The organism is Streptomyces sp. MH60 (genome assembly GCF_002939385.1).
In the GTDB taxonomy this organism is placed as follows: domain Bacteria; phylum Actinomycetota; class Actinomycetes; order Streptomycetales; family Streptomycetaceae; genus Streptomyces.
The window spans coordinates 1-49,937 of record NZ_MULI01000052.1 but is presented as its reverse complement, the minus strand read 5'-3'; the positions used below and the strand labels follow the sequence as shown (position 1 = coordinate 49,937).

The following is a 49,937-nucleotide window of genomic DNA, read 5'->3' as shown; positions in this document are numbered from 1 at the left end:
GGACCGGGCTCTGCTTCCTCCCGGCGTTCCCCCGGACGGCCCCGCCCACGCGCCGCCGGGGCCGCGGACGACCAGCATGGTTCGGGTCCCGTCTCCCCGCGGAGCAGGAGCCCATGAACCGGCCGACCCACGCCGACGGCGTCACCCGTGGACGGCGCGCTGTACGGGGCGGTGGCCGCCACGTCCACGCCCGCGCTCGACCGGGCGCTGCGGCGCCTGTCCCACGCCGCGGACCATTCGAAGATCTCGCTCGGCATCGCCGCCGCGCTCGCGCTGAGCGGTGCGCGGGCGCGGCGGGCGGCCCTCGTCGGCGTGGCGGCGGTCGCCGTGGCGTCGGCCGCGACGAACCTGCTGGGCAAGCGTCTGGTGCACCGGGCGCGTCCGGACCGGGAGGCGGCGCGGGTGACGGTGGACCGGTATGTGCCGATGCCCGCGTCGGCGTCGTTCCCGTCGGGGCACACGGCCGCGGCGGTCGCGTTCGCCACGGCCGTCGGCGTCGTCCTGCCCGAGGCCGCCGTGCCGCTCGGCGCGCTGGCGAGCGCCGTCGGCTACTCCCGGGTCCACACCGGCGTGCACTATCCCGGTGACGTCGCCGCGGGCGCCGTCCTGGGCATCGCCAGTGCGGCGGCCGCGCTGGCGGCGGCGTCGGCTCCGGTGCCCGGCCGGGCTCGTCAGCCGAGCACCTTCACCGCCTGGTAGTACGTCCAGGCCGTGCTGGTGCAGGCGGTCTTGGTGGCGCCGCCGTAACCGGCGCAGACGCGCTTGAGGTCCTCGTAGAAGGCGCTGTCGAGACGGGACTTGTTGGCGCTGAAGGTGCCCGCGTCCTTGTAGTTGCGGTAGCCGAAGTCGTGCCGTGCGCAGGACGTGCTGAAGGGGAAGCCGAACGGGTTGTCGGGCGAGGAGGAGCAGTAGTCGGTGGTCCAGTCGAAACCGTAGGCGGACCAGGCGGACTTGTTGGCCCGTGCGGCGGTCCAGGCGTTGTGGCTGGACGCGCTGGTCTGCGTCCAGCTCGCGAGTACCTGTGCCTTGTCGGCGGGAGCGGCGTCGGCGGCCGCGGCGGTGGCGGCGACGGTGGTCACGGCCAGGGCCGCGGCGGTGAGTCCGGTGGCGAGTCTGCGGTGCATTCCCACACCTCCATGAGGACGCGGCCCACCCGTCGGGCCGCAGGTTCATGTCAAGATGATGCGCATGTCCACCGCCCGTTCACACCTCGCGCGGCCCAACTCGCTGTGAACATCCCGGTGCTGAGGCCGCGTCACGGCCGCTCTTCGGGAGCCCAGCCGGGGCGGCCGCCGTGCATCGCGCCGTGGAAGGGGTCGCCGGCGGCGATCTCGCCCGCGTTCACCGGACGTCCGGTGAACGCCGCCTTGTACAGGGCCGCGGCGAACTCCAGCGTGGCGCGGGCCTGCGGACCGCTGCCGGGCGGGCGGACACCGGCGTCCCAGGCGTCCAGTACGGCGCCGAGCTGCGCCGTGTGCGAGCTGGGCACGTCGGCGGCAGGGGTGCGCCAGGCGGCGGCGCGTGCGGGCGCGACGTGCCGGGCCGGGGTGTAGGTCCAGTCGTCGTTGCGGTGCCCGTACAGGTGCGTCAACTCGACGGTCGCGTCGGCACAGTCGACGCGGATCCGGCTCACCTCGTCCGGGGACAGCACGCTGTTGACGACGGTGGCGAGGGCGCCGCTCTCGAAGCGCACCAGGGCCGTGGAGACGTCCTCGCTCTCGGTGTCGTGCACCAGGCGGGAGGCCATGGCCCGTATCTCCGCCCAGGGGCCGAGCAGATGCAGCAGCAGGTCGTACTGGTGGATGCCGTGGCCCATGGTCGGCCCGCCGCCCTCGGTGGACCAGCGTCCGCGCCACGGCACCGCGTAGTAGGCGGCGTCGCGGTGCCAGGTCGTCTGGCAGTGCGCCACCAGCGGGGCGCCCAGTTCACCGCTCGCGATCAGCTCACGGGCGTGCGCGGCACCGGAGCCGTACCGGTGCTGGAAGATCACGGACGCGTACGCCCCGGACGCCTTCTCGGCCGCCGCGATGTCGTCGTACTCGGCGAGGGAGAGGCACAGCGGCTTCTCGCACAGCACCCAGGCCCCCGCCTCGAGCGCGGCCACCGTCTGCTCCCGGTGCAGGGACGGCGGCGTACCGACCAGGACCAGGTCGGGCCGTACGGCGTCCAGCATGGCGCCCGTCGACGTGTACCCGGCGACCTCGCCGGGCACCTGCGCGCGGAAGGCGTCGAGCCGCGCGGGGTCCACGTCGACGGCGGCGACCAGTTCGGCTCGGTCGGCGTGGGCGGCGAGGGCGGGCAGGTGGCCGCCGGTGACGATGGCACCCGTACCGACCACGGCGACCCGGCGGCGGGCGGGACGTGGAGTCATGCGGTCCTCCTCGGACGGCGACGCCACGACGTGCGCACGCCGGTCAGAAAGCGCTTTCAAACAGGGCCGACCCTAAGCGGGGAGCAATGGCCCGGACAACCCCCACCGTTTGCGGGCCGGGCGTGCGGCTGGTCGACTGTCGCGGGGGGACCGGGGCCGGCCGTAGCGCGCCGGCCCACCCTTCAGTCCTCTCCGGAAGGAGTCAAGGCGTGAGTTCCCCGAAGCCGAAGCCCTCGTCGACCGCGGAGCACCGGTCGGACGGCAGCCAGCCCTGGCTGCACCAGAAGGGCCGGACCATTCAGGAGTTCGGCACCGTCAAGCAGTTCCCCGTGGCACTGACCATGGAGACCCGGCTCTACTCCTGCCAGCGGCTCAACAAGGTCCTGGCGGACACGCGGATCCTCCACGATCTGTACAAGAAGTACCACTGGCTGATGCGCGGGGCGACGTTCTACCAACTGCACCTGCTGCTGGACAAGCACGCGGGCGAACAGCTGGAGCTGATCGACACCGTCGCCGAACGCGTCCAGACGCTCGGCGGCGTCGCGGTCGGCGACCCCCGGCACGTCGCCGAGATCACCACCGTGCCGCGCCCGCCGGACGGGGTGGAGGAGGTGCCGTCGATGCTCTCGCGGCTGCTGGAGGCGCACGAGCTGATCCTGACCGAGTGCCACGACGCGGCGGCCCGCACCCAGGAGTACGGGGACGACGGCACCAACGACCTGCTGGTCTCCGAGGTCCTGCGGACCAACGAACTCCAGGCGTGGTTCGTGGCGGAACACCTCGTGGACACGCCGCTGGTCCACGCCTGACCCCGCCGGACATGGCGCACATGTCGCAGGACGCCGACGGCAGCCCGCCGGTGCGCGGGCGGTGGTCCGCGTTCCGGCAATCGCCGTTCTGGCCCGCCACCGTGCTGGTGCTGATCCTCGCGGCCGCGGCGGGCTTCTTCGCGGGCTCGTACACCTACTCGATGGCGAACCCGACGCCGCGCCTGATCCCCACGGCCGTGGTCGGCTCCTACGAGAAGGCGGGCGGCCGGGCGTTCCTCTACGGCCTGGAGAAGGCGCTGGACACCTCGGTGCGGGTGCATCCCTACGAGACCCGCGCCGCGGCCCGCGAGGCGATCGAGCAGCAGGAGGTCTTCGCGGTCTTCGAGCTGCGCGCAGACGGGCGGGACGCCGTCCTCGACGTGTCCGGCGCGTCCGGCGCGTCGGTCGCCGAACTGCTGGAGCAGACGGCACCGGCCGTCGGGAAGAAGGTCGGCGTCCACGTCACCGTCCGGGACGTCAACCCCCTTCAGCAGGGCGACCCGCGCGGGCTCGCGATCTTCTACATCTCCCTGGCCGCCGTGATCATCGGCTTCGTCGGGGCGATCCAGCTGAGCGTGCACGCGCGGGCGCTCACCCCGCTGGAGCGCATCCTGTTCACGGTGGCCTACGCGCTGCTCGGCGGGTTCGTCATCGCGGCGACGGTGGACTGGCTGCTGGGCGCGGTGGACCTGCCGTTCGCCGAGTCGTGGCTGATCCTGGCGCTCACGATGTTCGTGTCCGGCATGGTCTTCACCATGTTCAACACCCTGTTCGGCCGGTGGGCGATGCTGCCGACCTGGGGCCTGATGGTGATCATCGGCAATCCCTCCTCGGGCGGCGCGGTGTCCTGGCCGCTGCTGCCGTCGCCGCTGGGGGTGATCGGCCGGTGGCTGCCGCCCGGTGCCTCGGTCAACGCCCAGCACACCGCGGTGTACTTCCAGGGCCACCAGCACGCGTTCCCGTTCCTGGTGCTGGCCGGGTGGGCACTGCTGTCCTGCGCGGTCTTCTGGGTCTGGCGGCACCGGCATCCCGGCGGACGGGACAAGGAGCCGCCGGAGGCCGAACCGGAGGCCGCCGCGTCCTGACCGCCCGCCGGGGCCCAGGGGAGGCAGGGCACGGCAGGCCATCGCGGGTGCGTGCTCAGGGCCGCTCAGCGGGGCCGGGAACGTGCCGCCGGTGCTGCGACGCGGCCTGGTCCGACGCTACGCGCTGACGGGACGGGCCGGCCCGATCCGGGGCGTCGCCGTTCCCGTCCTCCCCCTGGACACCGGCGCCCGGCGACCGGTTCCCTCGGCCGGATGGTCGACGCGCCCACCGAGCGGGCCCGGGCCCCGGTGGCGGCGCGGGGAGGCGGACGGGCTCGTGCTCGGCCGCACCGGGCTGCCGGGCGTGGCCGCCGCCCTCCCCGAACGCCTTGCCGCCGTGGGCCCCTTCGACCCCCTGTCGTCGACCCCACGGGGACTGCGATCATGTGGCCGGAGTCGCAGACGCGGCTCGGGGTGCGGCCCGGCCGTACCGCCTGTCTGCCGCCGCGGCCGAAGGACCGCATCGCCTGACGTCCTCCCGTCCGGACCCACGACCCTGGAGTTGCACCATGGCCCTCGACGTCGCCGCGATCCGCGCGCACGTGCCCGCCCTGAAGTCCGGTACCGCGCGGTTCGACGCGCCGGGCGGTACGCAGACCCCGCAGCCGGTGATCGACGCGATCGCGGGGGCGCTGACCGCCCCGCTCGCCAACCGGGGGCGCACCACCGAGGGCGAGCGCAACGCGGACCGGATCGTCGACGGAGCCCGGTCCGCCCTCGCCGACCTCCTCGGCACCACCCCGGGGACGGTCGTCTTCGGACGCAGCGCCACCCAGCTGACCTACGACCTGTCCCGGACCCTGGCCAAGGGCTGGGGACCGGGCGACGAGGTGGTGGTCACCCGGCTCGACCACGACTCGAACATCCGGCCGTGGGTGCAGGCGGCACAGGCGGCCGGGGCACGCGTGCGCTGGGCGGACTTCGACCCGGCCACGGGCGAGCTGCGGCCCGAGCACGTCGCGGCGGTGCTGGGCCCGCGCACCAGGCTGGTCGCGGTCACCGCCGCGTCGAACCTGATCGGGACCATGCCGGACCTGCCGGCGCTGGCGTCCCTCGCCCACGCCGACGGGGCGCACTTCCACGTCGACGCGGTGCACTACGCCTCGCACGCCGTGGTGGACCTGGCGGCGACGGGCGCGGACACCCTGGTGTGCTCGCCGTACAAGTTCCTCGGCCCGCACCTGGGCGTGCTGACCGGCCGGGCCGAGCTGCTGGAGTCGCTGCGCCCGGACAAGCTGCTGCCGTCCGCCGACACCGTGCCCGAGCGGTTCGAACTGGGCACTCTGCCCTACGAGTTGCTGGCCGGGGCGAGCGCGGCGGTGGACTTCCTGGCGGGGCTCGACCCGGAGGCCGGGGGCGCTCGCCGGGACCGGCTGGTCGCCTCCTTCGCGGCGCTGGAGGCGCACGAGGACGCGCTGCGCGAGCGGATCGAGCGAGGGCTCGCGGACCTCGGCGGGATCACCGTGTACTCGCGGGCCGCGCGGCGCACTCCGACGCTGCTGTTCACCGTGGCGGGTCTGCGTCCGGCCGACGTCTACCGGCAGCTCGCCGAGCGGGCGGTCGACGCGCCGGCCGGTTCCTTCTACGCCGTGGAGGCCGCGCGCCACCTGGGCCTCGGCGACGAGGGCGGCGTACGCGTCGGTCTCGCGCCGTACAGCAGCGCGGAGGACGCGGACCGGCTGCTGACCGCGCTCGACGCCCTGGAGCGCTGAGGCACACCCCGCGGAACACCCGACGGAGCGAAGCGGCACGCCCCCCACCGTGCGTGCCGCTTCGCCGTGTGGTCCACACCCGCCGCGCCAGGGTCAGGCCAGGGGCAGAGTGACCTCCCCGGCGCCCTCCGCGCTCGCGCCGCCCGCGACCCGGACGGTGAAGGGGCGGTCGGTGCCGCTCGCGGCGACCCGCAGGGCGTCCCCGTCGCGCCGGACGCGGAACGTCGCGGCCGGTGTGCCCAGCAGGTCGGGCACGGTGACCTCGGCCGCGTAGTTGGCGTCGGCGGACGGGTGGACCAGCAGGGTCGGCGCGTCCAGCCAGTCGCCGTCGGGCCGCCGGTCGTCCGAGGCCAGCGGCAGGACGGCGCCCTCACGGACGTACAGGGGCAGGCTGTCGTAGCCGTGCCGTTCGGTGCGCCAGGCCGGGCCGGTGACGCGCTCGCCGGTCAGGAGGTGGGTCCAGGTGCCCTCGGGGAGGTAGACCTCGACCTCTCCGTCCTCGGTGAAGACCGGGGCGACCAGGACGTCGGAGCCGAGCATGTACTGGCGGTCCAGCGGGCGGCACGCCGGGTCGTGCGGGAACTCCAGGACCATCGGCCGCATCATCGGCACGCCGGTGCGGTGCGCCTCGGCGGCGACGCCGTACAGGTAGGGCATCAGGCGGTGCTTGAGGAGGGTGAAGCGGCGGGCGACGTCGACGGCCTCCTCGCCGAACTCCCACGGCACCCGGTACGACGAGGAGCCGTGCAGCCGGCTGTGCGAGGAGAGCAGGCCGAAGGCGAGCCAGCGCTTGAAGACCGCCGGGTCGGGTGTGCCCTCGAAGCCGCCGATGTCATGGCTCCAGAAGCCGAAGCCGCTCAGGGACAGGGACAGGCCGCCCCGCAGCGACTCGGCCATCGCCTCGAAGGACGACCAGCAGTCGCCGCCCCAGTGGACGGGGTACTGCTGGCCGCCCGCGGTCGCCGAGCGGGCGAAGAGGACGGCCTCGCCCTGGCCGCGCTCCTTCTCCAGGAGTTCGAAGACGGTGCGGTTGAACAGGTGCGTGTAGTAGTTGTGCATGCGCTCCGGGTCGGAGCCGTCGTGCCAGACCACGTCGGTGGGGATGCGCTCGCCGAAGTCGGTCTTGAAGCAGTCCACGCCCTGGTCGAGCAGCGGCTTGAGCTTCCCGGCGTACCAGTCGCGGGCGGCGGGGCTGGTGAAGTCGACCAGGCCCATGCCGGCCTGCCACAGGTCCCACTGCCAGATGTCGCCGTCCGGCCTGCGCACCAGGTGCCCGAGGGCGGCGGCCTCGTCGAAGAGCGGGGACTTCTGGGCGATGTAGGGGTTGATCCAGGCGCTGACCCGCAGCCCCTTGGCCTTGAGCCGGGCGAGCATGCCGTCCGGGTCCGGGAAGACGTCCGGGTCCCATTCGAAGTCGCACCACTGGTACTCGCGCATCCAGAAGCAGTCGAAGTGGAAGACGGAGAGCGGGATGCCGCGCTCGGCCATGCCGTCCACGAAGGACGTCACCGTCCGCTCGTCGTACGACGTGGTGAAGGAGGTGGTGAGCCACAGGCCGAAGGACCAGGCCGGCGGCAGGGCGGGGCGGCCGGTGAGGGCGGTGTAGCGGGTGAGGACGTCCTTGGGGGTGGGTCCGGCGACGACGTAGTACTCCAGCGTCTGGTCCTCGACGCTGAACTGGACCTGGCCGACGGACTCGGAGCCGACCTCGAAGGAGACCGCGCCGGGGTGGTTGACGAAGACGCCGTAGCCGCGCGAGGAGAGGTAGAACGGGATGTTCTTGTAGGCCTGCTCGCTGCTGGTGCCGCCGTCGGCCTGCCACATGTCGACGACCTGGCCGTTCTTGACGAACGGGGTGAAGCGCTCGCCGAGGCCGTAGATCTGCTCGCCGACGCCGAGGGCGAGGCGGCTGAGCATGTGGTGGGCGCCGTCGCCGGTGGTGGCGAAGGCGGTGCCCTTGGCGTCGGCGCGGGTCAGCTCACGCCCGTCCGCGCCGTGGAAGGTGAGGCCCCAGGGGCCCTCGCGGTCCAGGCGGAGGGCGAGCGGGCCGCTGGTCAGCTCGGTGACGGTGCCGTCCTGACGTACCTCGCCGGCGCCGTCCGCCGTCCCGGAGAGGGTGAAGTCGGGGCCCGGCCGGCGCTTGCCGGCGTGGTGGGTGACGCGGACGCCGATGACGCCCTCGGCGGGAGAGAAGCACTCGACCGTGAGCAGCGGCGCGTTGAGCGTGTCCCCCCTCCGCGTCACCTTCTTCACGGCGGCATGGGCGGTGAAGCGCTTCGATTCGGGGCGTACATCGCGTACCTCGGTGGCGTACGAGAGATGCACGCCCTCGCGGATGAGCCAGAAGCCGTCGGTGAACTTCATGATCTTCCTTGGGTGGGGCGGGAGCTGTCGGGTGGGAGCACGGGGGCCGTCTCACAGCGTTTTGATCGTACACAAAACAAATCCCGGCGCCGAGGTGTTTGCTGCGTCTCCAGCCCGTTGAGCTGGCACTATTACGCATGAGAACAACCTCCTCACCCGGCGCAGCAGAGAGAGGGGGGCCACTTTCCTCTAGCGCGGAAGCGGGTTGGTGACGTATTAGTCATCTCATCAAACAAAACAGTCCGGCGAGGAAGCCGGACGGTACGACAGCAAGGGCCGCACCATGTCGAAGCGCTTCACCTCGCTCGCCTTGACAGCACACCCCCCGGCTGCCGCGCGCCGCGGGCGAGGACGCTCACGCCGAGTCGTCGCCCCGTTCACCGCGGTGTCCGTGCTGGTCGCCGGGGCGGCACTGGCCGGCTGCGGACAGCAGCGCGACGCCGGCACGTACACCGTGATGAACTCCTCGACCGACGAGTCGTACCACCGCTGGGACGCGGAGGCGATGGCCCGCTGCGGCAAGGAGCTGGGCGTCACCATCGAGCAGCAGAGCGTCCCGGCGGCGCAGGTGATGACGAAGGCGCTGCGCATGGCCTCGTCCAAGTCGCTGCCCGACATCGTGCAGTTCGACGCCTCCGAGATGCCGACCTTCGCCGACGCGGGCGGCCTGGCCGACCTCAGGAGCCTCGGGCTGAGCACCGACGACATCCCCGACGGCATCGTCGACTTCGGCTCGTACAAGGGCACGTACTACGGCGCGGCCCGCTCCGTGAACACCCTCGCCCTCTTCTACAACAAGGACGTCCTCGCCAAGGCGGGCGTGAAGGTGCCCACCACCTGGGCCGAGCTGCGCCAGACGGCGAAGAAGCTCACGCGGGGCAAGCAGTACGGCCTGGCGCTCAGCGCGGGCGGCGCGGAGGACGGCGTCTTCCAGTTCACGCCGTTCATGTGGTCCAACGGAGGAGACGAGACCGACCTGGACGGCCCGAAGGTCGTCGAGGCCCTGGACTACTGGAAGGGCCTGCTGAAGGACCGTTCGCTCTCCAAGTCGACGGTCAACTGGACCCAGGCGGACGTCAACGACCAGTTCATGGCCGGGAACGCGGCGATGATGATCAACGGTCCATGGCAGGTGGAGACCCTCAACAGCGACAAGTCGCTGCACTGGGGCATCGCGCCGATCCCGGTGCCCGAGGCCGGCGACGACTCGGTGGGCCCGCTCGGCGGTGCCGTCCTCACCGTGCCCAACACCGGTGACGAGGCCCGGGAGAAGACGGCCGGAAAGATCGTCGCGTGTCTGGCGAGCGAGAAAGAGCAGCTGACCTACGCGCTCAACAGCTGGATGGTCCCGGCCAACGCCAAGGCGGCCGCCGTCTGGCGCGAGAAGGTGCCCGAGCTGGACTCCCTCGCCGACCAGGTGGCCGTCGCCCGGTCCCGGACGGCGAAGCTCGGCGCCGGCTGGTCGAGTGTGTCGCTCGCGCTGCAGAGCGCCTTCCAGTCGGCCCTGACCGGCCAGTCCAGTGAGACCGCCCTGAAGCGCGCCCAGCAGCGGGCCACGAGCGGGAACTGAGGTACGCCCCCATGACCACGCCCATGCCCACGTCCACCGTCACCACGCGGACTCCCGCCGAGGCGTCCGGGTCCGCCGCCGCGCCCGACCCCGGCCGGATCGCGCGCCGCCGCAGGCTCACCCAGTGGGGGTTCGTCGCCCCCGCCGTCGTCTTCATGCTGCTGTTCTTCGGCTACCCGCTCGTGCGCAACGTCGTGATGAGCTTCCAGGACTACACGCCGAAGACCTTCTTCACCGGTGAGGCGCCCTTCAACGGCGCCGACAACTGGTCCAACGTGTTCCAGGACGCCCTGTTCGGCAAGGCCCTGTGGCACACGCTCGTCTTCACGGCGGGCTCGCTGCTCGGCCAGTTCTGCATCGGTCTGGCCCTCGCGGTGTTCTTCAGCCGCCGCTTCCCGCTGAACGGGGTGCTGCGCTCGCTGATCCTGCTGCCCTGGCTGGTGCCCATGGTGGTGTCCGGCATCGTCTGGCGGCGCATCCTCGACCAGGACACGGGCGTGCTCAACTCGTTCCTGGACACCCTCGGGATCGGCGGTCACACCCCCTGGCTGACCAGCCCCGAGATGGCCCTGGTGTCGGTCATCCTGGTCAACATCTGGATCGGCATCCCGTTCAACATGGTCATCCTGTACGGCGGTCTCCAGGAGATCCCGAAGGAGCTGCACGAGGCGGCCGCGCTGGACGGTGCCTCGGCCTGGCGGACCTTCCGCTCGGTGACCCTGCCGATGCTCAAGCCCGTCGTCACGGTCGTCCTCGTGCTGGGCTTCATGTCGACGGTGAAGATCCTCGACCTGATCCTCGCCCTGACCGACGGCGGACCGGCCGACGCCACCCAGACGCTCGGCACCCTGACCTACCAGAACTCCTTCGTCCAGCTGGACTTCGGCGCGGGCGCCGTGGTCGGCAACGTACTCATCCTGATCTCCGCCGTGTTCGCGGTGTTCTACCTGCGGGCCAACCGCACCGAGGGGAAGTGACGTCCATGGCCTCCCACCCGCCCACCGCCTCCCGGCGCCGCTGGGGCTCCACCGTCGCCGGCGTGCTCATCCTGTGCGTGATGCTGTTCCCGCTGTACTGGATGCTCAACACCGCCCTCCAGCCCGACTCGGGGCTGCTCCAGGTCGACCCGGTGCCGGGCAGCCTGGACCTGTCCGGCTTCTCCAAGGCGATCAGCGACCAGGGCGGGCACCTGCTGACCTCGCTGGCGGTCTCGCTCGGCGCGGTCGCCATCTGCCTGGCCGTCTCGGCGCCCGCCGCGTACGGACTCGCCCGGTTCGGGCTGCGCGGCTCGCGCACCATCGTGTTCGGCACGCTGATCACCCAGATGGTGCCGGGCATCGTCATCGCCAACGCGCTCTACAACTCCTACGTCGACCTGGGCCTGGTCAACTCCTACTTCGGCCTGATGCTGGCGGACGCCTCGCTGGGCATCCCGTTCTCCATCGTGCTGATGCGCTCCTTCATGGTGTCGATCCCGGGCGAGGTGATCGAGGCGGCGCAGATCGACGGCGCAGGGCCGGTGCGGACGTTCGTACGGGTCGTGCTGCCGATGAGCCGCAACTCCCTGATCACCTCGGGCCTGTTCGCGTTCCTGTTCTCGTGGAGCGACTTCATGTTCGCGCTCACCCTGAACACGACCGACGACGTCAAGCCCATCACCCTGGGCATCTACCAGTACATCGGCGCGCACGTCGGCGACTGGGGTTCGGTGATGGCGGCCTCCGTGCTGTCGGCGGTGCCGGCGGCGATCCTCCTCGTCCTCGCCCAGAAGTACATCGCCGCCGGGATCTCCGGCGGCTCCGTCAAGTGAACCTCGCACCACCCCGTACGCAGGGAGATGAGCAGCACAGCATGAGTGAGTACCCCAGTTTCCCGCCCGGCTTCGTCCTCGGCGCCGCGACCGCCTCGTACCAGATCGAGGGCGCGGCCCGGGAGGACGGCCGCGGTCCGTCGATCTGGGACACCTACAGCCACACCCCCGGTCTGGTGGCGAACGGCGACACGGGGGACGTGGCCTGCGACCACTACCACCGCTACCCCGAGGACGTGGCCCTGCTGCGCGACCTCGGTGTGGACTCGTACCGCTTCTCGATCGCCTGGCCGCGCATCGTGCCGGACGGCTCGGGCGCGGTGAACGCCAAGGGCCTCGACTTCTACTCCCGCCTGGTGGACGAACTGCTGGCGGCGGGCATCGAACCGGCCGCCACCCTCTACCACTGGGACCTGCCGCAGGCGCTGGAGACTCCGTCCGACAGCGGCTCCGCCGCCGGGGGCGGCTGGCGGGTGCGGGAGACGGCGGAGCGGTTCGCCGAGTACGCGGCGGTCGTCGCGGAGCACCTCGGCGACCGGGTGCCGCGCTGGATCACCCTCAACGAGCCGTGGTGCAGCTCCTTCCTCGGCTACTCCATCGGCCGGCACGCGCCCGGCGCCAAGGAGGGCCGGGGCGCGCTGGCCGCCGCCCACCACCTGCTGGTCGGCCACGGACTGGCCGTGAAGGCGCTGCGCGCGGCCGGGGTGCGCGAGGTCGGCATCACGCTCAACCTGGACCGCAACCTGCCGGCCACCGACTCCCCGGCCGACCTGGCGGCGGTGGTGCGCGCGGACACCCAGCACAACCTGGTGTGGACCGAGCCGATCCTCGCGGGCCGCTACCCGGCCACCGAGGAGGAGACCTGGGGCGAGCTGATCACCGGGGCGGACTTCCGGCGCGACGGCGACCTGGAGCTGATCTCCCAGCCCCTGGACTTCCTCGGCGTCAACTACTACCGGCCGATCGTGGTCGCCGACGCCCCCTACCGCGAGAGCGATCCGGCGCGGCGCGTGGCGACGGACAACCGCTACGAGGAGGTACGGCACCCCGGGGTGCGGCACACGGCGATGGACTGGCCGGTCGTGCCGGACAGCTTCACCGACCTGCTGGTCGCCCTGAAGCAGCAGTACGGCGACGCGCTCCCGCCGGTGCACATCACGGAGAACGGCTCGGCGGAGGACGACGCGCCCGCCGCCGACGGCACGGTGCACGACACCGACCGGGTCGCCTACCTGCGCGACCACCTCACCGCGCTGCGGGCGGCGATCGACGCGGGCGTGGACGTGCGCGGGTACTACGTGTGGTCGCTGCTGGACAACTTCGAGTGGGCGTACGGCTACGACAAGCGCTTCGGCATCGTACGGGTCGACTACGACACCCAGGAGCGCACGCCGAAGGACAGCTACCGCTGGTACCGGGAGATGATCGCCGCGAACCGCGGGTGACCGGGGCGGGCTGACGCGGAGGGCCGACGGACGGCCGCCCTCCGCGTCAGCCCGCGTCCCGCTCCGCGTACGCCGCCGGGTCGGCCAGCACCTCGCGGACGATCACGCCGGCCGCGCCCCGGGCCGCGTCGCCGAGTGACGACGCGGCCCGCAGCCGTTTCCCGTCCTCGCTCCACAGCCCGGACACCACGCGCAGGGCGAGTTCGCGGTCGACGGCGGGGGCGAGCCACTCCATCAGCTCGCGGTAGACACCGCCGAGCATCACCGCCTCGGGGTCGAAGAGGTTCACCGCCCCCGAGACCACGACGCCCAGTTGCCGCCCGGCGCGTTCGATCGCCGACAGCGCGGACAGGTCGCCCCGCCGGGCACGGCGTCCGAGTTCGGCGACGCCCTGGGCACCACCCGTGTCCGCGTCGATGCCCGCGGCGCCGAGCAGCGCGGCCTGTCCGGCGTACTGCTCCAGGCAGCCGTGGGCGCCGCACCGGCACAGCGGGCCCTCCGGGTCGACGACCATGTGCCCGATCTCCCCGGCGAAGCCGTGCGCGCCGCGCAGCAGCTCGCCGCCCAGCACGAGGGCGCCTCCGATGCCGATCTCGCCGGTCAGGTACAGGAAGCTGCGCACGCCCTCGGTACCGGCGCCGAACCACAGCTCGGCGAGGGCGGCGGCGTTGGCCTCGTTGTCGGAGCTGACCGGCAGGGGCCGGTGTGCGGGGCGCAGGGCGAGGAGCGCCTGCGCGAACAGTCCCTCGACGGCGACCCGCTGCCAGCCCAGGTTGGGTGCCTGGCGCACGGTGCCGCCGGTCACCAGGCCCGGCAGGGCGACATGGGCGCCGGCCGGTACGAGGTCCTGTTCCGCCGCCGAGCCGATGGCGCGCGCCGCCAGCCGGGCCGCGCGCGCCAGGACCTCGGAGGGCTGGACGCCGCGGTTGTCGACGTGCTCCACGAGCCGCACCCGGTCGGTACCGGCGAGGTCGACCACGCACACCGCGATGTAGTCGATGTTAATCTCGACGCCGAGGCCCGCCGGACCCGAGCGGGACACCTTCAGGACGGTGCCGGGCCGTCCCGCCTGGCCGCTGCTGGTCTTGCCCCACTCGGCGACGAAGCCGTACTCCAGCAACTGCTCGACCAGGGACGACACCGCCGCGCGGGTCAGTCCGACATGCGCGGCGACCCCGGCCCGTGTCGCCTCCCCCACATCGTGCACGGCCCTCAGGACCAGGCTGAGGTTGTGCCGTCTGACCGTGGCCTTGTCGGCCTTCGGCGCCAAGGGGGTGAGGTTGTTCATCATGGTGCCGTCGAGCGTATGCGACACCCGGGGCCGTCGGCCCCGGGTGCTCCCGCGGCTAGACCGGCAGGTTCCACTTCTGGGTGCCGAGACCGTTGCAGTCGTAGATCTGCAGCCTGGTGCCGTTGGCGGTGCCGCCGGAGGAGATGTCCAGGCAGCGGCCGGACTGGGGGTTGAACAGCGAGCCGTCGCTCCGGTGGCGCCACTGCTGGCCGCCGACGCCCGGGGCGCAGTCCCACACCTGGACCTTGGTGAAGTTGGCCGTGCCGTTGCCGTCGATGTCCAGGCACTTGCCGAACGCGCGCACCGTGCCGTCCGGGGCCACCGACCAGCGCTGGCCGGTGGCGGTGCTGCAGTCCCACAGCTGGGCGGCGTTGCCGTTGCGGCTGGTGTTGGTGTCGACGTCGAGGCACTTGCCCGCGACCCACGGCGTGGTGACCTGGCCGACCGGTCCGCCGAGGCCGCCGGTGCCGAAGCGGACCTGGCACTGGTTGCCGGTGCCGAGCCAGGTGGCGGTCAGGTACAGGAAGGAGGTGCCGTCGGCGCGCGGCACGATCGGTGAGCTGTAGCCCGGGCAGGAAGGCTCGCCGGGGTTGTAGCCGCCGGTGGGATCGGTCAGCACCGGGGCCTCGATCTCGGTCCACTCCCCCGCGCCGAGGCGGGTGTTGGCGAACACCACGGTGCCGGACTCCGACAGGACGGTCTTGTTCCCGGTGGGTCCGCTCACCACGCGCTGGCCGGACATCAGCAGGGTGCCATCGGGGCCGCCGCCCGGTACCCAGGCGAGATACGGGGTGTGCAGCAGCTCCCTGCCGTCGGCGGTGCGCACCAGGGTCCCGGGGTTGTCGGCGGGCGCCCAGTTCAGGCCGTCGGGGCTGGTCTTGGTGTACACCTCGCAGGCGTGGTCGGCGTCGGTGGCGTCCCGGCACATCTCGTACGCCATCATGAACCGCCCGTCGGGCAGCGGGACGACGATCGACATCCCGGGGCGGGCCAGGTTGTCCGCGGGGAAGGCGACGTCCTGGGTGAGCGTGCCGCTCCAGGTGCGGCCGCCGTCGGTCGAGGTGTAGTGGCCGATGACCTGGTTGTTGGTGGGGCTGTTCGCGGGCCGCTCGTCGGAGATGAAGCAGGCCAGAGTGTTGTCGGGGGCCAGCAGGAACCAGGGTTCCCAGATGCCGTGCCCGATGGTGTCGGGCAGGCCGCTGGTGCGGGTGCAGTCGGAGAGGTACTGCCAGCTCCCGCCGTGGTCGGTGCTCTTGAAGACCTCGACGCGCTGCGTGGTGTAGTCACCAGCCTGCCAGGCGGTGCCGGCGGCGAGGAGGTCGCCCTGGTTCAGGCCGTTCGCGGTGCGCGGCACCTCGTAGAGGACGGGTGCCTCGATGTCCCAGCCCGGGGTGTGCGAGGTGAGGGTGGAGATCGGGGCGGTGCTCCAGGTGCGGCCGCCGTCGGTGCTGCGGTGGACGGGCAGCGTGTTGGTGGCGCCCTGTTCGCGCTTGGCGTAGGTGGCCAGCATGGTCTGGCCGGCCGAGCCGTCGTGGTCGAGGCGGACGGCGCGGGGGTAGCTGTTGTCGCCCTGCGGGTGGGCCGCGAGGTCGGGTGACGCCAGGACCTGCCCGGCGGGCGCCGCCGACGCGGGCTGCGACCACAGGGACAGCAGGGCCGTGAGCAGGGCGAGGACGCCGAGCAGGGCCGGTGATCTTCTGTGCGTGAGTGATGGGTTGCGCACGGGTCGACTCCTTGGTGGTGGGGATGTCGGGTGGTGCGGGATCGGTGGGTGGGGTGGGCCGGCGGTCAGGCGGTGGGGCGGGCCAGTGGGTCGTCGCCGATGTACGGGTCGGTCCGCGTGTCCACGTCCAGCGCGGTCCGGGCGGCCACGGTGCCGTCCACGACCAGCGCCAGGTGCAGCCGGCCGCTGGTCCAGCCCTCGGGCAGCGCGGCGGGCACGGTGACGGGGGCGCCGAGGACGTGCGGCTTGGCCTCCGCGCGGCAGCCGGGGACGGCGTCGCCGGGCGCGTCGGGCGTCCTGGCGTACACCGGGGTCCAGGTGGTGTGCAGGGTGCCCGCGACCGGATCGGCGCCGTGGTGGGAGACGTGCACGTCGACCGTGAAGTCTCTGTCGGAGGTGAGCAGGTCGCGGCCCGGTGCCACCGGCGTCACGTCCAGGACCAGGGTCGTCGGCGCGTTGGCGTGGGCCGGGTCGACGCCCGCGAGGTCCTTCGTGCCGCGCCCGAAGTCCAGCAGTCCCGCGCTCTCGTGCTCGATGTCGTACAGCTCGGTGTACACATACCCGGCGAGCCGGTCGTGACGGCGCAGCTCCTGGGTCTGCCAGCGCAGGTGCCAGGCGCGGTCCAGGCCGGTGAAGCCGCCGCCGTACTCGCTGTTGAGGTTGGGCAGGCCGCGCAGCGGCTGACCGGGGACGGCGAGCTTCTTGTGGACGACGAAGTCGGGGCCGAGCTTGACGGGGAAGTCGTCGCGTTCGCCGGAGAGCAGGTCGGCGACGGTGGTGGCCCAGGAGGCGGCGCTCTCGTCGTAGTAGTGCCAGTCGAGCAGGTCGGTCCTGACGTGGGTCCAGCCGGAGTTGTCGACGACCGGACGGGTGGCGTCGAGGACCTTGAGGCGGTCGTAGGCGTCGGCGGTGGCGCGCTGCTTGGCCGGGTCGCCGGGGATGTCCCAGTCCAGGCCCCATTCCTCGTTGTACAGGCCCCAGATGACGATGGCGGGGCTGTTGCCGTCGCGTTCGACCATCGGCTCGATCTGCTCGGCGAAGGCGGTGACGGAGGCGGGCGAGAAGTGGCCGGGCGAGGCGGGTTCGGCCCACAGCAGCATGCCGAGGGTGTCGGCGTGGTGGACGAAGCGGGGGTCCTCCAGCTTGAGGTGTTTGCGGACGAGGTTGTAGCCGGCCTCGGCGGCGAGTTCGAGGTCGCGGCGCAGGGCGGTGTCGTCGGGGGCGGTTATGCCGGTCCCGGGCCAGTAGCCCTGGTCGAGCACGCCGCGTACGAACAGCCGCCGCCCGTTGAGGTAAAGGGCTTCGCCGTCGGCGGTGATGGTGCGCAGCCCGGTGTAGGCGGCGACCCGGTCGGTGCCGTCGGCGGAGGTGAGTTCGGCGTCCACGTGGTAGAGGTGCGGGTCCTCGGGGGACCACAACCGGGGCGCGACGAGCGGGAGTTCGGTGCTGATCCGTCCGTCGGCGTCCACGGTCGCCGTGACGGCGGTGTCCTCGTCGCGCACCCGCAGCCGGAGTTCGGCGCGGTCCGCCGCGGGGCCGTGCACGACGGCTTCGACGGTGATGCCGGTCAGGTCGTCGTTGGGGCGCAGCCGGAGCGCGGCGAGGTGGGTGGCGGGGCGGGCTTCCAGCCAGACGCTCTGCCAGATGCCGGAGGACGGGGTGAAGCAGACGCCGTCGTAGTCGTCGCGGGGCATGCTGCGCTGCTTGCCGTGGGCGATGTCCCGCTTGTCCGCCGGGGCGTGGACCCGCACCGTGAGCAGGTGATCGCCGTCGCCGAGCGCGTCGGTGACGTCGGCGGCGAAGGGGGTGTAGCCGCCCTCGTGGTGGGCGACCTCGGTGCCGTTCACCCAGACCGTGGCGGCGTGGTGCACGGCGCCGAAGTGCAGCACGACGCGCTGTCCGGCCCAGTCGGCGGGCACGGTGAACCTGCGCCGGTACCAGGCGGTCTGCAGCCAGTGCTCGGCGATGCCCGAGGCGGGCGTCTCCCAGGCGAAGGGCACGGTGATGGCGCGGTCGTAGCCGTCGGACGCGTCGGCGGAGTACCGCTCGGCGGGATCGGCGCGGAAGTCCCAGGTGCCGTTGAGGCTGAGCCAGGAGTGGGACCGGTCGAAGTGCGGGCGGGGGTATTCCGGACGGGGGGTGGTCATGGGCGTGTGTGCTCCGATTCGGTGCGGCTGTGGGGCGGTCGGCGGTGTACGGGGGGAGGTCAGCCCTTGACGCTGCCCGCGAGGATCCCGTTGATGAAGTGGCGTTGCAGCAGGACGAACAGGGCGAGCACGGGCAGCATCGCGATGCTTCCGGCGGCGAGCAGTTCGCCCCACACGGTGGCGAAGTCGGCGCCGACCCGGTTGCCGGTGACGTTCTGTGCGAGGGTGGAGAGCACGACCTGGAGCGTCTGGTGGCTCTCGTCGTTGACGGCGACGACCGGCCAGACGAAGTCGTTGTAGATGTTCATGGCGGTCAGGACGCCGAGCGCGGCGATGCCCGGCCGGATGACCGGCACCACGATCCTGGCGAAGATGCCGAACTCGCTCGCCCCGTCCACCCGCCCGGCGTCAAGGAGTTCGTCGGGTACGGCGGCGATGGTCTGCCGCATCCAGAAGATGCTGAAGGCGTCGATGCTGCCGGGCAGGATCAGCGCCTCGTACGTGTTGACCCAGCCCAGTTCGCTCATCTCCAGGAGCAGCGGGATGACCAGCACGAGGGTCGGCAGCATCAGGGTGAGCATCAGCACGCCGAAGAGCAGGTTCTTGCCGGGGAAGCGGTACTTGGCGAAGGCGTAGCCGGCCAGCGGGCAGAAGAACATGGTCATCGCGCCCTTGACGGCCACGACGAGCACGGTGTTGACGAACCCGGTCCCGATCGGCACGTCGTCGAACATGGCCCGGTAGTTGTCGAGCGTGGCCGAGCCGAGCGAGAAGGACAGGGGGTCGCGGACGATGTCGGCCGGCGGCTTCAGCGAGGAGCTGACGGCCCACCAGATGGGATAGACGAACACGAGGGCGAGGAGGCCGAGCACGAGGTACTGGAGCGGCCCCGGCCGGGGCTGGGACAGACTCCTGCTCGTCTTCTTGGTCTGGCTGGTCATGGTCACTCGTCTCGGGAGCGGAGCAGGCGCACGGACAGCAGGGACAGGGCGAACACCAGCAGCACGAGCAGGAAGGAGTTCGCGGCGCCGGTCCCGAGGTCGGACGCCAGGATGTGGTTGTAGAGGTAGAGCCCGCCGGTGGTGGTCGAGCCGTACGGGCCGCCCTGGGTGACGACGAACGGCTCGGCGAACATCTGGAACACCGCGAGGGTCTGCACCACGACGAGGAAGGCGATGCTGCGCCGGACCAGTGGCAGGGTCAGCGACCAGAACTGCCGCTTGCGGGAGGCGCCGTCGAGGGCGGCGGCCTCGTACACGTCGGCGGGCACCGCTTGGAGCCCGGCGAGCAGGATGATGATCGCGAACCCGGTGGTCTTCCACAGGAACAGCAGCGCGAGCGTGGGTTTGGCCCAGGCGGTCGACTGGAGCCAGTCCACGTCGGGCAGGCCGACGAGGTCGAACAGGTGGTTGACCAGTCCGTAGTCGGTGTCGAAGGCGACGATCCACACCTGGGCCATCGCCACCAGCGGGGTGACGAAGGGTGCGATGAAGGCGACCCGGAACATGCCGCGCAGCCGCAGCCGGGCGTTGGCCAGCAGCACCGCCGCGGCCAGGCCGCCGACGATCTGGAGGGGCACGATCAGCAGCCACATCACCGCGCTGTTGCCCAGCGAGGACCAGAACTCCTCGCTGGTGAGCAGGTAGGTGTAGTTCTCCAGGCCGATGAAGTTCGCCTCGCCGGCGCCCTTCCAGTCGGTGAAGCTCAACTGGAGCGCGAAGACGAGGGGGTAGACGCCGAAGGCCGCGAAGACCACGTAGAACGGCGCGACGAAGAGGTAGGGCGCGAGGAAGGGCTTGCGCCGGGAGCGGCGGGCGGGGCGCGGCGAGGCCGGTGCCGACCGTTCCTTGCGCGGCGGGGTGAGGGTGCCGGAGGTCATGCGCGGTCCACCAGGTTGCGCTGGATCTTCTTGGTGGAGTCGTCGATGACGTCGTCGGGTGCCATCTTCCCCTCGATGAGGCGCTGGAGGTTGTTGCCGAGGTAGTCGACGGACTTGGCCCACCAGGCCGGGATCGGCGCGGCGGACGGGATGGTGTCGGCGGCGTCCACGGCGACCTTCCACAGGTCCTGTCCGCCGAGCGCGGCCACCGGTTCGAACAGCGGCTTGTCGGGGCGGCGGGCGGGTCCGTAGCTCGGCACCGAGGTGGTCAGACCGTCCGGGTAGACCTCGCTGGGGCCGTAGACGGCGCTGTAGCCTGGCTCCTTGAAGCACAAGAACTCGTACAGCAGCCAGGCGAGTTCGGGGTTCTTCGCCTTCGCCGGGATGATGAAGCTGCTGCCGCCCATGGCGCCGCTGCGCGCTCCGCCCGGGGTCCAGGCCGGCAGGGGTGCGGCCCGCCACGCGCCCTTGCCCTTCTTGAGCAGCTGCTGGGGTGCGAAGGACCACCACACCGCCCACGGGACCAGGGCCTGCTGACCGTTCTCCAGGGCGGCGAGGTCGGCCTGCTTGAGGTATTCGGCGTGGGTGACCAGGTCGTCGTCGACGGCGTCCCGGACCCAGTTGAGGATGTTGCGGTACTCCTTGGAGTCCAGCCGCACCCGGCCTTCGGCGTCGGCGAGGCTGGTGCCCTGCTGGCCGGCGAGCATCTCCAGCCAGAGCTGGCCGAGGAAGGGGTCCTTCTCCATGTGGAGGGGGCGGGCCTTCGGGTTCTTCTCGCGCAGCGACCGGGCCGCCGCCAGCAGGTCGTCGTAGGTCTTCAGCCCGGCCGGGTCGACTCCGGCGTCCTCCAGCAGGTCCTCGCGGTACCAGAGCAGCCCGGGGTCGAGGTCCCAGGGCACGCCGTAGATCCGGCCGTCGACGGTGTTGACCGACAGCTTGTACGCCGAGGTCTTGTCGCGGTAGGGCGCTATCAGGTCGGTGAGGTCGTACAGGTGCTCCGCCTGGCCGCCGATCTTGGCGTCGTCCCAGAAGCTGCCGTCGGGCAGGTCGGTGCCGCTGATCAGGGTGTTGGCGAGCTTGGCGTCGATGTCGACGGCCTGGTGGTTGACCTTGATGCCCGGGTATGCCTTGCGGAAGGCGTCGATGGCCGCGTCGAAGACCTTGAACAGGTCGCCGGAGCGGTTCCAGATGGTGATCTCGCCCTTGGCCGACGCACTCGGCGTCCCGGTGAGCTTGCGCGGCTCGGACCCGGAGGATCCGGGGGCGCACGCGGCGAGGGGACCGGCGGCCGCGGCGAGCGCGCCGGCGCCGAGCGCGCCGCGCAGAACGCTGCGCCGGGGGACGAATGATCTGGACATGAGCACGGCTCCTCGGTCGGAATGCGGGCTGGGATGCGTGGGACGGGGTGGCTGGGCAGGAAGGGACGTGGACGCGCGCAGGCGTCGTCGGCGGCGCGGCGGCACGGACGTGGCCCGTGCCGCCGCCCGTGCTTTGCAACGATGCAGAGATGATGCTGCGCCTTTTGCAACGATGCAATAGCTGAGTAACATCAACCTGCGTCAGCGCCGGTCCGCACCGGCGCGAACGCGAGATGCTGCCGACCGAAGCCCCGCGGGGGCCGTGAGGGGGAACTGGATGGCCGGCTCCACACTCCGCGACGTCGCCCGACGCGCCGGAGTCTCGATCCGCACCGTGTCCAACGTGGTCAACGGTTCGGTGCCCGTCTCCGACGAGTTGCGGGTCCGGGTGCAGGCCGCGCTCGACGAACTCGACTACCGGCCGAACCTGGTGGCCCGCAATCTCCGCCGGGGCCGCAGCGGCATGATCGCCCTGGTCGTCCCCGAGCTGGACGTGCCGTACTTCGCCGAACTGGCCCGCGAGGTGATCACCGCGGCCCGCACCCACGGGTACGTCGTCATGCTCGACCAGACCGACGGCGACGGCGACCGCGAGCGGGAGCTGCTGGGCCGCGAGTCCCGCGCCACGATGTTCGACGGCCTGCTCCTGAGCCCGCTGTCCATCTCCGCGGACGAGCTGCGCCGGCGCACCAACAGGGTGCCGGTCGTGCTGCTCGGCGAGCACATCTTCAACGGCAGCTTCCACCACGTGGCGATCGACAACATCGTCGCGGCCCGGGAGGCGACGGAGCATCTGCTCGGCCTCGGCCGCCGGCGCATCGCGGCCATCGGCGACCAGCCCTACAGCACCGGCGAGACCGCCCAGTTGCGTACGACGGGATACCGCCAGGCACTGGAACGGGCCGGTCTCACCGTCGACGAGGAGCTGATCGTCCCCACCCCGCGTTTCCACCGCCACCTCGGCGCCGAGGCCATGGAACGCCTGCTCGCCCTGCCCGAGCCGCCCGACGCGGTCTTCTGCTACAACGACCTGCTGGCCATCGGCGCCATGCACACCCTGGCCCGGGCCGGCGTACGGGTGCCCGACGACATCGCCGTCGTGGGGGTCGACGGCATCCAGGAGGGCCGGTACAGCTCGCCGTCGCTGACCACCGTCGCCCCGGACAAGGCCGCGATCGCGCGCACGGCGGTGAGCACCCTGCTCGGCGTGATCGACGGTTCGGCGCCCGCGCCGACGGAGGCCAAGGCGCCGCACCGGCTGCTGGTGCGGCAGAGCACGGTGGGGGCGCCGGTCGACTGACGGCCGCCCGGCACCCCCGGCGTCCTGGCCCTTCCGGCACCGGACGCCGCCGGGCACCCTTGCCGCGTCCCCGCCCGGCACCTAGCCTGACTTTGTGCCGCAAATAAACAAAGCCCGATCGCACAGCGCCGTGCCGGGCACCCGCGCCGACCTCACCCGTCTCCGAGCCGCCCTGACCGCCTTCTTCGCCCTCGACGGCTTCGTCTTCGCCGGGTGGGTGGTCCGGATCCCTGCCATCAAGGAGCAGACCGGCGCCTCCGCCAGCGCCCTGGGACTCGCCCTGCTCGGTGTCTCGGCGGGCGCCGTCGTCACCATGACCCTCACCGGACGGCTCGTCCGCCGCTACGGCAGCCACCCCGTCACCGTCGCCTGCGCGGTCCTGCTCTGCCTCAGCATCGCCCTGCCCCCGCTCACCCACTCGGCGCTCGCCCTCGGCGCCGTACTGCTGCTCTTCGGCAGCGCGTACGGCGGGATCAACGTCGCCTTCAACAGCGCCGCGGTCGACCTGGTGGCCGTACTGGGGCGCCCGATCATGCCCAGCTTCCACGCGGCGTTCAGCCTCGGCGGCATGGTCGGCGCGGGGCTCGGCGGGCTGGTCGCCGGGGCGCTGTCGCCGACGCGGCACCTGCTCGCCCTCACCGTGACCGGCCTGCTGGTCACCCTGTTCGCCGGCCGTGCCCTGCTGCGCTGCGAGCCCGCCGCGCCGCCGGAGCGCAGGCCCGAGCAGGACGGCACCCCGCGCCGCCGGGACCGCCGTACCCGTCGCCTGGTCCTCACCTTCGGGCTGATCGCCCTGTGCACGGCGTACGGCGAGGGCGCGATGGCCGACTGGGGCGCCCTGCACCTGGCGCAGGACCTCGACGCCTCCCCGGGCCTGGCGGCGGCGGGCTACGCGTGTTTCGCGCTCGCCATGACCGTCGGCCGATTGACCGGGACGACGCTGCTGGAACGCCTGGGCCGGACGGCCACGGTGGTGGCGGGCGGCACCACCGCGGTGGCCGGGATGCTGCTCGGCTCGCTCGCCCCCTCCGTGGGGGCGGCGCTGTTCGGCTTCGCGATCACCGGCCTCGGGCTCGCCAACATCTTCCCGGTCGCCATCGAGCGGGCCGGCGCGCTCGGCGGCCCCAGCGGTGTCGCGACCGCCTCCACCCTGGGCTACGGCGGCATGCTGCTCGGTCCGCCCGCGATCGGTTTCATGGCCGACTGGCTGTCCCTGTCCGCCGCCCTCACCAGCGTGGCCGCCCTCGCGGCGGTGGCCGTGCTGGTCGCGGTCGCGACGCGGCGCGCGGCGGCTACCGGCTGAGCCCTGCCGCCGCCCCTCGGGAACGTGCCGGGGGCCTGCCTCCAAGTCCGCCCCATGCGGCACACTCCCTGCCATGAAGACCGCCGCGTACGTCGAGATCCTGGACCGTGAAGGTGCGTTGCTGGCCGCGGCCGCCGAGGCGGCGGGCAGTGACGCCGAGGTGCCGACCTGCCCCGGCTGGCGGGTGCGGGACCTGCTGCGGCACACGGGGACGGTGCACCGCTGGGCGACGGCGTTCGTCGCCGAGGGGCACCCCGGCCCCCGGCCCGCCGCCGACCCACCCGGCCTCGACGGTGCCCCGCTCCTGACCTGGTTCCGGGAGGGGCACCGGCGGCTCGTCGACACCCTCGCGGGCGCCGCGCCCGACGTGCGGTGCTGGCACTTCCTGCCCGCGCCGTCACCGCTCGCCTTCTGGGCCCGGCGGCAGGCCCACGAGACGACCGTGCACCGGATCGACGCCGAGTCGGCCCGCGGCGGTGAACCCACCGGTGTCGGCGTGGACTTCGCGGTGGACGGCATCGACGAGCTGCTGTGCGCCTTCCACGCCCGTCCGAAGAGCGCCGTACGCACCGAGGAGCCCCGCACGCTGCGGGTGCGGGCGACGGACGCGCCGGACGCCGTGTGGACCGTACGGCTGTCCGCGCAGCCGCCGGTGACCGTGCGGGAGGACGCCGGGGACGCCGACTGCGAGCTGTCCGGCCCGGCCGCACTGCTCTACCCGGCGCTGTGGAACCGCCGGCCGTTCCCGGAGGTGACCGGCGACGGCGCGCTCGCCGCGTTGTGGCGCGAGCGGTCGGGCGTCACCTGGAAGTGAGCCGGACGGCGAAGCGGGTCAGCCGGACAGCAGCCGGTGCAGCACCGCCCGCTGCACCGGAAGCGCCTCGCCGTGCCGGGCGCGCCCCTGCGGGGTGAGCGCCACCCGCACGCCCCGCCGGTCCTCGGGGCACATGGCGCGTGCGACGAGGCCGTCCCTCTCCAGCCGGGCGACCAGCCGCGACAACGCGCTCTGACTGAGGTGGACCCGCTCGGAGATCTGCTGGAGGCGGTATCCGCGGGAGCCGCGACCGTCCTCGTCCGGTGACCCGGCCAGGACGTCGAGAACCTCGAAGTCGCTGCCGCACAGCCCGTGTCCGTGCAGCGCACGGTCGAGTTCGCACTGGACGCGGGCGTGGAGGACCAGGATCGAGCGCCACCGGCTCACGAGCGCCTGTTCGGCCTTCTTCGCCGCCATCCGCGCACCGTAGCAGAGCCCGTCGCGGCGGTCACCGCACTGCCCGACCCCCGCTCGCCCTGGGAGACTTGGCGCCATGGACACCTATGGGGGACGGCGTACGCAGGCCGAGCGCGACGCCGTCACGGTCGAGATCGGTTACGCGCTGTGCAGTGCGGCGTTCGCGGCGGCCGTGCTGTTCGGGGCGGTGGCGGGGCCCGCGCTTCTCTTCGGCCTGACGGGCGGGGTGCGCGCCGCGCCGGTCGGGGCGGGTGCGGTGTCGGCCGTGGTGGTGTTCTCCGTCCGGGTGGTGAGCGTGCTGGTCCGGTTCCCGCGCGGTGGTCAGCCGAGCCAGCCCGGCCGCACCAGGCCCGACTCGTAGGCCAGCACGACCAGTTGCGCCCGGTCTCGGGCGCCCAGCTTCACCATGGTGCGGCTGACGTGGGTCTTGGCGGTCAGCGGGCTGACGACCAGCCGGCGGGCGATCTCCTCGTTGGACAGTCCGATGCCGACCAGGGCCATCACCTCGCGCTCCCGCTCGGTCAGCCGGGCCATCTCCCCGGCCGCCGCGGGCTCCTTGGAACGGGCCGCGAACTCGGCGATCAGCCGGCGCGTCACCCCCGGCGACAGCAGCGCGTCACCGTCCACCACCGCCCGCACGGCGCGCAGGAGTTCCTCGGGTTCGGTGTCCTTGACCAGGAAGCCGGAGGCTCCGGAGCGGATCGCCTCGAAGACGTACTCATCGAGTTCGAAGGTGGTGAGCATGACCACCTTCACGTCATGCAGCCCCGGATCGCCGGTGACGCGGCGGGTGGCGGCGAGGCCGTCGAGCAGGGGCATGCGGATGTCCATGAGGACGACGTCGGGACGCAGTTCACGGATCGCGCGCACCGCCTCCTCGCCGTCGGCGGCCTCGGCGACCACCTCGATGTCCGACTGCGCGTCCAGCAGTGCCCGGAAACCGGCCCGGACCAGTGACTGGTCGTCGGCGAGCAGCACACGGATCACCGGTCGTCCTCCTTCGACTGCGCCGTACGTGTCACGTGGCCGCCTTCTTCACGTCGATCGGCAGGGTCGCCAGCACCCGGAAGCCGCCGTCCGGACGCGGGCCCGCCTCGATGGTGCCACCCAGTGCCGCCGCGCGCTCCCGCATCCCGGCCAGCCCGTTGCCGCTGCCGCCCGCGTCGGCGCCCGTCGCGGGGCCGTCGTCGTCGACGCGCAGCAGCAGCGTGCCCCCGTCCCGGTCGAGGCGGACGCGCGCGTGCCGGGAACCCGAGTGCCGTACGACGTTGGTGAGCGCCTCCTGCACGATGCGGAACGCGGCCAGGTCGGTGCCGGGCGACAGGCGCGGCGGCTTCCCCGCCACCTCGACGGTGAGGCCCGCGCTCGCCGCCTGCTCGACCAGTTCGGGGAGCCGGTCGAGGCCGGGGGCCGGAGCGCGCGGCGCGTCCCCGGGGGTGCGCAGGGTGTCGAGTACCTGCCGCACCTCGCCGAGCGCTTCCTTGCTCTGGTCCTTGATGGTGCCGAGCGCGGCGCGAGCCTGTTCCGGGTCGGTGTCCAGGAGGGCCAGGCCGACGCCGGCCTGCACGTTGATGACGGAGATGCTGTGCGCGAGGACGTCGTGCAACTCGCGGGCGATCCGCAGCCGCTCCTCGTCCGCGCGCCGCCGCGCCGCCTGGGCCCGCTCGGCCCGCTCCCGCGCCCACTGCTCGCGGCGGGCCCTGGCCAGCTCCGACAGGGCCGCGACGGCCACGACCCAGGTGGCGACCACGAGCTCCTGCCCCCAGGACGCGGCCGAGTCCCCGGACGGCGGCAGCCACCGGTAGAGCCAGTGCGCCACCAGGGCGTGCCCGGCCCACAGGGTCCCCATCGCCGCCCACGCGGCCCTGCGGTGCCCGGCGACGACGGCACTGAAGCAGGCCACCGCGACGGCCACGAACACCGGGCCGTACGGGTATCCGGCGCCCAGGTAGACCAGGGTGGTGACCGCCGTGCCGAACACGACCGGCACCGGGTGGCGCTGCCGCCACAGCAGGGCGGCCCCCGTCACGAACAGCAGCGCGCGGGCGAAGGGGTCCAGACCGGCCCGCTCGCCCTCCTGGGCGTGCGCGGCGAAGTTCGAGCCGAACAGCACGAACGCCGTGACGAGCACGGTGGAGCGCCAGGGCCACCGCGGGCGGTGCTCCTCCTCGCCCCGCAGGTTCCACCACGGGGGGCCGTGCCGCCACCACTGCGGCGCCCGGCCCTCGCGCTCGCGCTGTCCGTCCATGTCCGCCACGCTAGACGCCGGGCCCCGCGGGCGGCGTCACCCGAGCGTGGTGATCACACGTACTCCCGGCGAAGTACGCCCGCCGGCGCTCAGGCGCCGGTCTCCTCGCCCGTTGACGGCGCGGACGGCTCGGACGGTTCGGGCCGCCGGTCCATCGCCCCCAGCGCCCGCTGCGCCAGCGGATGGCCGCGGACCAGCTCGCCCAGCGAGGTGGAGCCCTGCGTGATGTCCTTGAACGCCTTCCAGGCCGGGCGGAAGCCGGTCAGGGCCGCGTGGAAGAGGCCCGGTCGGCGCTCGAACACCGTCAGCATCCGCTTGCCGACGCTCATCTCCACGCCCAGACCGGCCTTGACGGCGAACGCGTAGTTCAGGGCCTGCTTGCGCGCGTCCACCGCGTCGTGCGCCTCGGAGACGCGCACCGCCCACTCCCCCGCGAGCCGGCCCGAGCGCAGCGCGAAGGAGATGCCCTCGCGGGTCCACGGCTCCAGGAGCCCGGCCGCGTCCCCGCAGACCAGGACCCGGCCGCGCGACAGCGGCGAGTCGTCCGCGCGGCAGCGCGTCAGATGGCCGGAGGAGATGCTTGGTTCGAATCCGGCCAGCCCCAGCCGGGCGACGAAGTCCTCCAGGTACCGCTTGGTCGCCGCGCCCTCACCGCGCGCCGAGATGACCCCGACCGTCAGCGTGTCGCCCTTGGGGAAGACCCAGCCGTAGCTGCCGGGGATCGGGCCCCAGTCGATGAGCACCCGGCCCTTCCAGTCCTCGGCGACCGTCTCGGGCACCGGGATCTCCGCCTCCAGGCCGAGGTCGACCTGGTCGAGCTTCACCCCGACGTGCGCCCCTATCCGGCTGGCGCTGCCGTCCGCACCGACCACGGCCCGGGCCAGCACCGTCTCGCCGCCCTGGAGGACGACGGCGACCGTTCGCCGGTCCGGCACCGCCGAGCCGTGCTGCTCCACCCGGGTCACGGTCGCCCCGGTGCGCAGCTCGGCGCCCGCCTTCTGGGCGTGCTCGACGAGCTGCAGGTCGAACTCGGGCCGGTTGATCAGCCCGAACAGCATCTGCCGGGAGCGCCGGGTCCGGGTGAAGCGCCCGTTGTTCGAGAAGGTCACCGCGTGCACACGGTCCTGCAGGGGCAGCTCGAAGCCGGGTGGGAGGGAGTCTCGCGAGGGACCGATGATGCCGCCGCCACATGTCTTGTAGCGGGGCAGCTCCGCCTTCTCCAGCACCAGGACGCGCCGCCCCGCGACCGCCGCCGCGTAGGCGGCCGAGGCCCCCGCCGGTCCCGCGCCCACCACGACCACGTCCCAGACCTGACGCGCGTCGTCCGCCGAAGAGTTCTCGCTGCTCACGATGGTCTACTGCTCCGATCAAACCGCATGCCGCACCTGACCCCCGCATCCTACGGTGGGCATCGCCGCAGGCCACTGTGGGAGGATCGGCCCGTCATTCCAAGTACTCCTTGGTACAACGTCGCACCCACAAGGAGCGTGCCCATGTCGTCGAATCCGGTCGCCGAGACCGTCGCTTCGCTGATGCCCCGCGCGAAAGAGGAACTCGCCGCGCTGGTGGCCTTCCAATCGGTGGCCGACTTCGACCAGTTCCCGCGCAGCGAGAGCGTGGGTGCCGCCAACTGGATAGCGGCGGCCCTGCGCGCCGAGGGCTTCCAGGACGTCGAGCTGCTGGACACGCCCGACGGCACCCAGTCGGTGTACGGGTACCTGCCGGGGCCCGAGGGCGCGAAGACGGTGCTGCTCTACGCCCACTACGACGTGCAGCCGCCGCTGGACGAGGCCGGCTGGGCCACTCCGCCGTTCGAGCTGACCGAGCGCGACGGCCGCTGGTACGGGCGGGGCGCCGCGGACTGCAAGGGCGGCGTGCTCATGCACCTGCTGGCGCTGCGCGCGCTGAAGGCGAACGGGGGCGTGCCGGTGCACGTCAAGGTGATCGCCGAGGGTTCCGAGGAGCAGGGCACGGGCGGTCTGGAGCGGTACGCCGAGGCGCACCCCGAGCTGCTGGCCGCCGACACCATCGTCATCGGGGACGCGGGCAACTTCCGGGTCGGTCTGCCGACGGTCACCTCCACGCTGCGCGGCATGACGATGCTGCGCGTGACGGTCGACACGCTCGAAGGCAACCTGCACTCCGGCCAGTTCGGCGGTGCGGCGCCCGACGCGCTGGGCGCCCTGATCCGCGTACTGGACTCGCTGCGGGCCGAGGACGGCTCGACGACCGTCGACGGTCTGGCGGCGGACGGCACGTGGCAGGGCCTGGCCTACGACGAGGAGCAGTTCCGCCGGGACGCGCGGGTGCTGGACGGCGTGGAGCTGATCGGGTCCGGCTCGGTCGCCGACCGGATCTGGGCGCGGCCGGCCGTCACGGTGCTCGGCATCGACTGCCCGCCGGTCGTCGGCGCCACCCCGTCGGTGCAGGCGGGCGCACGGGCGCTGGTGAGCCTGCGGGTGCCGCCGGGCGTGGACGCCGCCGAGGCCACCAAGCTGCTCCGGGCCCACCTGGAGGCGCGTACGCCGTGGGGCGCGCGGGTCGCCGTCGAGCAGATCGGCCAGGGCCAGCCGTTCCGCGCCGACACCACGAGCCCGGCCTACCAGGCCATGGCGGACGCGATGGCGGTGGCGTACCCGGGCGAGGAGATGCAGTACGCCGGTCAGGGCGGCTCCATCCCGCTGTGCAACACCCTGGCCGCCCTCTACCCGGAGGCCGAGATCCTGCTGATCGGCCTGAGCGAGCCGGAGGCCCAGATCCACGCCGTGAACGAGAGCGTGTCCCCCGAGGAACTGGAGCGGCTGTCGGTGGCGGAGGCGCACTTCCTGCGCAACTACGCGGCGGGCTGAGCCCGGTCCCGTTCCCGGGTTCTGCCGTCGGCAGAGGGGCCTCGCCGGCGGGCGGGGTCCCGCCTACGGTCGTTCCATGGACGTCGTCGAACTCCTCCCGTGCCTGAGTCTGCTGCGCTTCCCGGTCGGTCAGGCGTACCTCTGGCGTGACGGGGACGAGGTGACGCTGATCGACGCCGGACCGGCCGGGTACGGCGCGCGTGTCGCCGAGGCCGCGCGGGGTGCCGGCCGCGTACGGCGTGTCGTGCTCACCCACTTCCACGAGGACCACGCGGGCGGGGCGCAGGAGGCCGCCGCGCTCACCGGGGCCGAGGTGGTGGCGCACTCCCTGGAGGCGCCCGTCGTGCGGGGCGAGGTGCCCGGTCCGCCGCCCGTGCTCGCGGACTGGGAGCGTCCGCTGCACGAGAACGCCGTGCGCCGGCTCCCCCGAGGTGACTTCGCCCGCCCGGCCCGGGTGGCCGAGGTGGTGGACGGTGACGTCCTGGACTTCGGCGGCGGGGCCCGGGTCGTGCACGCGCCGGGTCACACGGACGGGAGCATCGCGCTGCACCTCCCGGCCCACGGCGTGCTGTTCACGGGGGACGCGGTCGCCGCCTCGCCGGTCGACGGCGGTGTGCTGCTCGGCGTGTTCAACCTCGACCGGGACCGGGCCGTCGGCTCCTTCGGGCGGCTGGCGGCGCTCGACACGGAGCTGGCCTGTTTCGGTCACGGGGATCCGGTGACGGCACGGGCCGGGGAGGTGCTGAGGGCATCGGCACGGACGTACGGGGCGGCGGTCTGACGTCAGCCGACCGGCGTGCCCGCCTCCAGGTAGTGGGCGGCGCCGCGCTCCCGGGCCCGCAGCGCCCAGCGCAGCCGCTCGTAACGGACCGGCGGCAGCAGGGCGGCGGCCTCGTCCTCGGTGGCGAAGCGCCAGTCGCGCAGCTCGGGTCCCGGCAGCAGCACGCGGCCGGCGTCCGCCCTGTCGAGCCGGCCGCCGTCGAAGAGCAGCCGCAGACCGCCGTAGGCGGGGGGTGCCGGCGGCTCCCAGTCGACGACCAGCAGGGACGGTACGTCGTCGAGGCTGAGCCCGGTCTCCTCGGTGACCTCGCGCATGCCGGCGCGGGCCGGTGCCTCGCCGGGTTCGACGACACCGCCGGGGAACTCCCAGCCGGGTTTGTAGGTGGGGTCGACGAGCAGGACCCGGTCCCGCTCGTCGAAGAGCAGGACACCGGCGGCGACGGTCTCGCCGGTGGGTTCCGGGGTCTGCACGATCTCGCAGGCCGGTACGGCGCCCGTGCCGACGGCCTCGGCGACCCGGACGGCGGCCTCGTACGGGGTGAGGGCGCCGGTGTCGACGGGGTGGGCGTCGGCGGTGAGCCAGGAGGCGAGGGCGGCGCGGTAGGGCTCGATGTGGTCGTAGGACCACTGCCGCACCCGCGTCTCTGCGTCCGGCAGGTCCTCCGGGGTCTCGCGGCTCGCTATTCGCTCCCGCAGGATCGTTTCGGCCGGGGCGAGCAGGACGTGCCGGACCTCGATCCGGCGGGCGGCGAGACCGCCGAAGATCTCGTCGCGGTACTCCTGACGCAGCAGGGTCATCGGGACGACGAGCGTCCCGCCGAGGTCGGCGAGCAGCGCGGCCGCCGTGTCGATCACCAGCCGGCGCCAGATCGGCAGGTCCTGGAAGTCCCCCACCTCGGCCAGGCGTTTGGGCGGCAGCAGGTGCGCGAGCGCCCCGCCGATGACCTCGGGGTCGAAGAGCGTGCTGTTCGGGATCAGTTCGATCAGTTCCCGTGCGGTGGTGGTCTTCCCCGCACCGAACGCGCCGTTGATCCAGACGACGGTCACAGGTCCCCCTCTTCTGTTGGCCCCCTGTGGCTTGCCCGCTTCACCCTGCCACGGAAACCAGCCCAGCCGGGGTCGCGGGAAAGGGCATATGACAGCGGCGCCGACGCCCTCTCGGGGCATCGGCGCCGCGTGGGGGGCGGGCGCGTCGGCCCGGCCGGGGGTGTCAGCCCAGCTGTCCCAGGGCGTCGTCGTCGAGGGTCAGGCTCTCGGTGGCGACGGTGTCCTCCAGGGTACTGACGGTGTCGCCCGCCCCGAGACCGAGCGGGAGGTCGCTCGGGGCGGCGTGGGACGGGGTGACGGCCGCGACGACGAAGCCGGTGGCGAGGGACGCGAGGGCGAGCATGCTGCGCTTCTTCATGCCCCGTTCAACTACGCCACCGCACGGGAGTCACGGGCCGGCCGGGGAAGCCTCGCGGAACACCGAGGCGTACCGGCTCCCCGGGGGCCGGGCGGTGTCGTCCGGACCTTGCCGGGGCCGCGGGGTCCGAACCGCCCCCTAGACGTGCGCGGCGGTGGCCGGCGTCGTCCGCGAGAGCGCCGCCGCGGCCGCGCCGACCAGCCCGGCGTCCGTGCCCATCTGGGCGGGGACGACCGCGAGGCGCTGCACGAAGGACAGCGTCGCGTAGTCGGTGAGGGCCTTGCGCAGCGGGACGAAGAGGACGTCGCCCGCCTTGCCCACCCCCCCGCCGACCACGGCGATGTCGATCTCGACGAGGGTCGCGGTGGCGGCGATACCGGCGGCCAGCGCCTGGGCGGCCCGTTCGAAGGAGGCGACGGCGACGGGGTCGCCGAGGCGGGCGGCGGCGGCGACCGCGGCGGCGGAGGTGTCGCCGTCCGGGCCGGGCAGCCAGCCGGCGTCGAGGGCGCGGCGGGCGATGTTGGGGCCGCTCGCTATGCGCTCCACGCAGCCGCGCGCACCGCAGGGGCAGGGGTCGCCGTCCAGGTCGACGCTGATGTGGCCGATGTGGCCGGCGTTGCCGGTCGGTCCGGGGTGCAGCCGGCCGCCCAGCACCAGACCGCCGCCGACACCGGTCGAGACCACCATGCACAGCGCGTTGTCGTGGCCGCGGGCGGCGCCCTGCCAGTGTTCGGCGGCCGTGATGGCCACGCCGTCCCCGATGAGTTCCACGGGCAGACCGCCGGCGGCGTCGCGGACCCGCCGGACCAGCGGGTAGTCGCGCCAGCCGGGCACGTTCACCGGGCTGACGGTGCCGGCCGAGGCGTCCACCGGGCCGGCGCTGCCGATGCCGACGGCCGTGGCCCGCACCCACAGGGGCGACGCGGTCAGTTCCGCGAGCACGGCCTCGACGGCCCCCATCACGGTGTCACCGTCCTCCCGGGCGGGTGTCGCACGCTGTGCGCGCGCCTGGATGCGGCCGTGGCCGTCCACCAGCGCGCCGGCGATCTTGGTGCCGCCGATGTCCAGCGCTGCCACGAGGTCGGTGTGCATCAGAGTCGGATCTCCCCGTCGGACCGAAAGCGAAAAAATGTCGTACCCAAGAGCGCCCAGCGACCGGTCCCGCGGTGGGGACGAGGACCGGAGAGTGCGATGGACAGTGTCTCCCGCATCTGACAACGTTGTCCAGGCTCTATGCTCGACGCCACATCCTCATACAAGCCCATGACCGACACATCCCCCCGGACAGCAGGAGCCGACGCAATCCCGTGGACGACAGGACAGGACACCGCATCGTGCCCGACACGACCCGCCGCGCAGACCGCCTCCCCGGGAACCGTTACGGCAACCGCCCGACCATGAAGGACGTCGCCGCCCGGGCCGGGGTCGGCCTCAAGACCGTCTCCCGGGTGGTCAACGGGGAGCCCGGCGTCACCCCGGAGACCGAGCGCCGCGTCCAGGAGGCCATCGACGCGCTGGGCTTCCGCCGCAACGACAGCGCGCGGGTGCTCCGCAAGGGCCGCACCGCGAGCATCGGCCTGGTCCTGGAGGATCTGGCCGACCCGTTCTACGGGCCGCTCAGCCGCGCCGTGGAGGAGGTGGCCCGCGCGCACGGTGCCCTGCTGATCAACGGGTCCAGCGCGGAGGACCCGGACCGCGAGCAGGAGCTGGCGCTGGCGCTGTGCGCGCGGCGCGTGGACGGTCTGGTGGTGATCCCGGCCGGGGACGACCACCGGTATCTGGAACCCGAGCTGAAGGCGGGCGTCGCCACGGTGTTCGTGGACCGTCCGGCGGGCCGGATCGACGCGGACGTGGTGGTCTCGGACAACTTCGGCGGTGCCCGCGACGGCGTGACCCACCTCATCGCGCACGGGCACCGCAGGATCGGGTTCATCGGCGACATGCCCCGCATCCACACGGCCGCCGAGCGGCTGCGCGGCTACCGGGCCGCCATGGAGGACGCGGGCATACCCGTCAAGGACTCGTGGATGTCCCTGGGCGTCACCGACCCCGTGCGGGTGCGCCGGGCGGCCGAGGAGATGCTCGCCGACCCGCATCCGGTCACCGCGATCTTCACCGGCAACAACCGGGTGACGGTCACCGTGATCCGGGTCCTGGCCGAGCACACCCGGGGCGTCGCGCTGGTCGGCTTCGACGACATCGAGCTGGCCGACCTGCTCAAGCCGGGCGTCACCGTGGTCGCGCAGGACGCGGCCGCCCTCGGCCGCACCGCCGCCGAGCGGCTCTTCCGGCAGCTGGACGGCTCCCTCCTCGCCCCCGACCGCATCGAACTGCCGACCAGGCTGGTCACCCGGGGCTCGGGCGAGCTGCCGCCGTCGGACTGAACCGCCGCGACGGGCGGCCGCACCCGCCCCGGCGCCGGTCCGGCGTCCGAGCCGGCCCGCCACCGCGCGCGGCCGGACACACCGCCCGCCCGTCCGCGTCACCGGGAGGAAGGACACCGTGTCGCAACCACCGACCCAGGGCGGGGAGTCCGCGCGGCCGCCCGGCCAGGACCGCACGCTGGAGGCGCTCGGGCTGGCCGGGGTGCCGCGCGAGGAGCCGCTGCTGTACCCGGGCGCGTGGCCCCGGGAGTCCGGACTGCTGGACGGGGACCGGCTGCTGCCGCTGGACCGGGCGGTGTACGCGGAGGGCGACGGCCGGGTTCCGGTGCTGGCGATCGGGTCCAACGCGAGCCCCGCCCAGCTGCGGCACAAGATGGCCGAGTTCGGGATCGCCTCGCCGGTTCCGATGGTCAGGTCGCGGGTCACCGGGCTGGACATCGGCGTCTCCGCCCACGTGAGCCGCATGGGCTACGTGTCCGCCTCGCCGGTGGGCGCCCCCGGCGTCGTACGGGAGCTGTTCGTGCTGTGGCTCGACGCCGAGCAGCTCGCGGTGATCGACGCCAGTGAGGGCGTGCCGATGGCGGGCGGCAACTTCGACCGGGTCTGGCTGCCCGCGCCCGACGTGCGTGTCGAGCCGGGGGACGGATCGGTGCTGCGCGGCGCCTACGCGTACGTCAACCGCCACGGCGTCCTGCACGACGGCACCGGTGCGCCGCGGCGCCACCCCGGGGCGCAACGCCCGCTGATCACCGACCTGCTGCACGGGTCGGCGCGGCTGCGTGAGCTGTTCGGAGTGACGCCCGAGGAGTTCTGCGCGCGGGCGCGGGCGGACCGGCGGCTGTGCGACCGGGGGACGCGGTTGTTCGCCGAGGAGGAGCGGGTGACGGCGTCCGGCCTGGAGCGGTACGCCGGCTCCGGCCCGGACGATCCCTTCGCGGGGAGCCGGACGCCGTCGGCGGGGCCTACTGCGCCGATGCCGTGAGGTCGCCGCGCCGCGGGCCGGAGAAGCCCTCCAGGTCGGCGCGGGTCAGGCCGGTCAGCCGGGCGACCTCGCCGATGTCGAGGGCACCGCAGTCCAGGCCGCGCAGCAGGTAGCCGCTGAGCGCCTTGGCGGTGGCGGGCTCGTCCATGACGTCGCCGCCGGCGCGGTTGGCGTAGCGGGCCAGACGGGCGGCGGCCTGCTCGAAGCCCTCGCGGTAGAAGGCGAAGACGGCCGCGTACCGGGTGGGGATGTGGCCGGGGTGCATGTCCCAGCCCTGGTAGTAGGCGCGGGCCAGGGCGCGGCGGGTGAGGCCGTAGTGCAGCCGCCAGGCGTCGTGCACCTGCGCGGTGGGGCCGACCGGCAGGACGTTGGTCGAGCCGTCCGAGACGCGTACGCCGGTGCCGGCGGCGGCGACCTGCATGACCGCCTTGGCGTGGTCGGCGGCCGGGTGGTCGCTGGCCTGGTGGGCGGCGGAGACGCCGAGGCAGGCGCTGTAGTCGAAGGTGCCGTAGTGCAGGCCGGTGGCGCGGCCCTCGGCGGCCTGGATCATGCGGGCGACGGTGGCGGTGCCGTCGGCGGCGAGGATGGACTGGCTGGTCTCGATCTGGATCTCGAAGCCGATCCGGCCGGGTGTGAGGCCCCGCGCCTTCTCGAAGGCCTCCAGGAGCCGCACCATGGCGGTGACCTGCTCGGGGTAGGTCACCTTGGGCAGGGTGAGGACCAGACCCTCGGGCAGGCCGCCGGCCTCCATCAGGCCGCTGAGGAAGACGTCGAGGGTGCGGATGCCCCGGGCACGCACCGGAGCCTCCATGCACTTCATGCGGATGCCCATGTAGGGGGCGGCCGTGCCCTGCTCGTACGCCTCGGCGATCAGGCGGGCGGCGCGGGCGGCCGCCTCGTCCTCCTCGGCGTCCGGGCGGTTGCCGTAGCCGTCCTCGAAGTCGACGCGCAGGTCCTCGACGGGCTCCCGCTCCAGTTTGGCGCGTACGCGGGTGTACACGGGCTCGGCGAGGTCGTCGGAGAGGCCGAGGACGGCGGCGAAGGAGGCGGCGTCCGGGGCGTGTTCGTCGAGCGCGGCGAGGGCCCTGTCGCCCCAGGAGCGGACGGTGTCGGCGGCGAAGGCGTCACCGGGGACGTAGACGGTGTGGACGGGCTGGCGGGTGCCCGGGTCTCCGGGGTAGCGGCGCTCCAGCTCCGCGTCGACCGGTGCGAGGGAGGCACTGATCTCCTCGCCGACGGCGCCCGCGAGGCTCGTTGCCACCTTCTCCTGCTGACCCATCCGACACCCTCCTGATGTTCATTTTTCCGCTGAACGGAATCAGTTATCCGTAGAGTGAAGTTATCTGCCGGTCTCCCGCCGGTCAACACCATCCTGTGCGCACACCGAGGCCCCCGCGACGTCCGTGGACGTCACCGGGGGCCTGGGTGTGCGGTGCGACGGGGAGGCTCAGCCCTTGCGGGTCTTGACTTCCTCGGTGAGCTGCGGGACGACGTCGAAGAGGTCGCCGACGACGCCGTAGTCGACCAGCTCGAAGATCGGGGCCTCGGCGTCCTTGTTGATCGCCACGATCGTCTTCGAGGTCTGCATGCCGGCCCGGTGCTGGATCGCGCCCGAGATGCCGGAGGCGATGTACAGCTGCGGGGAGACGGACTTGCCGGTCTGGCCGACCTGGTTGGTGTGCGGGTACCAGCCCGCGTCCACCGCGGCGCGCGAGGCACCCACGGCCGCACCGAGCGAGTCGGCGAGCGCCTCGATGATCGCGAAGTTCTCCGCGCCGTTCACACCGCGGCCACCGGAGACCACGATCGCGGCCTCGGTCAGCTCCGGGCGGCCGCTCGACTCGCGCGGCGTGCGCGAGGTGACCTTCGTGCCGGTCGCGGCGGCGGAGAAGGACACGTTCAGGGCCTCGACCGCACCGGCGGCCGGGGCGGCCTCCACGGCGGCCGAGTTCGGCTTGACCGTGATGACCGGGGTGCCCTTGGAGACGCGGGACTTGGTGGTGAAGGCGGCGGCGAACACCGACTGGGTGGCCACCGGGCCCTCGTCGCCGGCCTCCAGGTCGACGGCGTCGGTGATGACACCCGAGCCCAGGCGCAGCGCCAGGCGGGCGGCGATCTCCTTGCCCTCGGCGGAGGACGGGACCAGCACGGCGGCCGGGGAGACGGCGGCGACGGCGGCCTGGAGGGCGTCGACCTTCGGCACGACCAGGTAGTCGGTGTACTCGGCGGCCTCGTGGGTCAGCACCTTCACCGCGCCGTGCTCGGCGAGGGCGGCGACGGTGTCACCCGCGCCGTTGCCGAGGGCCACGGCGACGGGCTCGCCGACGCGGCGGGCCAGCGTCAGCAGCTCCAGGGTCGGCTTGCGGACGGCACCGTCCACGTGATCGACGTAGACGAGAACTTCAGCCATGGGACTTCTTCTCTCCTGCTTGCGAAAGATGAGGGACGGTCAGCGAATCCGGGGCTCAGATGAACTTCTGGCCCGCGAGGAACTCGGCGAGCTGCTTGCCGCCCTCGCCCTCGTCCTTGACGATCGTGCCCGCGCTGCGCGCCGGACGCTCGGCGGCCGACTCCACGACCGTGTAGGCGTTCTCCAGACCGACCTCGTCCGCCTCGATGTCGAGGTCGGACAGGTCCCAGGACTGAACCGGCTTCTTCTTGGCCGCCATGATGCCCTTGAAGGACGGGTAACGCGCCTCACCCGACTGGTCGGTCACCGACACGACCGCCGGCAGCGACGCCTCCAACTGCTCCGTGGCCGAGTCGCCGTCACGGCGGCCCTTCACCGTGCCGCCCTCGACCGAGACCTCGGACAGCAGCGTCACCTGCGGCACCCCCAGGCGCTCCGCCAGCAGCGCGGGGACGACACCCATGGTGCCGTCGGTGGAGGCCATGCCGGAGACGACCAGGTCGTAGCCGGCCTTCTCGACCGCCTTGGCCAGCACCAGGGAGGTGCCGATGGCGTCGGTGCCGTGCAGGTCGTCGTCCTCGACGTGGATCGCCTTGTCCGCGCCCATGGACAGCGCCTTGCGCAGGGCGTCCTTGGCGTCCTCGGGACCCACCGTCAGGACGGTGACCTCGACGTCGTCGTCGGAATTCTCGGAGATCTGCAGCGCCTGCTCGACCGCGTACTCGTCCAGCTCGGAGAGCAGACCGTCCACGTCGTCCCGGTCGACGGTCAGGTCATCGGCGAAGTGCCGGTCGCCAGTGGCGTCGGGCACGTACTTCACAGTGACAACGATCCTCAAGCTCACGCCGGCTCTCCTACTGCGTCGACATTTCAGTGCTGCCTCTTGCAGGCAGCATAGGCGCCCCAAGCGGCCGATCCCGGTCGGGGCGACCTGCGCTCCGCCCGGAATATTACTCGTCAGTACATCCAGTTCTTTCCCGCTAAGCAAGCGCTTTGAACTGTGACCTTCGCAACGCAGCGTAACCGGAACCCGACGCCTTCGCAGAAGCCGTCGCGCCGACCGGTCAGTCGCGCAGACCCCGGTAACGCCCCTGGTGGTACAGCAGCGGCTCACCGGCTCCGGCGGGGTCGCCGAGGAGGACTTCCGCCAGCACGATCCGATGGTCCCCCGCGGGCACCCGGCCCACCACACGGCACACGAGCCAGGCGAGCACGCCGTCCAGCACGGGCACCCCGTGCGGGCCCTCCCGCCAGCCGGTGGGTGCCGCGAAGCGGTCGGCGCCGCTGCGGGCGAAGGTGGCCGCCAGCTCCTCCTGGTGCTCGCCGAGCACGTGGACGCCGACGTGCTCCGCCTCGGACACCGCGGGCCAGGTCGACGAGCCGGCGCCGATGCCGAAGGAGAGCAGCGGCGGGCGGGCGGAGACGGAGGTGAGGGACGTGGCCGTGAAACCGGCCGGACCGTGCGGACCCCGCGCGGTGATCACCGCGACGCCCGCCGCGTGCCGCCGGAAGACGGACCGCAGCAGGTCGTCGGTGGCGGGCCGCGCCGCGGCGAGGTCGGGTGTGGCCGTCATACGGGATGGCCCTTCTGCGTTGCGCCTCGGTCCCGGAAACGGCGAGCGGGGCACGGAGGCAGGCTGACGACGGATGGCACACACAGTCAATTACGTCCCGGGATGCGGAGGCTGTGGAGAAGACCTCACCGGTGGCGTGGCGCTTGTCACACCGCCTCGCCCAGCGCGGCGATCACGTCCGCCCTGCGCGGCTGCCCGACGGCACGCCGTACGACGCGGCCGTCGGCGTCCAGGACCAGCACCGTGGGGGTCTTGAGCACGTCGAGCGCGCGGACGAGTTCCAGGTGTCCCTCGGCGTCGATCTCGACGTGGGCGACGCCGGGCACCAGACCCGCCACCTCGCCCAGTACCCGCCGGGTGGCCCGGCAGGGCGCGCAGAAGGCGCTGGAGAACTGTACGAGCGTCGCGCGGGCGCCGAGTTCCGCACCCAGGTCGGCCGCGTCCAGCCGTGGGACGGCGGCCGCCGCCCGCCCGTCGTCGTCCTGGCCGCGCACCGGCGTGCCCCCGTTCCGCCGCCACCGCGGCACTCATGGACGCGCGTACCCGCACGCCACCGGTTCGGTACTCCGAAGGTGCAGCGCTCGCGGAGCGCCGGAGATTCCCGCTCCCCGTCGCATTTCGGCCACGGGAGGCCGGGCAAGTGATGAGGATCTCGCCGCACACGGGCACCAAGGCTGGTACACCGGCCGTTCTTGGGGCACGATCTGCGACAAGCCCGTAAACCTACGGGTGCGTAACTTTCGACTGGGAGTTCCCTTCCCAGGCCGACAAGGAAGGGTTCGACCCGCCCATGGCAGAACTCGTCTACCGCCCGGTGATCGGTCTCGCCCGCACCCTGTTCAAGGCGTGGGACCTCAAGATCGACTGCCAGGGATCGGAGAACATCCCGCGCTCGGGCGGCGCCGTGCTGGTGAGCAACCACATCAGCTACCTGGACTTCATCTTCGACGGCCTGGCCGCGCTGCCGCAGAAGCGGCTGGTGCGCTTCATGGCGAAGGAGTCGGTCTTCCGGCACCGGATCTCGGGTCCGCTGATGCGCGGGATGAAGCACATCCCGGTCGACCGCAAGCAGGGCGAGGCGGCCTACGCGCACGCCCTGGACTCGCTGAAGTCGGGTGAGATCGTCGGTGTCTTCCCCGAGGCGACGATCTCCGAGTCGTTCACCCTGAAGAGCTTCAAGTCGGGTGCCGCGCGGCTCGCGCAGGAGGCGGGCGTCCCCCTGGTCCCCATGGCCCTGTGGGGCACCCAGCGCCTGTGGACCAAGGGCCACCCGCGCAACTTCAAGCGCAGCCACACCCCGATCACCATCCGGGTGGGCGAGGCGATGGAGGCCCCCCGCGAGCAGTACGCGGGCGCCATCACCCGACGGCTGCGCGAGCGGGTGCAGGAGCTGCTGGAGGCCGCGCAGCGCGCCTACCCCGTACGCCCCAAGGGGGCCGACGACACCTGGTGGATGCCGGCCCACCTCGGCGGCACCGCCCCGACACCCGAGCAGCTGCGCACGGCCCAGGCGCACTGAGCCGGGCGTCTCAGAGGGCGGCCGGGAGGCTCTGCCACAGGTGCGGACGGTCGGTGGCCGCCTTGAGGACGTCCAGCACCGCCGGGTGCGGCGCCGCGTACAGCTCCGGGTAGTCCGCCTCGCCCGCCGCGAGGTCCGGCGTGAAGGCCAGTCGCTCCCCGCCCAGGGAGAACTGCGCGTTCACGCCGGGCTTGTTCCCGCGCGGGTCCTGCCGGTGCCAGGCGCCGTCCAGGCGTACGGCGACCAGTCCGTGCACCACGTCGAAACGCTGGTAGCACAGCGCGGTGGGGATGTCCTCGGCCCGCAGCAGCGCGGCCAGCGCGTGGGCCTTGGCGTAGCAGATGCCGGTGCGCCGCTCCAGGACGTCGGAGGCCCGCCAGGTGACGCGCGGGTCCCCGGAGTCCTGTGAGTGCGGGATGGTGTCGCGCACGAACTCGAAGGCCAGCCGCGCATAGTCATACGAGTCCTCCGCCTCCATCGCCAATCGGCCGGCCACCTCCCGTACCCGGGGGTGTTCGTGGTCGATGGCCTCGTCGGCAGCCAGGTAGGCGGACAGGTCAGGGGTTTGCTGGATCAGCTCCATGCCCGCAGAGCATAGGAATACGATCACCCATCGGTCAATGATTTTTCAGGTGACCGCATACCTATGCACACTCGGGAGGGCCCCGCGTCAGCGTGCCGTCTCCTCCTTGAGGGCGGCCACGAACGCGTCGACGTCCTCCTCCGTGGTGTCGAAGGCGCACATCCAGCGCACGTCGCCGGCCGCCTCGTCCCAGAAGTAGAAGCGGAACCGCTGCTGCAGGCGCTCGCTCACGTCGTGCGGCAGCCGGGCGAAGACCGCGTTGGCCTGCACCGGGTAGAGGATCTCGACCCCGTGCACGGCGCGCACGCCCTCGGCCAGGCGCTGTGCCATCTCGTTGGAGTGCCGGGCGTTGCGCAGCCACAGGTCCTTGGCCAGCAGCGCCTCCAGCTGCACGGACACGAAGCGCATCTTGGAGGCGAGTTGCATGGACAGCTTGCGCAGGTGCTTCATGTGGCGCACCGCGTCCTGGTTCAGCACCACGACCGCCTCGCCGAACAGGGCGCCGTTCTTGGTGCCGCCGAGCGAGAGGAGGTCGACGCCGACCGCGTTGGTGAACGTCCGCATGGGGACGTCCAGCGAGGCGGCGGCGTTGGCTATCCGGGAGCCGTCCAGGTGCACCTTCATGCCGTGCGCGTGGGCGTGCTCGCAGATGCCGCGGATCTCGTCGGGCGTGTAGAGGGTGCCCAGCTCGGTGCTCTGGGTGATCGAGACGACCTGCGGCATCGCGCGGTGCTCGTCGTCCCAGCCGTACGCCTGCCGGTCGATCAGCTCGGGCGTGAGCTTGCCGTCCGGGGTGGGGACGGTGAGCAGCTTGAGGCCGCCCATGCGCTCGGGGGCGCCGCCCTCGTCGACGTTGATGTGCGCGCTCTCGGCGCAGATCACCGCGCCCCAGCGGTCGGTGACCGCCTGGAGCGCGACGACATTGGCGCCGGTGCCGTTGAAGACCGGGAACGCCTCGGCGCCGGAACCGAAGTGGCTGCGGATCACGCGCTGGAGGTTGTCGGTGTAGTCGTCCTCGCCGTACGCGACCTGGTGTCCGCCGTTGGCCAGCGCCAGGGCGGCGAGCACCTCCGGGTGGGCCCCGGCGTAGTTGTCACTGGCGAAACCGCGGACCTCGGGGTCGTGATGGCGACGCGCGTCGGTCTTCGGGGGATTCACGGCTTCTCGGTCAGCCACAGACGGTTTCCGTTCACTTCCGCGGCGGGCTTGTCCCAGACACCGGCGACCGCCTCGGCGAGGTCACGCACGTCCGTGAAGCCCGCGAACTTCGCGTTGGGGCGCTCGGCGCGCATCGCGTCGTGCACCAACGCCTTGACCACCAGGATCGCAGCCGCCGACGTCGGTCCCTGCTCGCCCCCCGCCTTGCGGAAGTAGTCCGCCATGGCCAGCGTCCACGCCTCGGCGGCGGCCTTGGCGGCCGAGTAGGCGGCGTTGCCCGCGGTGGGACTGGACGCGCCGGCGGCGCTGATCAGGAGGTAGCGGCCGCGGTCGCTGCGCTGGAGCGCCTCGTGGAAGGCGAGGGAGGTGTGCTGCACGGTGCGGACCAGCAGCTTCTCCAGCAGGTCCCAGTCGCCCAGTTCGGTCTTGGTGAAGGTCTTGCTGCCGCGCCAGCCGCCCACGAGGTGGACGACGCCGTCGACGTGGCCGAACTCCTCCTCGGTGCGGTCGGCCCAGGCCCGGGTGGAGTCCAGGTCCAGCAGGTCGACGGTCTCGCCGGTGACGGTGGCACCGCCGTGCGCGTAGCGTGCCGCGTCCACCGCCTCGGCCAGCCGCTCCGGGTCGTTGTCCGCGCCGACGACGGTCGCACCCGCCTCGGCGAGCCGCAGCAGCGCGGCCCGTCCGGCGGGTCCGCCCGCCCCGGCCACCGCGATCACCGCGCCGTCGAGCGCCCCGTTCCCCATGGTCCTCGCCTCCCGAGCCTGCTGAGCGTGTGCCTGCCGTGCCTGCCGTGCCTGTTCGTGCGTGCCGCCGCCGTCGCTCACGCGGCGGCCCGCTCGGCGCCGTCCGCGGCTCCGGTGATGCCCCGGGTCGAGGCGATCACCTTCTTGAGCTTCTTGGACAGGGCCTCGTAGAACATGCTCAGCGGAAACTCGTCCGGAAGCACGTCGTCGACGAGTTTGCGCGGCGGCAGGGACAGGTCCAGGGCGTCGGGGCCCTTGGCCCACTTCGAACCCGGGTGCGGGGCGAGGTAGGTGGAGACCAGCTCGTAGCCGGCGAACCAGTGGACGATCTTCGGGCGGTCGATGCCGTCGCGGTAGAGCTTCTCGATCTCGGCGCAGAGCTGGTTGGTGACCTGCGGGGCGCGCTGCCAGTCGATGAAGAGCTTGTTGTCGGTCCAGCGCACGACGTCGTGCTTGTGCAGGTAGGCGAAGAGGAGCTGGCCGCCGAGACCGTCGTAGTTGCGCACCCGCTCGCCGGTGACCGGGAAGCGGAACATGCGGTCGAAGAGCACCGCGTACTGCACGTCGCGGGCCTGCGGGACGCCGTCCGCCTCCAGCTTCACGGCCTCCTTGAAGGCGGTGAGGTCGCAGCGCAGCTCCTCCAGGCCGTACATCCAGAACGGCTGGCGCTGCTTGATCATGAAGGGGTCGAACGGCAGGTCGCCGTGGCTGTGGGTGCGGTCGTGGACCATGTCCCACAGGACGAACGCCTCTTCGCAGCGCTTCTGGTCGTGGACCATCGCGGCGACGTCCTCGGGCAGCTCCAGGCCCAGCAGGTCCACGGCGGCGTCGGTGACGCGGCGGAAGCGGGCGGCCTCGCGGTCGCAGAAGATGCCGCCCCAGGAGAAGCGCTCGGGGGCCTCGCGCACGGCGATGGTCTCCGGGAAGAGGACGGCGGAGTTGGTGTCGTAGCCGGCCGTGAAGTCCTCGAAGGTGATGCCGCAGAACAGCGGGTTGTCGTAGCGGGTGCGCTCCAGTTCGGCCAGCCAGTCGGGCCAGACCATGCGCAGCACGACCGCTTCGAGGTTGCGGTCCGGGTTGCCGTTCTGCGTGTACATCGGGAAGACGACCAGGTGCTGGAGGCCGTCCGCGCGGTTCGCGGCGGGCTGGAAGGCCAGCAGGGAGTCGAGGAAGTCGGGCACCTCGAAGCCGCCGTCGGCCCAGCGGCCGAGGTCGGCCACCAGGGCCTCGTGGTAGGCACGGTCGTGCGGCAGCAGCGGGGACAGTTCGCGCACGGCCGCCGTGACGCGGCGTACGGCGTCCTCGGCGGCGGCCCGCTCGGGAGCGCCCTCGGCGTCGAAGTCGATCGACCCGTCCTTCGACTGCCATGGCCGGATCCGCTCCACGGCATCCTTGAGCACGGGCCAGGCCGGGTGCTCCACCACCCTGCTCGCCGGAGGAACGTTCTCCTCCACACCCACCTGCACAAGAATTTCCGTCATGTCCCATCCTCCACGGGAGAAGCTTGCGTCAAGACACCGTAGACATACGACGTTTCTCCAATCAAGGGGAGGCTCCGTAAATTATCCTGCCTCACCCCCAACTTCGCCGCATTTTTTCCTGTCGAGCGCCGGGCTCGTATACCCGGCGCGGCAGGGGGGAAACGGTCCGGCAGGGCCGTTAGGCTGCCGCCCTGCCCAGCCGACGTCGACGGAAGCGAGTCGAGCCTTGAACTTCCTCACCATCGGTCACCGCGGAGCGATGGGTGTCGAACCCGAGAACACCCTGCGCTCCTTCGTCGCCGCCGAGCAGGCCGGCCTCGACGTCGTCGAACTGGACCTGCACCTGAGCAAGGACGGCGCGCTCGTCGTCATGCACGACGCCGACGTGGACCGCACCACCGACGGCACCGGTGCGATCGCCGACAAGACCCTCGAGGAGCTGCGCGCCCTGGACGCCGGCCGCGGGGAGCGGATCCCGGTCTTCGAGGAGGTGCTGGACGCCGTCTCGGTGCCGTTGCAGGCCGAGATCAAGGACGCGGCGGCCGCACGGGGCCTCGCCGAGGTGATGCTCCGCCGGGACCTGGTGGACCGGGTGGAGGTGATCTCGTTCCACGACGAGGCCATCGTCGAGATCGCCCGGCTGGTGCCGGGGGTGCGGACCGCCCTGGTGGCGCAGTACTACGGCCCCGAGGTCGTGGACCGCGCCGTGGAGGCGGGCGCCCGGACCCTGTGTCTGGACATCAACAGGGTGACGCTGGAGATCGTGCGAAAGGCCCGCAAGGCGGGGCTGCGGGTGTTCTGCTGGACCGTGAACACCCAGGACCACCTGCGACTGGTGCGCGCCCTGGGCCTCGACGGCGCGACGACCGACTACCCGGAGATCAAACGCACCGGCCGCTTCACCGCCTGAGCGGCCCGAGCCGCCTCAGCGGCCGGATCCGGCGCACTCGCCTCACACCAGCGGCTTGACCAGCAGCTCGAACTGGAGGTCGTCGCGCTGCGGGACGCCGAAGCGCTCGTCGCCGTACGGGAAGGGGGTCATCTCTCCCGTACGGCGGTAGCCGCGGCGCTCGTACCAGGCGATGAGGTCCTCGCGCACGGAGATCACCGTCATGTGCATCTCCGTGACGCCCCACGTCGCGCGGGCCCGCCGTTCCGCCTCCGCGATGATCGTCTTGCCCAGTCCCTCGCCCTGGAGCGCCGGGCTGACGGCGAACATCCCGAAGTAGGCGTGCGCCCCCCGGTGCTCCAGCTGGCAGCAGGCCACGATCCGGCCGTCCCGCTCCACCGTCAGCAGACGGCTGTCCGGCGCCTTGACGACCTCCAGCACGCCCTGCGGGTCGGTGCGCTGCCCCTGGAGGATGTCCGCCTCGGTGGTCCACCCGGCCCGGCTCGCGTCGCCCCGGTACGCGGACTCGATGAGCGCCACGAGCGCGTCCACGTCGGCGTCGGTGGCGTCGCGGTAGGTCAGCGGGCTGGCGGCGGTGTCCATGGGGCGTCTCCGGTTCGGTCTCGGGCACGGCGCGGGCACCGATGAGCGTAACGCCGTCGCCGGTCCCCTAGGGTCGGGAGGCATGGTGCACGTACTCAGCAGCCGGACCCTGCTCCGCCCCACCGACCCCGACCGCTCGCGCGCCTTCTACGGCGAGCAGCTCGGCCTCGCCGTCCACCGGGAGTTCGGCACCGGTCCGGAGCGGGGCACCGTCTACTTCCTCGGCGGCGGCTTCCTGGAGGTCTCCGGACGCTCCGAGGTTCCCCTCGCCCCAGGGCTCCTCCTGTGGCTCCAGGTCGAGGACGCGGCGGCGGCCCACGAGGAACTGCGCGCCAAGGGCGTGGAGATCGTGCGACCGCCGGTCAAGGAGCCGTGGGGGCTGGTGGAGATGTGGGTCGCGGACCCGGACGGCACCCGGATCGTGCTGGTGGAGGTGCCCGCGGAGCATCCGCTGCGCTACCGGCCGGGGCTCTGAGCCGCCGGGGAGGGTCCGCGGCCGGGGCGCGTACGTGCCGGATGGCCGCGGCCCCGGCCCGGCCTTAGCGTGCTGGAGGGGGACGGACGGTCTGCGGCCCCGGCGGAAGGACGCCAGCACGATGAAGCTCCACGAACCGGTGACCGGCGGGCCCTGCTGGGCGGAGCTGGGAACCACCGACCTGGAAGCGGCCAAGCGGTTCTACACCAAGCTGTTCGGCTGGTACCCGGAGCCGGACCCGCGGCAGCAGGCGGGCGGTTACACGATCGCCCGGCTCGACGAGGCGCCGGTCGCCGCCCTGACGCCGCTGCACCAGCAGGGGCAGCCGGTCGCGTGGAACGTGTCGTTCGCCGTGCGCGACGCGGACGCGGCCGTGCGGCAGGTGACGGCGGCCGGCGGGGCGGTGCTCCAGGGGCCCGCCGACGTCTTCGACGCGGGCCGGGTCGCGATGGCCGCCGATCCGACCGGGGCGGTGTTCCAGGTGTGGCAGGGGCGCTCGTTCCCCGGTGCCGGGCTGTTCAACGCGCCCGGCTCGCTGGGCTGGGTGGAGCTGCTGACCCGGGAGCCCGACCGGGCGGCCGACTTCTACACGACGGTGTTCGGCTGGAGCGTCGGCGCCTCGGACCGCTATCCGCAGTGGGGGATCGACGGGGCGGACTTCGGCGGCATGGTGACGATGGACGACAAGTTCCCGCACGAGGTACCGGCGCACTGGCTGCCGTACTTCGCGGTGGCCGACGTGAACACCGTCGCGGTCGACACGACCGACGGCGGCGGCACCGTGCTCATGGAGCCGACCTCCGTGCCCGACGGGCCGCGCATCGCGGTGCTGCGGGACCCGCAGGGCGCGATGTTCGGCGTGTACCGGGCGGGCGACGAGCGCTGATCCGCCCGGCGCGGGAGGCCGCCGCCGTCGGCAGGCACATGAGCGGGGCGCTCAGGCCCGCAGCGCGTCCAGACGGCCCTCCAGCTGGCCCAGCAGTCCGCCGAGGAGCGCCGCCAGCTCGTCCTGCCGGGGGCCGTCCACGCCGGACAGGACGGCCGACTCGTAGGCGAGCTGTTCGGGGAGGATGCCGTCGACGAGCTCGCGTCCGGCGTCCGTGAGGCGGACGTGGGCGACCCGGCGGTCGCGGGTGTCGCCGCGCCGCTCGACGAGGCCGCGCTCGGTGAGCTGCTTGAGGCGCTTGGTGACGGCGGCGCCGGAGGAGAAGGTCTCCCGGGCCAGCTCCCCGGGGGTCAGCTCGTGCCCGGTGCGGCGCAGCGCGCCCAGCAGGTCGAACTCGGCGCGGCTGAGGCCCGCCCGGCGCAGCGGGGCGTCCTCGGCCTGCTGGAGGAGGGCGGCGCAGCGGTTGATGCGCCCGATGATCTCCATCGGCCCGGTGTCGAGGTCCGGGCGGACGGCGCGCCACTGACGCACGACCGCGGCCACGGTGTCGCCGCCGGGCCCCGTCCCGCCGTCACCGGCTCCCCCGCCGTTCGCTCCCCCGTCGGTTGCGGTCATGGCCGTACGTCCTCCGTTCTGGTGCCGGCGTCCCGGTCCGGACGCGCTGCCTGGCGTCGCACCGCCTCGGCGAGCGTACGGTGTCCGGACCGCTCGGCGAGCACGACCCTCTCCTGGGGCAGTGCGCGCCCCCACCATTCACCGGCCGCCCCGTCGGCGGTGGCCCGCAGGTCGGTCAGCGCGGCGGCCAGGCCCCGGCGGGCGGCCTCCAGGGCGCCGGGGGCGGGGGCGGGTTCGGCGAGGAGGCGCGCGGCGCGCTCCCGGGCGCGGTCGGCCGCGGCCACCGCCTGTTCGACGCGGCTCCCGGCGCGCCGGTTGGTGACGACGACGGCGGCGAGGAAGCCGACCAGGGCCCCGACGAGGGTGTCCACGGCCCGCTCGGTCATCAGGTCGCCGGGGGCCTGGTAGCCGGCGAACTCGGTGACGAGCAGGGCCATCGGGGTGACGCAGACGCTGCCGAGCCAGTAGTTGCGGGTGATGAGGGCCTCGGCGCCGAAGTTGAGGGCGAGGCAGCACAGGACGAGCAGCGCCTGCCCGAGGTGCGCCAGCGGGGCTATGGCGGCGAACAGCAGCACCCCCGCGAGGTTGCCGACGACGCGCTGCACGGCCCGGCTCCAGGTCAGGGTCAGGTTCGTCTGGTAGAGCGCGGCGGCGGTGACCAGGGCCCAGTAGGGGCGGCCGATACCGAGGGCGAGGGAGGCGTACCCGGCCAGCGCGCAGCCGAGGGCGGTGCGCGCGGCGATCGGGGACAGCGGGCCCAGCCGCTGCCACAGGGGCACGGGGCGGGCGGCGAGTTCGGCGTCCACGCCGAGGAGTTCGTCCCGGTCCCCCGGGGCGTCGCCGGTGCGGGGGACGCGGCCGCCGCCGCGCAGGGCGCGGGCCCAGGTACGCAGCCGCTCCGGGTCGGTGTCGGCGGGGGCGGCCAGCGCGACCTCGGCCCGGACGACGAGGC

48 protein-coding genes are annotated in these 49,937 nt (G+C 72.7%); 20 read left to right on the top strand and 28 right to left on the bottom strand.

Going from position 1 to position 49,937, the window contains the following annotated elements; genetic code table 11:
• Positions 1–147: 147 nt before the first annotated feature.
• Positions 148–699, top strand: a complete 552-nt coding sequence (locus BZZ08_RS26680) for a phosphatase PAP2 family protein (protein WP_241965572.1) — start codon at positions 148–150, stop codon at positions 697–699.
• Here BZZ08_RS26680 and BZZ08_RS26675 read toward each other — a convergent pair.
• Both BZZ08_RS26675 and BZZ08_RS26670 read right to left on the bottom strand, forming a co-directional pair.
• Positions 672–1,124, bottom strand: coding sequence for a phospholipase (locus BZZ08_RS26675; protein WP_104634775.1), 453 nt, complete (start codon positions 1,122–1,124; stop codon positions 672–674). The two genes, BZZ08_RS26680 and BZZ08_RS26675, sit on opposite strands and share 28 nt — an antisense overlap.
• Positions 1,125–1,255: 131 nt before the next feature.
• Positions 1,256–2,371: a Gfo/Idh/MocA family protein gene (locus tag BZZ08_RS26670; protein WP_104634774.1), complete on the bottom strand. Its 1,116-nt coding sequence runs from the start codon at positions 2,369–2,371 to the stop codon at positions 1,256–1,258.
• A gap of 209 nt (positions 2,372–2,580) precedes the next feature.
• Between BZZ08_RS26670 and BZZ08_RS26665 the strand changes: the two genes are divergently transcribed.
• From BZZ08_RS26665 to BZZ08_RS26650, 3 genes are all read left to right on the top strand, one after another.
• On the top strand, positions 2,581–3,183 hold the full coding sequence (locus BZZ08_RS26665) for a Dps family protein (protein ID WP_104634773.1): 603 nt from the start codon (positions 2,581–2,583) through the stop codon (positions 3,181–3,183).
• An 11-nt stretch (positions 3,184–3,194) separates the two neighbouring features.
• The gene (locus BZZ08_RS26660; protein ID WP_104634772.1) at positions 3,195–4,268 is read left to right on the top strand and encodes a hypothetical protein; all 1,074 of its coding nucleotides are present in this window, start codon (positions 3,195–3,197) and stop codon (positions 4,266–4,268) included.
• 509 nt (positions 4,269–4,777) lie between these two features.
• Positions 4,778–5,980 carry a cysteine desulfurase-like protein gene (locus tag BZZ08_RS26650; RefSeq protein ID WP_104634771.1) on the top strand — a complete coding sequence of 401 codons (1,203 nt, stop codon included), beginning with the start codon at positions 4,778–4,780 and terminating at the stop codon, positions 5,978–5,980.
• 93 nt (positions 5,981–6,073) lie between these two features.
• On the opposite strand, the gene yicI is transcribed toward BZZ08_RS26650, so the two are convergent.
• Positions 6,074–8,344 carry an alpha-xylosidase gene (gene yicI / locus BZZ08_RS26645; protein ID WP_104634770.1) on the bottom strand — a complete coding sequence of 757 codons (2,271 nt, stop codon included), beginning with the start codon at positions 8,342–8,344 and terminating at the stop codon, positions 6,074–6,076.
• 283 nt (positions 8,345–8,627) lie between these two features.
• Here yicI and BZZ08_RS26640 point away from each other — a divergent pair, with 283 nt between their 5' ends.
• The 4 genes from BZZ08_RS26640 to BZZ08_RS26625 are packed head-to-tail and all read left to right on the top strand — an operon-like array spanning position 8,628 to position 13,169.
• The gene (locus BZZ08_RS26640; RefSeq protein WP_241965571.1) at positions 8,628–9,914 is read left to right on the top strand and encodes an ABC transporter substrate-binding protein; all 1,287 of its coding nucleotides are present in this window, start codon (positions 8,628–8,630) and stop codon (positions 9,912–9,914) included.
• A 23-nt stretch (positions 9,915–9,937) separates the two neighbouring features.
• Positions 9,938–10,891, top strand: coding sequence for a carbohydrate ABC transporter permease (locus BZZ08_RS26635; protein WP_198601708.1), 954 nt, complete (start codon positions 9,938–9,940; stop codon positions 10,889–10,891).
• Between the two features lie 5 nt (positions 10,892–10,896).
• On the top strand, positions 10,897–11,724 hold the full coding sequence (locus BZZ08_RS26630; RefSeq protein WP_104634768.1) for a carbohydrate ABC transporter permease: 828 nt from the start codon (positions 10,897–10,899) through the stop codon (positions 11,722–11,724).
• Positions 11,725–11,765: 41 nt separating this feature from the next.
• Positions 11,766–13,169, top strand: coding sequence for a GH1 family beta-glucosidase (locus BZZ08_RS26625; protein WP_104634767.1), 1,404 nt, complete (start codon positions 11,766–11,768; stop codon positions 13,167–13,169).
• A 46-nt stretch (positions 13,170–13,215) separates the two neighbouring features.
• Here the strand turns inward: BZZ08_RS26625 and BZZ08_RS26620 are convergent, their stop codons facing one another.
• From BZZ08_RS26620 to BZZ08_RS26595, 6 genes are all read right to left on the bottom strand, one after another.
• Positions 13,216–14,460: an ROK family protein gene (locus BZZ08_RS26620; RefSeq protein WP_104634776.1), complete on the bottom strand. Its 1,245-nt coding sequence runs from the start codon at positions 14,458–14,460 to the stop codon at positions 13,216–13,218.
• Between the two features lie 55 nt (positions 14,461–14,515).
• Complete coding sequence (locus tag BZZ08_RS26615; RefSeq protein ID WP_104634766.1) at positions 14,516–16,183, bottom strand: sialidase family protein; 1,668 nt, start codon at positions 16,181–16,183, stop codon at positions 14,516–14,518.
• A 65-nt stretch (positions 16,184–16,248) separates the two neighbouring features.
• Positions 16,249–18,330 (bottom strand): glycoside hydrolase family 2 protein, encoded by a 2,082-nt coding sequence (locus tag BZZ08_RS26610; protein ID WP_104634765.1) that lies wholly within the window; start codon positions 18,328–18,330, stop codon positions 16,249–16,251.
• 59 nt (positions 18,331–18,389) lie between these two features.
• Positions 18,390–19,271 carry a carbohydrate ABC transporter permease gene (locus tag BZZ08_RS26605; RefSeq protein WP_104634764.1) on the bottom strand — a complete coding sequence of 294 codons (882 nt, stop codon included), beginning with the start codon at positions 19,269–19,271 and terminating at the stop codon, positions 18,390–18,392.
• Between the two features lie 2 nt (positions 19,272–19,273).
• Entirely contained in the window at positions 19,274–20,209 is a 936-nt protein-coding gene (locus tag BZZ08_RS26600; RefSeq protein WP_104634763.1) for a carbohydrate ABC transporter permease, read from the bottom strand.
• The gene (locus tag BZZ08_RS26595; RefSeq protein ID WP_104634762.1) at positions 20,206–21,567 is read right to left on the bottom strand and encodes an ABC transporter substrate-binding protein; all 1,362 of its coding nucleotides are present in this window, start codon (positions 21,565–21,567) and stop codon (positions 20,206–20,208) included. The genes BZZ08_RS26600 and BZZ08_RS26595 overlap by 4 nt, the downstream gene beginning before the upstream one ends.
• Positions 21,568–21,844: 277 nt before the next feature.
• Here BZZ08_RS26595 and BZZ08_RS26590 point away from each other — a divergent pair, with 277 nt between their 5' ends.
• The 3 genes from BZZ08_RS26590 (at position 21,845) to BZZ08_RS26580 (ending at position 24,984) form a co-directional block, all read left to right on the top strand.
• Positions 21,845–22,867, top strand: coding sequence for a LacI family DNA-binding transcriptional regulator (locus BZZ08_RS26590; protein ID WP_104634761.1), 1,023 nt, complete (start codon positions 21,845–21,847; stop codon positions 22,865–22,867).
• 130 nt (positions 22,868–22,997) lie between these two features.
• A complete protein-coding gene (locus tag BZZ08_RS26585; RefSeq protein ID WP_104634760.1) occupies positions 22,998–24,170 on the top strand; it encodes an MFS transporter in 1,173 nt (390 codons plus the stop codon).
• Positions 24,171–24,243: 73 nt separating this feature from the next.
• A complete protein-coding gene (locus BZZ08_RS26580) occupies positions 24,244–24,984 on the top strand; it encodes a maleylpyruvate isomerase family mycothiol-dependent enzyme (RefSeq protein WP_104634759.1) in 741 nt (246 codons plus the stop codon).
• 18 nt (positions 24,985–25,002) lie between these two features.
• On the opposite strand, the gene BZZ08_RS26575 is transcribed toward BZZ08_RS26580, so the two are convergent.
• On the bottom strand, positions 25,003–25,401 hold the full coding sequence (locus BZZ08_RS26575; protein WP_104634758.1) for a MarR family winged helix-turn-helix transcriptional regulator: 399 nt from the start codon (positions 25,399–25,401) through the stop codon (positions 25,003–25,005).
• Positions 25,402–25,477: 76 nt separating this feature from the next.
• Between BZZ08_RS26575 and BZZ08_RS26570 the strand changes: the two genes are divergently transcribed.
• Positions 25,478–25,762 carry a DUF6332 family protein gene (locus BZZ08_RS26570; protein ID WP_104634757.1) on the top strand — a complete coding sequence of 95 codons (285 nt, stop codon included), beginning with the start codon at positions 25,478–25,480 and terminating at the stop codon, positions 25,760–25,762.
• Here BZZ08_RS26570 and BZZ08_RS26565 read toward each other — a convergent pair.
• The 3 genes from BZZ08_RS26565 to BZZ08_RS26555 form a co-directional block, all read right to left on the bottom strand.
• Positions 25,723–26,388 carry a response regulator transcription factor gene (locus tag BZZ08_RS26565; RefSeq protein WP_104634756.1) on the bottom strand — a complete coding sequence of 222 codons (666 nt, stop codon included), beginning with the start codon at positions 26,386–26,388 and terminating at the stop codon, positions 25,723–25,725. The two genes, BZZ08_RS26570 and BZZ08_RS26565, sit on opposite strands and share 40 nt — an antisense overlap.
• A 31-nt stretch (positions 26,389–26,419) precedes the next feature.
• Complete coding sequence (locus BZZ08_RS26560; protein ID WP_104634755.1) at positions 26,420–27,649, bottom strand: sensor histidine kinase; 1,230 nt, start codon at positions 27,647–27,649, stop codon at positions 26,420–26,422.
• Between the two features lie 89 nt (positions 27,650–27,738).
• Entirely contained in the window at positions 27,739–28,998 is a 1,260-nt protein-coding gene (locus tag BZZ08_RS26555) for a geranylgeranyl reductase family protein (protein ID WP_104634754.1), read from the bottom strand.
• A gap of 144 nt (positions 28,999–29,142) precedes the next feature.
• Here BZZ08_RS26555 and BZZ08_RS26550 point away from each other — a divergent pair, with 144 nt between their 5' ends.
• The gene (locus tag BZZ08_RS26550; protein WP_104634753.1) at positions 29,143–30,498 is read left to right on the top strand and encodes a dipeptidase; all 1,356 of its coding nucleotides are present in this window, start codon (positions 29,143–29,145) and stop codon (positions 30,496–30,498) included.
• 76 nt (positions 30,499–30,574) lie between these two features.
• A complete protein-coding gene (locus BZZ08_RS26545; RefSeq protein ID WP_104634752.1) occupies positions 30,575–31,279 on the top strand; it encodes an MBL fold metallo-hydrolase in 705 nt (234 codons plus the stop codon).
• A gap of 2 nt (positions 31,280–31,281) precedes the next feature.
• On the opposite strand, the gene BZZ08_RS26540 is transcribed toward BZZ08_RS26545, so the two are convergent.
• From BZZ08_RS26540 to BZZ08_RS26530, 3 genes are all read right to left on the bottom strand, one after another.
• The gene (locus tag BZZ08_RS26540) at positions 31,282–32,325 is read right to left on the bottom strand and encodes an NUDIX hydrolase (RefSeq protein WP_104634751.1); all 1,044 of its coding nucleotides are present in this window, start codon (positions 32,323–32,325) and stop codon (positions 31,282–31,284) included.
• Between the two features lie 163 nt (positions 32,326–32,488).
• Complete coding sequence (locus tag BZZ08_RS26535) at positions 32,489–32,683, bottom strand: hypothetical protein (protein ID WP_104634750.1); 195 nt, start codon at positions 32,681–32,683, stop codon at positions 32,489–32,491.
• Positions 32,684–32,821: 138 nt separating this feature from the next.
• On the bottom strand, positions 32,822–33,775 hold the full coding sequence (locus BZZ08_RS26530) for an ROK family protein (RefSeq protein ID WP_104634749.1): 954 nt from the start codon (positions 33,773–33,775) through the stop codon (positions 32,822–32,824).
• A gap of 215 nt (positions 33,776–33,990) precedes the next feature.
• Between BZZ08_RS26530 and BZZ08_RS26525 the strand changes: the two genes are divergently transcribed.
• Both BZZ08_RS26525 and BZZ08_RS26520 read left to right on the top strand, forming a co-directional pair.
• Positions 33,991–35,067, top strand: a complete 1,077-nt coding sequence (locus BZZ08_RS26525; RefSeq protein ID WP_198601707.1) for a LacI family DNA-binding transcriptional regulator — start codon at positions 33,991–33,993, stop codon at positions 35,065–35,067.
• A 118-nt stretch (positions 35,068–35,185) separates the two neighbouring features.
• Positions 35,186–36,049 (top strand): hypothetical protein, encoded by an 864-nt coding sequence (locus tag BZZ08_RS26520; protein WP_104634747.1) that lies wholly within the window; start codon positions 35,186–35,188, stop codon positions 36,047–36,049.
• Here the strand turns inward: BZZ08_RS26520 and BZZ08_RS26515 are convergent.
• The 5 genes from BZZ08_RS26515 to BZZ08_RS26495 all read right to left on the bottom strand — a co-directional run bounded on the left by BZZ08_RS26515 (position 36,030) and on the right by BZZ08_RS26495 (position 40,560).
• A complete protein-coding gene (locus BZZ08_RS26515) occupies positions 36,030–37,328 on the bottom strand; it encodes a DUF6986 family protein (protein ID WP_104634746.1) in 1,299 nt (432 codons plus the stop codon). The genes BZZ08_RS26520 and BZZ08_RS26515 overlap by 20 nt on opposite strands.
• A 168-nt stretch (positions 37,329–37,496) precedes the next feature.
• Positions 37,497–38,459: an electron transfer flavoprotein subunit alpha/FixB family protein gene (locus BZZ08_RS26510; RefSeq protein WP_104634745.1), complete on the bottom strand. Its 963-nt coding sequence runs from the start codon at positions 38,457–38,459 to the stop codon at positions 37,497–37,499.
• 55 nt (positions 38,460–38,514) lie between these two features.
• Entirely contained in the window at positions 38,515–39,303 is a 789-nt protein-coding gene (locus tag BZZ08_RS26505) for an electron transfer flavoprotein subunit beta/FixA family protein (RefSeq protein ID WP_104634744.1), read from the bottom strand.
• A gap of 220 nt (positions 39,304–39,523) precedes the next feature.
• Positions 39,524–40,033 carry a flavin reductase family protein gene (locus tag BZZ08_RS26500; protein ID WP_104634743.1) on the bottom strand — a complete coding sequence of 170 codons (510 nt, stop codon included), beginning with the start codon at positions 40,031–40,033 and terminating at the stop codon, positions 39,524–39,526.
• A gap of 146 nt (positions 40,034–40,179) precedes the next feature.
• Positions 40,180–40,560, bottom strand: a complete 381-nt coding sequence (locus BZZ08_RS26495) for a thioredoxin family protein (protein ID WP_104634742.1) — start codon at positions 40,558–40,560, stop codon at positions 40,180–40,182.
• Positions 40,561–40,823: 263 nt separating this feature from the next.
• Here BZZ08_RS26495 and BZZ08_RS26490 point away from each other — a divergent pair, with 263 nt between their 5' ends.
• The gene (locus tag BZZ08_RS26490) at positions 40,824–41,552 is read left to right on the top strand and encodes a lysophospholipid acyltransferase family protein (protein ID WP_104634741.1); all 729 of its coding nucleotides are present in this window, start codon (positions 40,824–40,826) and stop codon (positions 41,550–41,552) included.
• 10 nt (positions 41,553–41,562) lie between these two features.
• Here BZZ08_RS26490 and BZZ08_RS26485 read toward each other — a convergent pair whose 3' ends face one another.
• The 4 genes from BZZ08_RS26485 to BZZ08_RS26470 form a co-directional block, all read right to left on the bottom strand.
• Positions 41,563–42,135 carry a transglutaminase domain-containing protein gene (locus BZZ08_RS26485; protein ID WP_198601706.1) on the bottom strand — a complete coding sequence of 191 codons (573 nt, stop codon included), beginning with the start codon at positions 42,133–42,135 and terminating at the stop codon, positions 41,563–41,565.
• Positions 42,136–42,222: 87 nt separating this feature from the next.
• Positions 42,223–43,293 carry a threonine aldolase family protein gene (locus BZZ08_RS26480; protein WP_104634739.1) on the bottom strand — a complete coding sequence of 357 codons (1,071 nt, stop codon included), beginning with the start codon at positions 43,291–43,293 and terminating at the stop codon, positions 42,223–42,225.
• On the bottom strand, positions 43,290–44,036 hold the full coding sequence (locus tag BZZ08_RS26475) for an SDR family NAD(P)-dependent oxidoreductase (protein WP_198601705.1): 747 nt from the start codon (positions 44,034–44,036) through the stop codon (positions 43,290–43,292). The genes BZZ08_RS26480 and BZZ08_RS26475 overlap by 4 nt, the downstream gene beginning before the upstream one ends.
• Before the next feature lie 77 nt (positions 44,037–44,113).
• Positions 44,114–45,517, bottom strand: coding sequence for a DUF6421 family protein (locus BZZ08_RS26470; RefSeq protein ID WP_104634737.1), 1,404 nt, complete (start codon positions 45,515–45,517; stop codon positions 44,114–44,116).
• Between the two features lie 226 nt (positions 45,518–45,743).
• Between BZZ08_RS26470 and BZZ08_RS26465 the strand changes: the two genes are divergently transcribed.
• Entirely contained in the window at positions 45,744–46,427 is a 684-nt protein-coding gene (locus BZZ08_RS26465) for a glycerophosphodiester phosphodiesterase (protein ID WP_030182086.1), read from the top strand.
• A gap of 42 nt (positions 46,428–46,469) precedes the next feature.
• On the opposite strand, the gene BZZ08_RS26460 is transcribed toward BZZ08_RS26465, so the two are convergent.
• Positions 46,470–47,009, bottom strand: a complete 540-nt coding sequence (locus BZZ08_RS26460) for a GNAT family N-acetyltransferase (protein ID WP_104634736.1) — start codon at positions 47,007–47,009, stop codon at positions 46,470–46,472.
• An 82-nt stretch (positions 47,010–47,091) separates the two neighbouring features.
• On the opposite strand from BZZ08_RS26460, the gene BZZ08_RS26455 reads away from it, so the two are divergent.
• Entirely contained in the window at positions 47,092–47,484 is a 393-nt protein-coding gene (locus tag BZZ08_RS26455) for a VOC family protein (protein WP_104634735.1), read from the top strand.
• Between the two features lie 121 nt (positions 47,485–47,605).
• Positions 47,606–48,370, top strand: coding sequence for a VOC family protein (locus tag BZZ08_RS26450; protein ID WP_198601704.1), 765 nt, complete (start codon positions 47,606–47,608; stop codon positions 48,368–48,370).
• Between the two features lie 51 nt (positions 48,371–48,421).
• Here BZZ08_RS26450 and BZZ08_RS26445 read toward each other — a convergent pair whose 3' ends face one another.
• The gene (locus tag BZZ08_RS26445; RefSeq protein ID WP_104634733.1) at positions 48,422–48,985 is read right to left on the bottom strand and encodes a MarR family winged helix-turn-helix transcriptional regulator; all 564 of its coding nucleotides are present in this window, start codon (positions 48,983–48,985) and stop codon (positions 48,422–48,424) included.
• On the bottom strand, positions 48,982–49,937 hold a 956-nt coding region (locus BZZ08_RS26440; RefSeq protein WP_133169225.1), incomplete at its 5' end, for an FUSC family protein. The genes BZZ08_RS26445 and BZZ08_RS26440, both read right to left, overlap by 4 nt.

Coding starts and splice junctions, on each gene's coding strand:
- BZZ08_RS26455 (WP_104634735.1), top strand. CDS start 47,092: ATGGTGCACGTACTCAGCAGCCGGACCCTGCTCCGCCCCACCGACCCC.
- BZZ08_RS26545 (WP_104634752.1), top strand. CDS start 30,575: ATGGACGTCGTCGAACTCCTCCCGTGCCTGAGTCTGCTGCGCTTCCCG.
- BZZ08_RS26450 (WP_198601704.1), top strand. CDS start 47,606: ATGAAGCTCCACGAACCGGTGACCGGCGGGCCCTGCTGGGCGGAGCTG.
- BZZ08_RS26460 (WP_104634736.1), bottom strand. CDS start 47,009: ATGGACACCGCCGCCAGCCCGCTGACCTACCGCGACGCCACCGACGCC.
- BZZ08_RS26610 (WP_104634765.1), bottom strand. CDS start 18,330: ATGACCACCCCCCGTCCGGAATACCCCCGCCCGCACTTCGACCGGTCC.
- BZZ08_RS26530 (WP_104634749.1), bottom strand. CDS start 33,775: ATGCACACCGACCTCGTGGCAGCGCTGGACATCGGCGGCACCAAGATC.
- BZZ08_RS26590 (WP_104634761.1), top strand. CDS start 21,845: ATGGCCGGCTCCACACTCCGCGACGTCGCCCGACGCGCCGGAGTCTCG.
- BZZ08_RS26510 (WP_104634745.1), bottom strand. CDS start 38,459: ATGGCTGAAGTTCTCGTCTACGTCGATCACGTGGACGGTGCCGTCCGC.
- BZZ08_RS26490 (WP_104634741.1), top strand. CDS start 40,824: ATGGCAGAACTCGTCTACCGCCCGGTGATCGGTCTCGCCCGCACCCTG.
- yicI (WP_104634770.1), bottom strand. CDS start 8,344: ATGAAGTTCACCGACGGCTTCTGGCTCATCCGCGAGGGCGTGCATCTC.
- BZZ08_RS26660 (WP_104634772.1), top strand. CDS start 3,195: ATGGCGCACATGTCGCAGGACGCCGACGGCAGCCCGCCGGTGCGCGGG.
- BZZ08_RS26670 (WP_104634774.1), bottom strand. CDS start 2,371: ATGACTCCACGTCCCGCCCGCCGCCGGGTCGCCGTGGTCGGTACGGGT.
- BZZ08_RS26575 (WP_104634758.1), bottom strand. CDS start 25,401: ATGGCGGCGAAGAAGGCCGAACAGGCGCTCGTGAGCCGGTGGCGCTCG.
- BZZ08_RS26535 (WP_104634750.1), bottom strand. CDS start 32,683: ATGAAGAAGCGCAGCATGCTCGCCCTCGCGTCCCTCGCCACCGGCTTC.
- BZZ08_RS26675 (WP_104634775.1), bottom strand. CDS start 1,124: ATGCACCGCAGACTCGCCACCGGACTCACCGCCGCGGCCCTGGCCGTG.
- BZZ08_RS26570 (WP_104634757.1), top strand. CDS start 25,478: ATGGACACCTATGGGGGACGGCGTACGCAGGCCGAGCGCGACGCCGTC.
- BZZ08_RS26600 (WP_104634763.1), bottom strand. CDS start 20,209: ATGACCTCCGGCACCCTCACCCCGCCGCGCAAGGAACGGTCGGCACCG.
- BZZ08_RS26470 (WP_104634737.1), bottom strand. CDS start 45,517: ATGACGGAAATTCTTGTGCAGGTGGGTGTGGAGGAGAACGTTCCTCCG.
- BZZ08_RS26485 (WP_198601706.1), bottom strand. CDS start 42,135: ATGGAGCTGATCCAGCAAACCCCTGACCTGTCCGCCTACCTGGCTGCC.
- BZZ08_RS26620 (WP_104634776.1), bottom strand. CDS start 14,460: ATGATGAACAACCTCACCCCCTTGGCGCCGAAGGCCGACAAGGCCACG.
- BZZ08_RS26650 (WP_104634771.1), top strand. CDS start 4,778: ATGGCCCTCGACGTCGCCGCGATCCGCGCGCACGTGCCCGCCCTGAAG.
- BZZ08_RS26550 (WP_104634753.1), top strand. CDS start 29,143: ATGTCGTCGAATCCGGTCGCCGAGACCGTCGCTTCGCTGATGCCCCGC.
- BZZ08_RS26595 (WP_104634762.1), bottom strand. CDS start 21,567: ATGTCCAGATCATTCGTCCCCCGGCGCAGCGTTCTGCGCGGCGCGCTC.
- BZZ08_RS26580 (WP_104634759.1), top strand. CDS start 24,244: ATGAAGACCGCCGCGTACGTCGAGATCCTGGACCGTGAAGGTGCGTTG.
- BZZ08_RS26445 (WP_104634733.1), bottom strand. CDS start 48,985: ATGACCGCAACCGACGGGGGAGCGAACGGCGGGGGAGCCGGTGACGGC.
- BZZ08_RS26560 (WP_104634755.1), bottom strand. CDS start 27,649: ATGGACGGACAGCGCGAGCGCGAGGGCCGGGCGCCGCAGTGGTGGCGG.
- BZZ08_RS26475 (WP_198601705.1), bottom strand. CDS start 44,036: ATGGGGAACGGGGCGCTCGACGGCGCGGTGATCGCGGTGGCCGGGGCG.
- BZZ08_RS26630 (WP_104634768.1), top strand. CDS start 10,897: ATGGCCTCCCACCCGCCCACCGCCTCCCGGCGCCGCTGGGGCTCCACC.
- BZZ08_RS26515 (WP_104634746.1), bottom strand. CDS start 37,328: ATGGGTCAGCAGGAGAAGGTGGCAACGAGCCTCGCGGGCGCCGTCGGC.
- BZZ08_RS26500 (WP_104634743.1), bottom strand. CDS start 40,033: ATGACGGCCACACCCGACCTCGCCGCGGCGCGGCCCGCCACCGACGAC.
- BZZ08_RS26640 (WP_241965571.1), top strand. CDS start 8,628: ATGTCGAAGCGCTTCACCTCGCTCGCCTTGACAGCACACCCCCCGGCT.
- BZZ08_RS26605 (WP_104634764.1), bottom strand. CDS start 19,271: ATGACCAGCCAGACCAAGAAGACGAGCAGGAGTCTGTCCCAGCCCCGG.
- BZZ08_RS26625 (WP_104634767.1), top strand. CDS start 11,766: ATGAGTGAGTACCCCAGTTTCCCGCCCGGCTTCGTCCTCGGCGCCGCG.
- BZZ08_RS26635 (WP_198601708.1), top strand. CDS start 9,938: ATGCCCACGTCCACCGTCACCACGCGGACTCCCGCCGAGGCGTCCGGG.